Annotated in this window: 51 protein-coding genes and 1 pseudogene; 25 read left to right on the plus strand and 27 right to left on the minus strand. The window is 71.6% G+C overall.

The genetic code is table 11. The features are described 5' to 3' along the window. Positions 1 to 83: 83 nt before the first annotated feature. The gene (locus tag ACZ7P3_RS36585; RefSeq protein ID WP_472088386.1) at positions 84 to 905 is read right to left on the minus strand and encodes an SDR family oxidoreductase; all 822 of its coding nucleotides are present in this window, start codon (positions 903 to 905) and stop codon (positions 84 to 86) included. Between the two features lie 83 nt (positions 906 to 988). Here ACZ7P3_RS36585 and ACZ7P3_RS36590 point away from each other — a divergent pair, with 83 nt between their 5' ends. Next, the gene (locus tag ACZ7P3_RS36590) at positions 989 to 1,597 is read left to right on the plus strand and encodes a TetR/AcrR family transcriptional regulator (protein WP_472088388.1); all 609 of its coding nucleotides are present in this window, start codon (positions 989 to 991) and stop codon (positions 1,595 to 1,597) included. A 204-nt stretch (positions 1,598 to 1,801) separates the two neighbouring features. Here the strand turns inward: ACZ7P3_RS36590 and ACZ7P3_RS36595 are convergent, their stop codons facing one another. Then, a complete protein-coding gene (locus tag ACZ7P3_RS36595; protein WP_472088390.1) occupies positions 1,802 to 3,637 on the minus strand; it encodes an acyl-CoA dehydrogenase family protein in 1,836 nt (611 codons plus the stop codon). Between the two features lie 502 nt (positions 3,638 to 4,139). On the opposite strand from ACZ7P3_RS36595, the gene ACZ7P3_RS36600 reads away from it, so the two are divergent. From ACZ7P3_RS36600 to ACZ7P3_RS36620, 5 genes are all read left to right on the plus strand, one after another. Continuing rightward, entirely contained in the window at positions 4,140 to 4,823 is a 684-nt protein-coding gene (locus ACZ7P3_RS36600) for a ScbR family autoregulator-binding transcription factor (protein ID WP_472088392.1), read from the plus strand. A 119-nt stretch (positions 4,824 to 4,942) separates the two neighbouring features. Then, complete coding sequence (locus ACZ7P3_RS36605) at positions 4,943 to 6,181, plus strand: cytochrome P450 family protein (RefSeq protein ID WP_472088393.1); 1,239 nt, start codon at positions 4,943 to 4,945, stop codon at positions 6,179 to 6,181. Between the two features lie 275 nt (positions 6,182 to 6,456). Beyond that, a complete protein-coding gene (locus ACZ7P3_RS36610; protein WP_472088395.1) occupies positions 6,457 to 7,113 on the plus strand; it encodes a ScbR family autoregulator-binding transcription factor in 657 nt (218 codons plus the stop codon). A gap of 257 nt (positions 7,114 to 7,370) precedes the next feature. Further along, on the plus strand, positions 7,371 to 7,769 hold the full coding sequence (locus ACZ7P3_RS36615) for an ACT domain-containing protein (RefSeq protein ID WP_472088396.1): 399 nt from the start codon (positions 7,371 to 7,373) through the stop codon (positions 7,767 to 7,769). A gap of 131 nt (positions 7,770 to 7,900) precedes the next feature. Beyond that, the gene (locus ACZ7P3_RS36620) at positions 7,901 to 9,268 is read left to right on the plus strand and encodes a S41 family peptidase (RefSeq protein WP_472088398.1); all 1,368 of its coding nucleotides are present in this window, start codon (positions 7,901 to 7,903) and stop codon (positions 9,266 to 9,268) included. A 104-nt stretch (positions 9,269 to 9,372) separates the two neighbouring features. Here the strand turns inward: ACZ7P3_RS36620 and ACZ7P3_RS36625 are convergent, their stop codons facing one another. Together ACZ7P3_RS36625 and ACZ7P3_RS36630 are read right to left on the minus strand one after the other, a co-directional pair. Continuing rightward, positions 9,373 to 10,962: a glycerol-3-phosphate dehydrogenase/oxidase gene (locus ACZ7P3_RS36625; protein ID WP_472088400.1), complete on the minus strand. Its 1,590-nt coding sequence runs from the start codon at positions 10,960 to 10,962 to the stop codon at positions 9,373 to 9,375. Continuing rightward, positions 10,959 to 11,558, minus strand: a complete 600-nt coding sequence (locus ACZ7P3_RS36630; protein ID WP_472088401.1) for a TetR/AcrR family transcriptional regulator — start codon at positions 11,556 to 11,558, stop codon at positions 10,959 to 10,961. Before ACZ7P3_RS36630 ends, ACZ7P3_RS36625 begins: the two co-directional genes overlap by 4 nt. 83 nt (positions 11,559 to 11,641) lie before the next feature. Between ACZ7P3_RS36630 and ACZ7P3_RS36635 the strand changes: the two genes are divergently transcribed. The 5 genes from ACZ7P3_RS36635 (at position 11,642) to ACZ7P3_RS36655 (ending at position 16,293) form a co-directional block, all read left to right on the plus strand. Further along, positions 11,642 to 13,234, plus strand: coding sequence for an FAD-binding oxidoreductase (locus tag ACZ7P3_RS36635; protein ID WP_472088403.1), 1,593 nt, complete (start codon positions 11,642 to 11,644; stop codon positions 13,232 to 13,234). Between the two features lie 80 nt (positions 13,235 to 13,314). Further along, entirely contained in the window at positions 13,315 to 14,220 is a 906-nt protein-coding gene (locus ACZ7P3_RS36640) for a diacylglycerol kinase family protein (protein ID WP_472088405.1), read from the plus strand. A gap of 267 nt (positions 14,221 to 14,487) precedes the next feature. Continuing rightward, the gene (locus ACZ7P3_RS36645; RefSeq protein ID WP_472088406.1) at positions 14,488 to 14,982 is read left to right on the plus strand and encodes a cupin domain-containing protein; all 495 of its coding nucleotides are present in this window, start codon (positions 14,488 to 14,490) and stop codon (positions 14,980 to 14,982) included. Between the two features lie 136 nt (positions 14,983 to 15,118). Next, on the plus strand, positions 15,119 to 15,481 hold the full coding sequence (locus ACZ7P3_RS36650; protein WP_472088407.1) for a DoxX family protein: 363 nt from the start codon (positions 15,119 to 15,121) through the stop codon (positions 15,479 to 15,481). Between the two features lie 263 nt (positions 15,482 to 15,744). Then, on the plus strand, positions 15,745 to 16,293 hold the full coding sequence (locus ACZ7P3_RS36655) for a ferritin-like domain-containing protein (RefSeq protein ID WP_472088408.1): 549 nt from the start codon (positions 15,745 to 15,747) through the stop codon (positions 16,291 to 16,293). Between the two features lie 287 nt (positions 16,294 to 16,580). On the opposite strand, the gene ACZ7P3_RS36660 is transcribed toward ACZ7P3_RS36655, so the two are convergent. Then, a complete protein-coding gene (locus ACZ7P3_RS36660) occupies positions 16,581 to 17,552 on the minus strand; it encodes a hypothetical protein (protein ID WP_472088410.1) in 972 nt (323 codons plus the stop codon). A 227-nt stretch (positions 17,553 to 17,779) separates the two neighbouring features. Here ACZ7P3_RS36660 and ACZ7P3_RS36665 point away from each other — a divergent pair, with 227 nt between their 5' ends. Further along, on the plus strand, positions 17,780 to 17,980 hold the full coding sequence (locus tag ACZ7P3_RS36665) for a hypothetical protein (protein ID WP_472088411.1): 201 nt from the start codon (positions 17,780 to 17,782) through the stop codon (positions 17,978 to 17,980). Positions 17,981 to 18,082: 102 nt separating this feature from the next. Continuing rightward, a complete protein-coding gene (locus ACZ7P3_RS36670) occupies positions 18,083 to 18,238 on the plus strand; it encodes a DUF6131 family protein (RefSeq protein WP_472088412.1) in 156 nt (51 codons plus the stop codon). Positions 18,239 to 18,358: 120 nt separating this feature from the next. Here ACZ7P3_RS36670 and ACZ7P3_RS36675 read toward each other — a convergent pair whose 3' ends face one another. The 9 genes from ACZ7P3_RS36675 to ACZ7P3_RS36715 all read right to left on the minus strand — a co-directional run bounded on the left by ACZ7P3_RS36675 (position 18,359) and on the right by ACZ7P3_RS36715 (position 22,694). Beyond that, the gene (locus tag ACZ7P3_RS36675) at positions 18,359 to 18,532 is read right to left on the minus strand and encodes a CsbD family protein (protein ID WP_472088414.1); all 174 of its coding nucleotides are present in this window, start codon (positions 18,530 to 18,532) and stop codon (positions 18,359 to 18,361) included. A 305-nt stretch (positions 18,533 to 18,837) separates the two neighbouring features. Next, positions 18,838 to 19,263, minus strand: coding sequence for a gas vesicle protein K (locus ACZ7P3_RS36680; protein WP_472088416.1), 426 nt, complete (start codon positions 19,261 to 19,263; stop codon positions 18,838 to 18,840). After that, positions 19,260 to 19,493 (minus strand): gas vesicle protein, encoded by a 234-nt coding sequence (locus tag ACZ7P3_RS36685; protein WP_472088418.1) that lies wholly within the window; start codon positions 19,491 to 19,493, stop codon positions 19,260 to 19,262. The genes ACZ7P3_RS36680 and ACZ7P3_RS36685 overlap by 4 nt, the downstream gene beginning before the upstream one ends. Then, positions 19,490 to 20,314, minus strand: coding sequence for a GvpL/GvpF family gas vesicle protein (locus ACZ7P3_RS36690; RefSeq protein WP_472088420.1), 825 nt, complete (start codon positions 20,312 to 20,314; stop codon positions 19,490 to 19,492). Before ACZ7P3_RS36690 ends, ACZ7P3_RS36685 begins: the two co-directional genes overlap by 4 nt. Continuing rightward, positions 20,307 to 20,765, minus strand: a complete 459-nt coding sequence (locus ACZ7P3_RS36695; protein WP_472088421.1) for a gas vesicle protein — start codon at positions 20,763 to 20,765, stop codon at positions 20,307 to 20,309. The genes ACZ7P3_RS36690 and ACZ7P3_RS36695 overlap by 8 nt, the downstream gene beginning before the upstream one ends. A gap of 21 nt (positions 20,766 to 20,786) precedes the next feature. Beyond that, positions 20,787 to 21,041 (minus strand): gas vesicle protein GvpG, encoded by a 255-nt coding sequence (locus tag ACZ7P3_RS36700; RefSeq protein WP_472088423.1) that lies wholly within the window; start codon positions 21,039 to 21,041, stop codon positions 20,787 to 20,789. A 12-nt stretch (positions 21,042 to 21,053) separates the two neighbouring features. Then, the gene (locus ACZ7P3_RS36705; RefSeq protein WP_472088425.1) at positions 21,054 to 21,767 is read right to left on the minus strand and encodes a GvpL/GvpF family gas vesicle protein; all 714 of its coding nucleotides are present in this window, start codon (positions 21,765 to 21,767) and stop codon (positions 21,054 to 21,056) included. Positions 21,768 to 21,769: 2 nt separating this feature from the next. Further along, positions 21,770 to 22,300 (minus strand): gas vesicle structural protein GvpA, encoded by a 531-nt coding sequence (locus ACZ7P3_RS36710; RefSeq protein ID WP_472088426.1) that lies wholly within the window; start codon positions 22,298 to 22,300, stop codon positions 21,770 to 21,772. Positions 22,301 to 22,331: 31 nt separating this feature from the next. After that, on the minus strand, positions 22,332 to 22,694 hold the full coding sequence (locus tag ACZ7P3_RS36715) for a gas vesicle protein GvpO (RefSeq protein WP_472088428.1): 363 nt from the start codon (positions 22,692 to 22,694) through the stop codon (positions 22,332 to 22,334). A 147-nt stretch (positions 22,695 to 22,841) separates the two neighbouring features. Here ACZ7P3_RS36715 and ACZ7P3_RS36720 point away from each other — a divergent pair, with 147 nt between their 5' ends. From ACZ7P3_RS36720 to ACZ7P3_RS36730, 3 genes are all read left to right on the plus strand, one after another. Continuing rightward, positions 22,842 to 23,849, plus strand: a complete 1,008-nt coding sequence (locus tag ACZ7P3_RS36720) for a histone protein (protein ID WP_472088429.1) — start codon at positions 22,842 to 22,844, stop codon at positions 23,847 to 23,849. Positions 23,850 to 23,852: 3 nt separating this feature from the next. Continuing rightward, positions 23,853 to 24,878: an SRPBCC family protein gene (locus ACZ7P3_RS36725; RefSeq protein WP_472088431.1), complete on the plus strand. Its 1,026-nt coding sequence runs from the start codon at positions 23,853 to 23,855 to the stop codon at positions 24,876 to 24,878. A 406-nt stretch (positions 24,879 to 25,284) separates the two neighbouring features. Next, positions 25,285 to 26,271: an alpha/beta fold hydrolase gene (locus ACZ7P3_RS36730; protein WP_472088433.1), complete on the plus strand. Its 987-nt coding sequence runs from the start codon at positions 25,285 to 25,287 to the stop codon at positions 26,269 to 26,271. A gap of 36 nt (positions 26,272 to 26,307) precedes the next feature. Here the strand turns inward: ACZ7P3_RS36730 and ACZ7P3_RS36735 are convergent, their stop codons facing one another. The 3 genes from ACZ7P3_RS36735 to ACZ7P3_RS36745 form a co-directional block, all read right to left on the minus strand. Beyond that, on the minus strand, positions 26,308 to 27,300 hold the full coding sequence (locus ACZ7P3_RS36735; protein WP_472088435.1) for a trypsin-like serine peptidase: 993 nt from the start codon (positions 27,298 to 27,300) through the stop codon (positions 26,308 to 26,310). A 534-nt stretch (positions 27,301 to 27,834) separates the two neighbouring features. Beyond that, on the minus strand, positions 27,835 to 28,617 hold the full coding sequence (locus ACZ7P3_RS36740; protein ID WP_472088437.1) for a DUF899 domain-containing protein: 783 nt from the start codon (positions 28,615 to 28,617) through the stop codon (positions 27,835 to 27,837). A gap of 143 nt (positions 28,618 to 28,760) precedes the next feature. Continuing rightward, positions 28,761 to 29,666, minus strand: coding sequence for an alpha/beta fold hydrolase (locus ACZ7P3_RS36745; protein ID WP_472088439.1), 906 nt, complete (start codon positions 29,664 to 29,666; stop codon positions 28,761 to 28,763). 97 nt (positions 29,667 to 29,763) lie between these two features. Between ACZ7P3_RS36745 and ACZ7P3_RS36750 the strand changes: the two genes are divergently transcribed. After that, positions 29,764 to 30,174 carry a winged helix-turn-helix transcriptional regulator gene (locus ACZ7P3_RS36750; protein ID WP_472088441.1) on the plus strand — a complete coding sequence of 137 codons (411 nt, stop codon included), beginning with the start codon at positions 29,764 to 29,766 and terminating at the stop codon, positions 30,172 to 30,174. A 44-nt stretch (positions 30,175 to 30,218) separates the two neighbouring features. Here the strand turns inward: ACZ7P3_RS36750 and ACZ7P3_RS36755 are convergent, their stop codons facing one another. The 3 genes from ACZ7P3_RS36755 to ACZ7P3_RS36765 all read right to left on the minus strand — a co-directional run bounded on the left by ACZ7P3_RS36755 (position 30,219) and on the right by ACZ7P3_RS36765 (position 34,245). After that, entirely contained in the window at positions 30,219 to 30,950 is a 732-nt protein-coding gene (locus tag ACZ7P3_RS36755; protein WP_472088443.1) for an esterase/lipase family protein, read from the minus strand. Positions 30,951 to 31,185: 235 nt separating this feature from the next. Beyond that, positions 31,186 to 32,766, minus strand: a complete 1,581-nt coding sequence (locus ACZ7P3_RS36760; RefSeq protein WP_472088444.1) for a hypothetical protein — start codon at positions 32,764 to 32,766, stop codon at positions 31,186 to 31,188. Positions 32,767 to 33,042: 276 nt separating this feature from the next. Beyond that, complete coding sequence (locus tag ACZ7P3_RS36765; protein WP_472088445.1) at positions 33,043 to 34,245, minus strand: serine/threonine-protein kinase; 1,203 nt, start codon at positions 34,243 to 34,245, stop codon at positions 33,043 to 33,045. A 277-nt stretch (positions 34,246 to 34,522) separates the two neighbouring features. Here ACZ7P3_RS36765 and ACZ7P3_RS36770 point away from each other — a divergent pair, with 277 nt between their 5' ends. Both ACZ7P3_RS36770 and ACZ7P3_RS36775 read left to right on the plus strand, forming a co-directional pair. Continuing rightward, positions 34,523 to 35,281 carry an IclR family transcriptional regulator gene (locus ACZ7P3_RS36770; RefSeq protein ID WP_472088447.1) on the plus strand — a complete coding sequence of 253 codons (759 nt, stop codon included), beginning with the start codon at positions 34,523 to 34,525 and terminating at the stop codon, positions 35,279 to 35,281. 116 nt (positions 35,282 to 35,397) lie between these two features. Then, positions 35,398 to 36,513 (plus strand): annotated as a pseudogene (locus ACZ7P3_RS36775) (PP2C family protein-serine/threonine phosphatase); the annotation flags it as partial. A 593-nt stretch (positions 36,514 to 37,106) separates the two neighbouring features. Here ACZ7P3_RS36775 and ACZ7P3_RS36780 read toward each other — a convergent pair. Further along, positions 37,107 to 37,532 carry an ATP-binding protein gene (locus tag ACZ7P3_RS36780; RefSeq protein WP_472088448.1) on the minus strand — a complete coding sequence of 142 codons (426 nt, stop codon included), beginning with the start codon at positions 37,530 to 37,532 and terminating at the stop codon, positions 37,107 to 37,109. 195 nt (positions 37,533 to 37,727) lie between these two features. Here ACZ7P3_RS36780 and ACZ7P3_RS36785 point away from each other — a divergent pair, with 195 nt between their 5' ends. Both ACZ7P3_RS36785 and glpK read left to right on the plus strand, forming a co-directional pair. Then, positions 37,728 to 38,495 (plus strand): IclR family transcriptional regulator, encoded by a 768-nt coding sequence (locus ACZ7P3_RS36785; RefSeq protein ID WP_472088450.1) that lies wholly within the window; start codon positions 37,728 to 37,730, stop codon positions 38,493 to 38,495. Between the two features lie 44 nt (positions 38,496 to 38,539). Beyond that, positions 38,540 to 40,051: a glycerol kinase GlpK gene (gene glpK, locus ACZ7P3_RS36790; protein ID WP_472088451.1), complete on the plus strand. Its 1,512-nt coding sequence runs from the start codon at positions 38,540 to 38,542 to the stop codon at positions 40,049 to 40,051. 28 nt (positions 40,052 to 40,079) lie between these two features. Here the strand turns inward: glpK and ACZ7P3_RS36795 are convergent, their stop codons facing one another. After that, a complete protein-coding gene (locus tag ACZ7P3_RS36795; RefSeq protein WP_472088453.1) occupies positions 40,080 to 40,898 on the minus strand; it encodes a CAP domain-containing protein in 819 nt (272 codons plus the stop codon). Positions 40,899 to 41,540: 642 nt separating this feature from the next. On the opposite strand from ACZ7P3_RS36795, the gene ACZ7P3_RS36800 reads away from it, so the two are divergent. Further along, a complete protein-coding gene (locus tag ACZ7P3_RS36800; RefSeq protein ID WP_472088454.1) occupies positions 41,541 to 42,014 on the plus strand; it encodes a nuclear transport factor 2 family protein in 474 nt (157 codons plus the stop codon). A 69-nt stretch (positions 42,015 to 42,083) separates the two neighbouring features. On the opposite strand, the gene ACZ7P3_RS36805 is transcribed toward ACZ7P3_RS36800, so the two are convergent. Then, a complete protein-coding gene (locus ACZ7P3_RS36805; RefSeq protein WP_472088455.1) occupies positions 42,084 to 43,388 on the minus strand; it encodes an MFS transporter in 1,305 nt (434 codons plus the stop codon). A 57-nt stretch (positions 43,389 to 43,445) separates the two neighbouring features. Here ACZ7P3_RS36805 and ACZ7P3_RS36810 point away from each other — a divergent pair, with 57 nt between their 5' ends. Both ACZ7P3_RS36810 and ACZ7P3_RS36815 read left to right on the plus strand, forming a co-directional pair. Beyond that, positions 43,446 to 44,429 carry an ArsR/SmtB family transcription factor gene (locus ACZ7P3_RS36810; RefSeq protein ID WP_472088456.1) on the plus strand — a complete coding sequence of 328 codons (984 nt, stop codon included), beginning with the start codon at positions 43,446 to 43,448 and terminating at the stop codon, positions 44,427 to 44,429. 294 nt (positions 44,430 to 44,723) lie between these two features. Beyond that, a complete protein-coding gene (locus ACZ7P3_RS36815) occupies positions 44,724 to 46,370 on the plus strand; it encodes a sigma-70 family RNA polymerase sigma factor (RefSeq protein ID WP_472088458.1) in 1,647 nt (548 codons plus the stop codon). A 101-nt stretch (positions 46,371 to 46,471) separates the two neighbouring features. Here ACZ7P3_RS36815 and ACZ7P3_RS36820 read toward each other — a convergent pair whose 3' ends face one another. From ACZ7P3_RS36820 to ACZ7P3_RS36835, 4 genes are all read right to left on the minus strand, one after another. Next, positions 46,472 to 47,509, minus strand: a complete 1,038-nt coding sequence (locus tag ACZ7P3_RS36820) for a polyprenyl synthetase family protein (RefSeq protein ID WP_472088459.1) — start codon at positions 47,507 to 47,509, stop codon at positions 46,472 to 46,474. Between the two features lie 133 nt (positions 47,510 to 47,642). Next, a complete protein-coding gene (gene gap, locus ACZ7P3_RS36825; protein ID WP_472088461.1) occupies positions 47,643 to 48,641 on the minus strand; it encodes a type I glyceraldehyde-3-phosphate dehydrogenase in 999 nt (332 codons plus the stop codon). A gap of 109 nt (positions 48,642 to 48,750) precedes the next feature. Further along, positions 48,751 to 49,707, minus strand: coding sequence for a GlxA family transcriptional regulator (locus ACZ7P3_RS36830; RefSeq protein WP_472088463.1), 957 nt, complete (start codon positions 49,705 to 49,707; stop codon positions 48,751 to 48,753). Positions 49,708 to 49,804: 97 nt separating this feature from the next. Then, positions 49,805 to 50,230, minus strand: coding sequence for a Rossmann-fold NAD(P)-binding domain-containing protein (locus ACZ7P3_RS36835; RefSeq protein WP_472088465.1), 426 nt, complete (start codon positions 50,228 to 50,230; stop codon positions 49,805 to 49,807). 32 nt (positions 50,231 to 50,262) lie between these two features. On the opposite strand from ACZ7P3_RS36835, the gene ACZ7P3_RS36840 reads away from it, so the two are divergent. Continuing rightward, positions 50,263 to 50,808, plus strand: coding sequence for a TetR family transcriptional regulator (locus tag ACZ7P3_RS36840; RefSeq protein WP_472088467.1), 546 nt, complete (start codon positions 50,263 to 50,265; stop codon positions 50,806 to 50,808). Positions 50,809 to 51,080 lie beyond the last annotated feature (272 nt).

Here is a 51,080-nt window from a genome sequence, read left to right on the forward strand (position 1 = left end):
GAGCGGCCTTCCGGCTTCGGAACCGGGCTCGCCGGCACTCGAAGCCGACCTGCCTGCCCCGCACTGCTCCCGGCCCGCCGGCGTCAGCGGAACGCCGGCGCGTTGCGGGCCGCCCAGGCCGTGAAAGGGGTCGCGGGGCGGCCCAGGATCCGCTCCACGTCCGCGCTGACGGCCTGCTCCTCGGGGGTCGGTTCACCGAGAATGGAGAGGGTCCCTTCCACCACCGGGCCCGGCATGAACCGCGCCATCTGGGCGCGGGCCTCCTCGCGGCTCTGCTCCACGAAGGTCACCGGCTCGGCCAGGGCACGGGCGAGGGCGGCGGCCCGCTGCCGGGGAGTGGTGGCCTCGGGGCCGGTCAGCGTGTAGGTGGCGCCGTCGTGACCGTCCTCGCGCAGCACGGCGGCGGCGACCGCGGCGACGTCGTCCGGGTCGACGAACGGCAGCGCCACATCGGCGAAGGGCGCTGCCGCGGTGCGGTGCAGCCGGATGGACTCGGCCCATGCGAACGCGTTGGAGGCCATGCCGCCCGAGCGCAGCACGGTGAAGGCGGTCCCCGACGCGGCCAGGGCCGCCTCGAAGGCGGCGGCGTGTGCGTAGCCGTGCGGCCGGGTGCCCACCCCCTGCGAGGACAACAGGACCACCCTCGTCACGCCGGCCGCGGCGGCCTGCTTCAGGATCCCTTCCGGATCGTCGCCGGCCACCAGCAGGAACAGGGCCGTGGCCCCCTCCAGCGCGGGCCCGAGACCGGCCGGCCGCCCGAGGTCCGCGGCGACGGCCCGCACACCCGGCGGAACGTCCCCGGGGCCGATGTGCCGTGCCAGGGCGGTCACGGCCTCGCCCTCTTCCGTCAGCTTCGAGACCAGCGCCCGTCCGACGTTCCCCGAACCGCCCGTCACCACGATCATGGCATTCGCTCCTCGATTGAGTTAGTTGACTAACTAAGTCGCTACGCTAGCCGTCCGGTCCGGCGCTGTCTACTCTTAGTCAGGTGACTGACTCAAAATCCGCTGCGGCGACCGGAGCCGCCGCCCCGTCCCGGCGGGGCGGCAAGCGTGAACGTCTCGTCGAGGCCGCTGTCCAGGTCTTCCACCAGCACGGCGTGGAGAAGACCACCCTCGCGGACATTGCACGGGCAGGCGACGTCCCGCTCGGCAACGTCTACTACTACTTCAAGACCAAGGACCAGCTGGTCGAGGCGGCGGTCGACGCCCACTGCGACCAGCTCACCGTGCTCACCGCCCGCCTGGACAGGCTCCCCGATCCGGTCACCCGGCTGCAGACGCTGATCGCCGGCTGGGTGGAGCAGCGCGAGACCGCGGCCCGCTTCGGCTGCCCCTTCGGCACGCTGGCCACCGAGCTCGACAAGCGCGACGACGGCCTGGACGAGGCCGCCGCCAAGGTCATGCGGGCCCTTCTCGACTGGGTCGAGGGGCAGTTCGCCGAGCTGGGCCGGCCCGACGCCCGCGCCCTCGCCGTCGAACTGGTCGCGGCCTACCAGGGCATGTCGGTCCTCACCAACACCCTGCGCGACCCCGGCCTGATGGCCGACCAGGGCCGACGCCTCCAGTCCTGGATCGGGAGCCTCGCGAAGTCCTGACCCGGCCCCGGACCTGCTGCCCATGAAGGCCGTTTCGACGGACGAACGGCAGCCGGGCGTACGGTAACCGGCCGTGCGGCAGCCGGGCGAACGGTAACCGGCCGTGCGGCACGGCCGCCCGGACCGTCGCAGCCCGACAGGGCTCCGTACGGGACCGCCGGTTGCGGCGGTCGGGCGGCCGTCCTGCGCCGGCGAACCGGCCGGCTACTCGGCCGCGATGGCGTAGTCCGCGAGCGAGACCCGCCCGGAGTTGGCCAGCGGGATCCCGTCGAGGTACGCGGCAGGCAGGTCGAACGCCTCGACGAAGTCCGTCATGTGCGGGGCGAGATCGCGCAGCACGTCGTCCAGGAGCTGGGGCAGGGCGCGCACCTGATCGCCGGACAGATGGCCGTCGGCCAGCAGATCGCCGGAGTGCTCGCCGATCTGCTCCAGCAGGAACAGCACGCAGAGCCTCTCCAGAAGGCCGCGGGCCTCGGGATCCGTCGTCCGGGCGGCCGCGTCCAGGAAGGCGTCGGCCGCTTGCAGACGGGCGTGCACCGACACCATCTCCAGGGCGGCGGACGAGGCGCCGTTCCACCGTTCCACCGGATCCCCGGAAGGACCCCGGCGCAGGGCCGCGCGCGCCCGGTCCTGCCAGATGACCTCGGCGCAGGCCAGTAGCCCGCGCAGATGCCGGGGATCCGTCAGCCGGTCCACCCCGCCCGGGGAGCCGGGGGCGGTCCGCGGCGGCTGGTGCTCGAAGAGCATCTCCGCGGCGGCCTTCACCCAGATCACCAGGTTGTCGCCCTCGGCGGTGATGGTGCCCTCGACGTACTGCGGGAACTCGGACAGGCCGTTGACGGCGAACAGGCCCTGTGCTCCGCAGCGTTCGCGGCACTCGATGGTGATGTCCCGTGCCTGCCAGGTGATCCAGCTCTTGGCGACCGCGATCAGGCGCTCGGTCTCCGCCCGCTGTCCGGCGTCCCCGGCGCTGTGCTGCTCGCTCCAGCGGGCGAGCACCGAGCGGTGCAGGAAGGTCATGGCATAGGCCGTGGCGAGGCCCTTCAGAAGCCGGCCGTGGTGCGAGCGGTGGGCGTTGACCGGGATGCGCTCACCCGCTCGCGGCCCGCTGACCTGCCGCTGGTCGCCGTAGCGGACGGCTATGGCGAGGGCGGCCCGGGTCGCGCCGACGGCGGCACCGCTCATGCACAGCTTGCCCATCGTGACCCGGCCGATGGACTGCAGGAACCGCTTGCGCCGGTTGCCGAGGGTGCTGTGCAGGCGGCCGTCGGCGTCCAGGCGGCCGTGCGCGGACTCCAACAGGGCGTCACGCGGCAGCAGCACGTGCTCGAACGCGGTCAGACAGTGGTCCACCGGGGCGCCGGTGCGCAGGGGCAGCCGGCGGACCCGGACCCCCGGCAGCAGGCCGCGCTCGTCGCTCAGCGGCGTCAGGAACAGGAAGACGCCCTCGTCCCGGCCGTCGACGAGGAGCCGGGCGGCCACCACGGCGCTCTTGGGTCCGCCGGTCATGCTGGTGTTGGGCATGAACTTCTGGGCGCCCGCGTGCGGGGTGTTCAGTACGAACCCGCCGGTGACCGGGTCCAGTTCGGCGGTGGTCTCCAGGGCCGAGGCGTCGTTGCCGTGCTCCAGCTCGGTGCACAGGAACGTGCCGGTACGCCGCAGGGTCGTGAAGTCGGACAGGTCACGGCTCCCGGCGCCCTCGTGGTCGAGCAGGCTGCCGAGGAAGAGGTTGTAGTGGATGCTCGCCACCGTGCACAGGCCCCCGCCGCCGTCCACGATCGCCGCCCACTCGTGCAGCCCTGCCAACAGCCTCGGGTCGTCGGCGAGTTGCTCGGCGCCCTGGGCGGTGTCGTTCACCATGCGCAGCCACTCGTAGGACAGGGCGGCGCGTTCGGCGGAGCCCAGTCCGGGGCGGTGGCGGAACGTCTCCCGCGCGATGAGGCCGCGCCACCTGGCGTGGATGTGCTCACGGTCCTCGCCGTCGAAGAGGAGCCGGGTCAACTCGCCGGTGAGGGCACCGGGAAGCGGTCCGTCGGCCATGAAATCCGCATCGTCCGTCCGGCTCGTGTCCGGATGGATTACCTGATGCGTGTCATAGTGCTCGATCTCCGGCAAAGAGGGGATATGTACCTGAGGTGTCAGAAGGGTCATGACCCTCTCCAGTAGTCGCAGATCCGGAAGGGTTGGGTGCGCAAAGTCAGAAGATACGGACCTCCCGGTTTGCTAATCAAGCCAAGTTTCTGCCAACGGCGGCTGAACCGTGTCGACATGCGGCTTCCGCCCGGATGCGGAAGCGAGAGGGATCCGGGCTTCCCCGCCGGGCCCGAGGACGTTCCCACGTGCGGAAGTGCTGCGGGAACGTTGAGATACCGGCTGACAGGTTTTATTCTGGGGGGCAGCGACGGCCGGGAAGTTCCTGCGTGCAAGGTGAGGAGGGGACACGTGCATGCTTGAAAGGCCATCTTTCGGGGTGGCAGGATACGTACCTGTCGGTCTCTTTTTGTTGCCGACAGGCCCGTGAAGCCAGTGCGGAGGATGTGCCGTGGCCTTGCAGGAACGAGCGATCAGGACAAGGCGCAACATCCTGGTGGCAGCCGCTGACGTCTTTGCCGACGTCGGCTACGAGGCGGCGACCATCTCGGAGATCCTCCAGCGGGCGAATGTCACCAAGGGTGCTCTCTATTTCCACTTCGCCTCCAAGGAGCAACTCGCCCAGGCGGTGCTGACCGACCAGCTGAAGTCCGTGCCGGACTCGCCGCCGCGGGAGCTGGTGCTCCAGGAGGGCCTCGACGCCGGGTTCCTCCTTGCCCATCTGCTCGGCGTGGGCGACCCCATGGTGCGCGGCAGCATCCGCCTGACCGTGGACCAGGGTTCACCGCACGACGGGCTGGACCGGCGGGTACCGATGGCCTCGTGGGTCGACCACAACGCCCATCTGCTCGAACGGGCGAAGGCGAACGGGGAGTTGCTGCCCCAGGTCGATGTGGGGGCCGCGGCGAAGGCATTCGTCGCCGCGTTCACCGGGGCACAGGTGCTCTCCAAGATCATGAACGACCATGCGGACCTGATGGAACGGGTGGTCGACCTCTACCGGCACCTGATGACCAGCATCGCGGTCCCCGCTGTGCTGGTACGCCTGGACATGTCACTGGACCGCGGGCGGCGGGTCTACGAAGAGGCCATCGAGCTGAGCCGGGAACCGGAGGAGGCTCCGGCCGTCGGCTGAGCGGACGGCCCTCCGAGGGCCACGGACGCAGGTATCCCGGGTGCGGGGAGCGGACATCGCTTCCATGGGCACGTCGCGACACAACAACGTGATGCAGGACCGACCCAGGGAGCACAACGATGGAAAAAACAGCCTGCCCTTACGCCTTGGACCTGATGGGCCAGGACCACATGGGGGAGGCCGCGATGCTGCGCGCCCAGGGCCCCGCGGTCCAGGTGGAGCTGCCCGGAGGGGTGCTCGCCTGGGCCGTCGTACAGCAGGAGCACGTGGAGCGGCTGCTCACCGATCCGCGTGTCTCGCGCAGCGCGCGCCTGCACTGGCCGCCGTTCATCGAGGGGAAGATCACAGGGGAGTGGCCGCTCTACCCGTGGGTGGCGAACGAGAACATGCTGTTCGCCTACGGGGAGCACCACACCAGGCTGCGCCGGCTGATGGCCGGCGCGTTCACCGCGCGGCGGTCGGAGGCCCTGCGTCCCCGGGTGGAGGAACTCTCGGCCGAACTGCTGGCCACGCTCGACGCCCTCGCCCCCGGTACACAGGTCGACCTGCGCACCGCGTACGCGGAGGTGCTGCCGCTGCGGGTCATCTGCGAACTGTTCGGAGTGCCCCAGGGTGCCGAAACGGACGCCCTCTCCGCGGCGCTGAGCACGGTGTTCAGCTCCACCGTCTCCGCCGGGGCGATGGAGGCGGCGCGGCTGGAGGCCTTCGGGCGGCTCGCGGCCCTGGTGAAGGCCAAGCGGGAGCGGCCGGGCGAGGACCTCACCAGCGCGCTGATCGCCGCCCGGGACCACGGCGACCGGCTCACCGAGGACGAACTGCTCGGCTCCCTCTTCATGTTCATCGCCGCCGGCCAGGACACCACCGCCACCCTGATCACCAACGCGGCCGGCGCGCTGCTGACCCACCCCGAGCAGCTGGCGCACCTGCGCGCCGGCCGGGCCGGCTGGCCGGACGTGATAGCCGAGACCATGCGGGTGCACACCCCCGGTGCGTATGCGCCGATGCGGTTCGCAGTGGAGGACATCGACCTCGACGGGGTCAGGATCCGCAAGGGTGACTGCATTCTCGTCAACTTCGCGGCGGGCGGCCACGAGACCGACCGCCACGGGCCGGACGCGGGCCGCTTCGACCTGCTGCGCACCGCCGACCGAGACGTCCTCGGCTTCGGTCACGGCCCGCACCGCTGCCTCGGCGCACCCCTCGGTGAGATCGAGGCCGCCTCCGCGCTCTCCCGGCTGTTCGAACTGTTCCCGGACGTCCGGCTGGCCTGCGCGCCCGAGGAGTTGGCACCGCTGCCGACCTTCATGCTGAACGGGTTCCGGTCGCTGCCCGTGGTGCTGCGTCCGTCGGCGTCCTGAGTACGGAGCATGTGCCCACCGGAAGTCCGCCGCCCGACCAGGGCCGCGGACTTCCGCGTCTCCTGGTGTTCATGTCGCCGTATGGATCTCCTCTCGCACAGGTCACCCAAACCAGCCACGCGGTTTGGTCGGCCTCGGCGGACACCTGTCGGAGTCTTTTCCCTGGTGCGCCGTCAGGTCTTGCCGCGCCCGAGCCTCATAAACATACTGAACATGCGGTTATCCGGAGTTGAGGCTCTGGGTCCGTATCCGCGCAGAAGCAGGAGGAGGGCGTCATGGTGAAGCAGGTCCGGGCGGCTCGGACACGGCAGGCCCTCGTCCTCGCTGCGGCAGAGGCCTTCGCCCACGACGGATACGCCCGCGCGTCGCTGCCGGCGATCAGCAAACGGGCCGGGGTGAGCGCCGGCGCCCTGCACTTCCACTTCCCGAGCAAGGACGCCCTCGCGGGCGAGATCGAGAGCGTGGCGGCGCACAGGGTCGAGGAGCTGGCCGAGCGCTGCCGGTCCTCGGACGACAGCGCGCTCGGGGTGCTGGTGGCGGCCATCCGCCAACTCGTGGTCGCGTTCGCCACCGACCCGGTCGTGCGCGCCGGGTTCGCCCTCGGCGGCGACCTGTCACGGGACGGCGGGGCCACCGTGCTGGACCGCTGGCACGGCTGGGTGCGCGATGTCGTCGGCCAGGCGCAGCGGTCGGGGGAGCTCACGGAGAGTGTCTCGCCCGAGGGGGTCGCCGTGGCCGTGGTGGCCGCCACGGTCGGTTTCGAGGCGCTCGGCGGCCGGGACCGCGACTGGCTGTCGAAGGAACGCATGGTGGAGTTCTGGGCCTGTCTGCTGCCGCGGCTGTCGGCCGTACCCGGCCATGACCCCGCCGGGGTGCCCGGGAGCGAGGCGGTCGTCGACCGGGACACCGCGAACAGCCTCGCCGGTCTGTGAGACCGCTGCCCTGCTGCCCTGCTGCCCTGCTGTCCGCGGCCTCCAGCCGGTCGGCGCCCCCGAGTTCGGCATCCGCCTGCTCGACGCCCCGGACGCCTGGACCATCCCCTGGCACTCGGCGGCCGTCCGCAGGTCCTACGGCACCCGGATCCTGCCGCCCGCGCCCGGGCCGCCCGACTGGGCCGTCTGGTCCACCGCCACACCAGGCCCAGCCACTTCGAACAGTGCTGACGCCGGTGTCCCGTAACGTGGGAACCATGACCGGTGAGAGTGATCTGCAGAAGCTGCTGAGCGGTATGCGTCCGGAGCTGCACCAGGGCCGTTATGTGTTCACCACTGTCGAGGGCGGTGTGCCTTCCGGCGTGAGCCCCGTGGTGACGGTCGCCGAGCGGGAAGGCCTGACCGTGGTGGCGCCGCTGGAGGAAGCGGACGCGGCCGGGATGGCCTACGACTACGTGGCCGGCTGGATCACCCTGCGGGTCCACTCCGCGCTGGAGGCGGTGGGTCTGACCGCCGCGGTCGCACGGGAACTCGCCGACGCCGGCCTGAGCTGCAACGTCGTCGCCGGGTTCCACCACGACCACCTCTTCGTGCCGTACGAGCACGCCGACCGGGCGGTGGCCGTCCTGGAAGACCTGGTGGAACGCTTCGCCTGAGCCGGGGGCGATGTCCGGGAGCGGGTACGGGGGTTGTCCCGACCCCGGAGTCACCGGCCCACCGGATGGTGGGCGCCGGGTGCCGTCGGCCACGGTGGTGTTCCGCAACGCACCACCGGAAGGACAAGACCGTGCGCATCGTCACGACCGCCGTCGTCGCCCTCACGCTCACCGCGGCCGCGGTACCGGCCGCGAGCGCCGCGCAGCCCGGCCCCGCGAGCACCGACGGCGTGTGGCGGACGGACGGTTACGGCACCGTCCTCGCCCTGGGCGGGGGAGCGCTGCAGGAGTACCAGACGACGTCGGTCGGCTGCCTCAAGGGCGACAGGTCACCACAGACCGGCCCCGGCACCTACCTGACATCGGACGGCACCCTCCTGACCGTGCGGACCGGGCACGACCGCGACGACGCCACGCTGGCCGCGGACAGCTCGGTGGGTCACCGCACGCTGCGCAGGATCGCGGCGCTGCCGGCCGGCTGCGCCCGCCCGCTGCCGGACGACCCCCGTACCGCCTTCGACGTCTTCTGGCAGACCTACGAGGAGAACTACCCGTTCTTCGCAGCGAAGGGCATCGACTGGCACGCCGTACGGGACCGGTACCGGCCGCAGGTGCACCGGGACACCACCAGGAAGCAGCTCTTCGGGATCTTCAGCCGGATGGTACGGCCGCTGCACGACGCCCATGTCGTGGTCCAGGACGGTGACACCAGGTTCTACGAGGTCAGGCCCGGCACTGAGGTCCCGACCGAGGAACTGGACGCCCGGGTCAAGAAGTTCATCGTGGCGGGCGACCTCAAGGACGCCTCGCACCGGCAGGACTTCGTGGCCGGCCGGATCACGTACGCCGACCTGCCCGGCGGCCAGGGCTATCTGCGGATCTCCGGCTTCGGCGGATACGCGGGCGAGAACGCCCCGTTCAGTGCCGAGCGAGCGGCACTGGACAGGACACTGAACGCGGTCCTGACCACCGAGCGGGTCGAGCGCCTGAAGGGGCTGATCATCGACCTGCGGATCAACGGCGGCGGCTCCGACAGCCTGGGCATCCGCATCGCCCGGCGCCTGACCGACACTCCCTACGTCGCCTACGCCAAGCGGGCCCGCAACGACCCCGCCGACCCCACCCGGCACACCCGGCCCGAACCCGTGCCCGTCGTCCCGGCCGACGCGCCCCGCTACACCGGCCCCGTCGCCGTCCTGACCGGCGGTTCGACGGTGAGTGCGGGCGAGACCTTCACCCAGGCACTCATGGACCGGCCCGGCCGGACCGTCCGTATCGGCCGCAGCACGCAGGGCGTCTTCTCGGACGTGATGGTGCGCCACCTGCCCGACGGCATGGTCTTCAGCCTGCCCAACGAGGAGTTCCTGACCCGCACCGGCCGCACCTTCGACGGCACGGGCATCCCGCCGCACATCGTCGAACCGGTCTTCACCAAGGAGGAGTTCGCCAAGGGCCGCGACTCGGCATTCGACCGGGCGGTGAACCTCCTCGGCGGCTGAGCCGGACGGCCGGGCTGGGCTGCGGATGCGGTGGGACGGCACGTCGACACCGGTCGGACGTGCCGTCCCCGGTCCGGTTCAGCGGCTGAACGCCCGTGGCCGGATCACGCGCCGCGCACGGCGGACCGGGCCTGGGCCAGGACCTCCCCGGCGACGGCCAGCGCCTCGGTGCGGTCCTCGGGGACGAGGCCGATGCGGGTGCGCCGGTCCAGGAGGTCCGATGCGTCGAGGGCGCCCTCGTGCCGGGCGGCCCAGACGAGTTCGGCCCGGGTGACCGGGTGTCCGGGCAGAACGGGTTCGGCCAGGGCCGGGTCCGCCTCGGCCAGGGCGTGGACGGCCGGGGCCTCGGTGCCGTAGCGGCGGACCAGACGGCGAGGTGCGGGCAGGGCGCGCAGCCGTTCGGGCGCGGCGGCACCGACCAGCGGCAGGGACGCGGTGGGGGAGGGGCGCACGGTCAGGCCACGGGCCGCCGCGGCGGCGTCGACGGCGTCCTGTGCCATCCGCCGGTAGGTGGTGAGCTTGCCGCCGACGATCGTGGTCACTCCGTCGGGCGAGGTCAGCACGGCGTGCCGGCGCGAGATGTCGGAGGTACGGGCCGGGCTGTCCCCCGGGCCGTCGTGCCCGGTGGTGTCCAGCAGGGGGCGCAGCCCGGCGAAGGCGCCGACGACCTCGTCCCGGCGTACGGGCGTGTCCAGGGCGGAGCCGAGCACGTCCAGCAGGAAGCCGATGTCGGTCTCGGGGACCTCCGGCACGTCCGGGACCTGGCCGTCGACCGGCTCGTCGGTGAGGCCGACGTAGACCCGGCCGTCGCCCTGGGGCAGCACCAGGACGAAGCGGTTGGTCTCGCCGGGGATCGGGATGTGCACACCGGCCGGCAGCGTGCCGAGCCGTTCCGAGCGCAGCACCAGATGGGTGCCGCGGGAGGGGCGGATGCGTATGCCGCCGACGAGGTCGCCCGCCCACACCCCGGTGGCGTTGATCACGGCGCGGGCGCGGATCTCGCCCTCCTCGCCGGTGAGTTCGTCACGGATCCGGGCGCCCGTCCCGGTCAGCTCCAGCACCCTGACCCGGGTCAGCATCCGTGCGCCGCGCGCGGCGGCGGTCCTCGCGAGGGCGGTCACCAGCCGGGCGTCGTCGGTCACCCGGCCGTCCCAGGACAGCAGTCCGCCGCGCAGCCCGTCCGCACGCACCGAGGGCGCCAGGTGCCGGGCCTCCGTCGCCGACAGCCGGCGCGGGGCGGGCAGGACCTGCCGCGGGGTCCGGGCGGCGAGCCGCAGCAGATCGCCCGCCCGGAACCCGGCCCAGGCCAGCGAGGCCTGGGTCCGCGACACCAGAGGGGTCAGCGGCAGCACGAACGGCTGCGCGGCCACCAGGTGCGGGGCGGTGCGGGTCATCAGCACCCCGCGTTCGACCGCGCTCTCGTGCGCCACGTCGAACTGCGCGGAGGCCAGATAGCGCAGCCCGCCGTGGATGAGCTTGGAACTCCAGCGGGAGGTGCCGAAGGCCAGGTCGTGCGCGTCGACCGCGACGACGTCCAGGCCGCGGGCGGCCGCGTCCAGGGCGGCTCCGGCTCCCGTGGCACCGAGGCCGACGACGAGCACGTCGGCCACCCTGCCGTCCGTGGCCTCGGTCAGTTCCCGGGTGCGCCGGCCGGCGCTGAGGGACGAGCCTCGTACGGCCTCGGTGTCGCTCATGGCGTCAGGGTCCTCTCCAGAAGGGTGCGCAGCTCGCCGAGGAAGGCCGGGGAGCCGAGCTCCGGGTCGTCCTCGTCGGTCATCGTGCGCAGGGACAGGGCGAAGGACTGCACGATCAGCAGCAGGGCGCGGGCCTGCCGTTCGGTGTGGGCGGTGCGCACCGATCCGTCGGCGTGACCCTCGCGCAGCGCGTCGGCCAGCAGCGCCAGCAGCGCCTCCTGGCTCGCGCCGCGCCGGTCGAGCACGTAGGGGAGCAGCAGTTCGGGGTCGACGTCGACGATCTTGCGGAAGAGCGGGTGAGCGCGGAAGGCCTGCACCCCCACCGCCAGCCCCTCGACGATCCGGGCCCGGGTGTCCGTTCCGGGCGTGGACTCCGGGATCGCGCGGGTGGCCACGGCGATCCACTCACGGGTCATCAGATCGCCCACCAGGGTGCGCAGGTCCGGCCACCGCCGGTACAGCGTCATCCGGGACACGCCGGCGCGGCGGGCCACGTCGGCGAGGGTGGTGCGGCGGACGCCGACGGCCAGCACACAGTCGCGCACCGCGTCGAGCACGTGGTCATTGTCCGAACCGTTGTGACGAATAGGCGTCATGTGTCACAGTGTAACGCCCCGGGGGCCGGGCGGAGCCGCCGCCGCGCGAACCGAGCACACCGACCTGTGAGGACGACCCTTCGATGGACATGCTGTGGAACGGCTGGGGCGACCCGGCCAAGGCGACACCGCTGCCCGGCACGGTGACCGGCCTGCTGCGCGACCTGCTCGGCGTCAAGCCGCGCAGCACGCCCGCCCTGGCACTGGAGGACATCCGCCTGCCCGAGCCCACGGCCGGCCCGGCGGCGCTGAAGGCGCTCGCCGAGGCCGTCGGCGGCCCGGACCACGTCCGCACGGACGCCGAGAGCCGCATCCGGCACACCCGCGGCAAGTCCACCCCCGACCTGCTGCGCCTGCGCTCCGGTGACGTCCGCGACGTCCCGCAGGCCGTGGTGCTGCCCGCCTCCCACGACGAGGTCCTCGCCGTGCTGAAGGCCTGCGCCGCGCACGGCCTGGCCGTCGTGCCCTTCGGCGGCGGCACCTCCGTCGTCGGCGGCCTCGCCCCCGAGCGGGGCGCCTTCGTCGCCCTGGACCTGCGCCGCATGAACCGACTGCAGGTCCTGGACCCCGTCTCGCGCACCGCCGTGCTCCAGCCCGGCCTGCGCGCCCCCGAGGCCGAGGCCCTGCTCGCCGCGGAGGGCTTCACCCTCGGCCACTTCCCGCAGTCCTTCGAGTGGGCCACCATCGGCGGCTTCGCCGCCGCCCGCTCCAGCGGACAGGCCTCCGCCGGCTACGGCCGCTTCGACGAGATGGTGCTCGGCCTCACGCTCGCCACCCCCGAGGGGACCGTCGAGACGGGCCGTGCCCCCCGCTCCGCCGCCGGGCCCGACCTGCGCCAGCTGATCCTCGGCTCCGAGGGCGCCTTCGGGGTCATCACCTCCGTCCTCGTGCGGATCCGCCCGCTGCCCGAGGCGCGCGTCTACGAGGGCTGGCGGTTCGCCTCCTTCGAGGAGGGAGCCGCGGCGCTGCGCCGGCTCGCCCAGGACGGACCCCGGCCGACCGTGCTGCGCCTGTCCGACGAGACCGAGACGCTCATCGGCCTCGCCCAGCCGGACGCCATCGGTGCGGGGCTCGCGCAGGGCGACGCCGGATGCACGGCGATCACCGGTTACGAGGGCACGGCCGAGGACACCGCCCAGCGGCGGGAACAGGCGGCGGCCGTGCTGCGGGAGGCCGGCGGAACCCTGCTCGGCTCCGAACCGGGCGAACGCTGGGCCCACGGCCGCTACTCCGCGCCCTATCTGCGAGACGCCCTCCTCGATGCGGGCGCCTTCGCCGAAACGCTGGAGACCGCCGCCTTCTGGTCCCGCATCCCCGACCTGTACACGGCCGTGCGCACCGCCCTGACCGACACCCTCACCCAGGCCGGCACCCCGCCGCTGGTGATGTGCCACATCTCCCATGTGTACGAGAACGGCGCCTCGCTGTACTTCACCGTCGTCAGCGCCCAGGGCGAGGACCCCGTCGCACACTGGACCCGTGCCAAGCACGCCGCCAACGACGCTGTCCTCGCCGCCGGGGGAACCATCACCCACCACCACGGGGTGGGCACCGACCACCGCGACTGGTATGTCAGGGAGGCCGGACCGCTGGGCGTCGAGGCGCTGCTCGCGGTCAAGCGCCGGCTCGACCCCGAGGGGATCCTCAACCCCGGCGTCCTGCTGCCCACCGACTGACCCACCCCGCCCGGCCGTTCCCCCTCCAGCGTCACCGCCCGGCCGTTCCACCTCTACCGTCACCGCCCGGAGGCACACCGATGCGACAGTTCACCGCCGTCGTCAACCCGACAGCGGGCGGCTCCACCGGGGCGGCGTCGCTGCTCCAGCTGGCCCGCCTGCTCCGCGAAGCCGGCGCCGGGCTGGAGACGGAGTACAGCCACAGCCTCGCCCACGCCCAGGACATCGCCCGGCAGGCCGGGGAACGCGGCCGGGTGGTCCTGGCGGTCGGCGGGGACGGCATGGCCGGCGGCATCGGCGGGGCCCTGAGCGGCACCGGCACGGTCCTCGGGCTGGTGCCCGCCGGGCGCGGCAACGACTTCGCCCGCGCCCTGGACCTGCCCGACGACCCCGCCGCACTCGCCGACATCCTGCTGCACGCCGAGCCGAGGCGCGTCGACACCATCGAGGTGGAATCGGCCGTCCACCGGGGCACCGTGGTCCTGGGCAGCGTCTACGCCGGGGTCGACGCACTGGCCAACCGGCACGCGAACCACGCCCGTCTGCTGCGCGGCGCCGCCTCCTACTACGCGGGCGGCCTGCGCGCGGTCACCTCGTGGCGAGCGGCGGACTACCGCGTCACCGTCGACGGCGAGGAACACGCCCACCGCGGCTACACCGTCGTGGCCGCCAACTCCCCCTACTACGGCTCCGGCCGGCTCATCGCCCCCGGCGCACGCGTGGACGACGGACTGCTCGACATCGTGATGATCCGCGACGCGCCGCGCCGGCTGTTCTTCGCCCTCATGAACGAGCTGAAGACCGGCGCCCACATCCGCCGTCCCGAAGTACAGGTCCTGCGCGGGAAGGAAGTGCGCATCGAGGCCTCCCGCCCCGTTCCCTACGGCGCCGACGGCGAGGTGGAGGCGACCCTGCCGGTGACCGCCCGGGTACGGCCCGGCGACCTGCCCGTCCTGTACCGCCCCGCGGCCTCCGGCGACCACTGAGGCACCGGCCCGCACCGCCTCGCCCTGTCCTGCAGGCCGGCCCCGTTCCGCCGGAGTCCTGCAGGCAGGCGCGGTTCCGCCGCAGTCCTGCAGCCCGGTGCTGTTCCGCCGGCGCGTACGACACGGGCGAGGCAGTGCTCCGGCCTTGCGCGCCGCCGCGGCCATTCGCAGTCGCACCACGCCCCCTACTGCGGCGATACCCGTACGGTATCGGCTTCACGGAATGGGTCTTGGACAGTCCCGGCGCCGTGGCAGTGGAATCGCAGCATGACTGACGAACCGAAGAACAGCGAGCCGACTGCCGACCCCGCCGTATCGGTGGTCGGTCCGGGCGACGGTGAGACGATCCTCCTGGGCACCACGCGCCTGCGCGTCCTCGAGGACGGCAGCAACACCGGGCACCGCCTCGGGCTCGCCGAGTCCGTCCTCGCGCCGCACACCCCCGGACCGCCGCAGCACCGCCACGCCCAGCACGACGAGGGCTTCTACGTCATCTCCGGCACGGTGCGGTTCACCGTCGGGGACAAGGACTACGACGCGGACGCGGGCACGCTCGTGATGGTCCCGCCCGGAGCCCCGCACACCTTCGCCAACACGACCGACCAGCCGGCCGTCATGCTCAGCACCTTCACGCCGGACCTGTACGTGCAGTACTTCCGGGACCTGCAGGACATGATCGCCGGCGGCCGGGCGCTGACTCCGCAGGCGAACATCGAAGCGATGAGCCGCTACGCCACCGAGCCCGCCACGGACTTCGCCTAGAGGCCGGGAGCGCCACGCCGCCCGGTTCGCCCGCTCCTCCTCGAGATCCGGACCGCTCCCGCACGCGTGTGCCCTCCGGACGACTCCCCTGGTGACGCTGTGTCACACACCCCTGCTGATCGCGGAATGGGAAATCGTGAACGTCGCATATTGGATCCTTGCCGGGCTGCCGGCCCTCTTCTACGTCTACGGGGGCGGGGTGAAGGTGGTCCAGAGCCGTGACCAGCTTCGACCGATGATGGCCTGGGTGGACAGCACCCCGATGCCGGCCGTCCGGGCCATCGGGGTGACCGAAGTGCTCGGCGCGACCGGGCTGGTCCTCCCGCCGCTGACCGGCATCGCGCCCTGGCTGGCCCTGGCCGCGGCCATCGGGTTCGTGCTCCTGCAGATCGGCGCGACCGTCGTTCACCTGAGCCGGGGAGACCGCCAGGTCGCCCTCAACATCACGCTCCTCCTCGCCGCGGCCGTGACCGTCCCGTTGGCGACGACCTGGCTGTGACGCCGATGCCGATGCCGGGCCGGGGCCGCGACCTGCGGTCCCGGCCCGTCCTGCCGCGTCGTGCGAGGTCGTCCGGGCGACGTTGCATGCCTTTGCGGGGGAGCGACGGCAGCGGCTCAGCCCCGACGGCCGGTTCGACAGGGCCCGCAAACGCATCGAAGGGCTGCATCGAACCGGTCATTTTCGGACAGCGGCCGTGCCTTTGCGTGACGAGCAGGGCAGTCCCTCTGCTGGGCAACCGAGGGAACAGAGGAACGGAAAGCATGAGCGACTCATTCGTCCTGGACGTCACCAGGATCCGCGAAGAAGCCAGGCGGAAGATGGAGGAGGGCCCGGTCACCGGCACCTACGGCCTCGACAAGGACCGTGTCATCGCCGTCCTCAACGACGTGATCGCGACCGAGGTGGTGTGCTGGCTGCGCTACACCCGTCATGCGATTTCCGCGATCGGCATCGACCGCGCCCAGGTGTCGGCGGAGTTCACCGAACACGCGGCCGCCGAGATGCAGCACGCCATGCTGGCCGCGGAACGTGTCTCCCAGCTGGGCGGCGACCCGGACTTCGACCCGGCAACCCTGGCCCAGCGCGCTCACACCGACTACACCGCACCGAATCCGGACGACCTCAAGGCGATGCTGGAGCACAATCTGCTCGCCGAACGGATCGTGATCTCCAGCTACCAGGAGATCATCCGCTGGCTCGCGAACCACGATCCCACCACCCGCCGGATGATGGAGGCGATCCTGGAAGAGGAAGAGGAACACGCCGACGACATCTTGGACCTGCTCGGTACCCAGGCACCCTCCCGGTGACGGGAGGGCAGGAGCACCGATGGGCCGCGGGGCACACGGATACCTGCGAAGTACCCGTGCGGCGCAGGGCTGGTCGTCGACGTGAGAAGCGCCGGGACCGGGTACCCGGCCGCTGAGCGCGGCGAAACGCACCGCCGACGCGAGGAAGGGACCCTCGGGCGTCATCCGCCTCGGACGTCGCCGGCCGCCGCATGGGACCACCGCGTTACACACCCACGAAGCCGGCCGCGCAGGGGCGCGGCCGGCCTGTTCGCAGCCCGGCTCCGGTCCGCCCGGCCCCGTGAGGGTCAGGCAGGGACCGGTTCGGAGGTCGTGAGGATCGTGGCGCGGGCCTGGTGGCGGCGCTCGTACTCCAGCACCCGCCGGGTGACACGCTCGGTGGCCTCACCGAGCCGCTTGAGGATCTCGTCCTCGTGCATGCCGTCGTAACCGGGCCAGGGTTCGGGCCCGAGCAGGTCCGCGATCCTGCCCAGGATCGCGGGACGCGCCGCATGCGAGCGCTCATAGGCGCCCACCGTGGCGAGATCCGTCTGGGACAGCTGCGGCAGCCGGTCGAGGACGGTCCTGGTGCTGAGCCGTCGGTAGTCGGAGATCGGCAGCTCCATCTCCGAGATGAGGGCTCCCTCCGGCGCTGCCTTGAGCCGGTCCATTCCCGGCATGCGCTCGGCCGTCTCCCGCAGCCAGTTGCTCCATTCGCGCACCGCCCGGGCGGCGCTGCCGACGCCCAGCCCCTCGGCGGCCACGACCGCCGCCCCGGCGTGCTGCTCGAGGCTGATGCCGAGTTCCTCCAGCGTCTCCTCACCGTCGTGGCGGACCGAGCGCACCAGGTCCGCGCTGACGCCGTCCTGGGCCTCCTGCGCGATTCGTTCGGCCGCGCGGCAGATCGCCACCGCGAAAGCGGTGACCGCGTACTCGTCCTGGACGTTCTTGAGCATCTGCTGCTCCGTTGTCCCCCGGCCCCGGAACAGGGCGCCCGGGACGGCCCTGGCCGCGCTGAGGGGCATCCGGGCCGCCTGCTGGGTGGCGTGCCAGACAGTTCCGGCGACCGTCTGCACCAGCCCGCGGGGCTTCAAGGAGTTCAGCCGCTCGTCGATGAGGTACACGTGGCCCCGGGCGTCCCCCACACGGCGCTCCAGGATCTCCCGGTACTCTCCGGAGGGCGTCACTGCGAGATGGGCTCTGAAACGGTCGGCGAGCGCGGCTTCGGCCTCACGGACCTCACGCAGCGCAGGAACGAGCATGTCTGTGGCTACGGCCATCACGTTTCCTTCGGCTAGTGCGATGCTCGCAAGAATCGGACCGGCATACGGCCGGTCCGGTTTTCCCCACGGTGCACCGAAACGACTGCCCCCGCATCTTGTGACCCACCACGGACAGCCCTGCAGGCCGCACCGGGATGCGCCGTGTGGGACCGGGGGATCGGGGCAGTCGGCCGGTGCCTCCTCGTCTCCGCGAGGAGGCACCGGACCTGCGTGAGGACGAAACCATGAGAACCCCCGACGAGAACGACACCTCCCAGAGCGCGCCGACCGTGGCCCCCACCCCGGAGGACCTCCGGGACAAGACAAAGGACGACCGCGAGCCCCCGTCCCGCCCGGCGGCGGCCCGGACACCCGCGCCGACCCGCGGTGCCCGCGGCCGGCCTGCCGCCACCGAGCGTGGCGGCGGAGAGGGCAAGGCGACGTAAGGCCCCTGACGATGGACGATTTCGCCGGTGAGCGGCAGGGATGAGGCCGCGGCTTCAGGGAACACGGGAGGCACCACTCAGGCCAACGGCAGGAGGCACACCATGATCGCCCTCGGCATCATCCTGCTCATCATCGGTTTCCTCACCGGCATATCGATCCTCTGGACGATCGGCCTCATCCTGACCGTGATCGGCATCGTCTTGTGGATCATGGGATCCATGGGACACGCAGTCGCCGGCCGACGCCACTATTGGTGACCGATGGGTGACAGCATTCCGGCCGGGGGATCGGCAGCGGGAACCCACGGCACACAAAGGCATACAAAGAGCGGGATCCCTGTGATGTGGGAATCGGGATCCCGCTCCTGGCGTGGCGCGTCAGTGCTTGAAAATGTCCTTCGTCTTCTCCTTCGCCTGACGTGCGTCGCCCTTCGATTTCTCGGCCTGTCCCTCGGCCGCCATCCGCTCATTTCCCAGTGCGCGGCCGGCAGTCTCCTTGGCCTTGCCCTTGGTCTGTTCCATCTTGGCCTTGGCCTTTTGGTTTCGGGCCATGGTCGTTCACTCTCCTCACCGAATACGGCGGCGTCGTCCACTCACCGGGTACCCCTATGGGGCGGGGAAACGCGCCCCGTCTTCGGACTTTGCGCCGGCGCACCGCACGGTTCGTGGCGCCCGCGCGATGCCGTGTCCCCCGGAGCCGGCCGATGACGTACGTGAGAGTCCGGCGCGAGCCTCAACGAGCATGTGGCGGGGGGTGGTTGGCCCACCGCCGACATGCGGGACGGCTGCCGTTCCGCCACGTCCCGGAGCGCGACGGAGCCGTGCGGCGGGCCCATGAGCAGTTCCGCCGGCCATCGTCACTCGGGCTGATCGGGCGGCAGGAGAGTGCCGAGCGGGCCGAGGTCCAGGTTGAGGTCCGCCATGGTCAGGCCGTAGCGGGCGCACAGATCGCTCATGCGGTCGTGGAGGATCATCAACGTGGTGCCCAGCCGCTCTTCCTCCTCCTCGGTGAGGTCGCCCTGGTCGACGCGGTGCAGCGCCTGCCGCTCCATGAGCTGCCGCAGCAGCTCGACCAGGGTGAGGACGAGCCTGACCAGGTCGCGCTCGACCGTGTCCGGATCCGCGCTGATCCGGCGGGCCGGGCGCGGCGGCTCCCGCCGTCCGGCGGGTGCGATGTCGTCCGGCACGGCGGGCAGCAGCCGGAACGCCCGGGCGGCCGCGTCGGCGACCTCGCGCAGACGGTCGGGCGGATCGGGACGCCTGCCCCCGGGCGGGCCCGTCACGGCTCGTCCACGGGGGGTGCCGCGGAATCCCACGGCGACGGGTTCCGGGCGCTCACGGAGACGATCAGGGCCCGCAGGGAGATGCGGACCAGATCGATGTCGGCGATCGACAGCACCACGTCCCCGGTGAGCACGACGCCGCCGCTCAGCAGGCGGTCGAGCAGGTCGATGAGGGCCACCTGGCGCTGCGCCGGCGGCTCGGCCCGGGGCTGCCGCTCCGTGCCGCTCATGGCGCCGGGTCCGGTGCCGGATCCTCCGCGCCGGGCGGTGCGGCGAAGGAGTACGGCGCCCAGGGCCCGGTGACCTCGATCCGCACGCCGGGCAGTCCCCGGGCCGCATCGAGGACCCGCGTACGGAATTCCTCCGCCGTCCCGTGCGCGAGGAGGTAGGCGTCGTTGACGATGTTCTCCCCGGCGCCGGTGGCGAGCTCCCCCTGCTGCACCCGGTGCCGGGCATGACCGGCCGCCATGTCGCGGCCGATCGCCTCGACACGTTCGGCGGCCTGCAGGGCGGCCCGGTAGGACTCGTCGCGCGCGTGCCGCTGGGAACGGCGGGCCCGCAGATAGGCCCGGCCGGGGCTGAGTGCGTCCGCCGTGCCGGCCGCGTCCGCCTCGTCGGTGACCTGCGGTTCCGGCTGGGGCTCCACATAGATCTTGACGCCCCATTCGAGACGGCCCGCCAGTCGCCGCACGGCCTGCGAGAACTGCTCCGCGTCCGCCCGCAGCATGCTCTCCACACGCCCGTCGTCCAGGTACACCGTGGCGAGTCTCAGCGGGAGCACGGTGGTGTGCGCGGCCAGGGCCTCGATCACGGTGTGGTGCGCGCGGGCGACGACCTCCAACCAGTCCAGGTCCTCGAGATGGCGTCGCAGCGCGCTCTCCTGGAAGTCCTGGCCGGGCACCGAGCTGACGGCGGCGGCGAGTTCGCTCCCGGGGCCGGCCGGTACCAGACGGACCGCGGTCCCCGCCACGCCCGCCACGCCGTCCAGGGCCGCGGCGAGTCCCTCGGTGCCGCGCAGCACGGCGTAGGCGTAGGTGACCGGTTCAGTCATCGGCCGCCCCGCTCCTGCGCCGGGTGGAGGAGCGCGAGGTCCCCGGCCGGGTGGCGGACCGCGAGGTTCCGGGCCGGCCGGCGGCCCGCTGCTTCTCGCCCTGCGACAGCTCCCGTTCTTCCTTCAGCGCCTCGATCTCGGCGTGCAGCCGCCTGTTCTCCTCGGCCAGCGCACTCTCGCCGGCGTGCGAGGACAGCGACGGATCGTGCTCCCACCAGTCGATCCCCATCTCCCTTGCCTTGTCGACGGAGGCGACGATGAGCCGGAGCTTGATGGTGAGCAGCTCGATGTCGAGGAGATTGATCCGGATGTCCCCCGCGATGACGATCCCCTTGTCCAGAACGCGCTCGAGGATGTCGGCCAGGTTCGCCGAGGAGCCCTGCCCGTAGCCGTACGGGGCCGTCGCCCTGGACGGGTAGGAACTCAGCCGGCTGGCGGGGGGTTCCGACACGGCAGGCACCTCGATTCCAGCTCAGGGAGCGGTCTCGCCCCTCCGGTACGCCGCGATCTCTTCCAGACGGTCGAGCAGCCGGTCCTCCTGCTCGTCGAAGCTCCTCTGGTCGATGCGGCCCTCGAGCAGCGCTCTCTCCAGCGCCGCCAGTTCACGCTCGACGGGCTCGGGGTCGTAGTACTCCCGCTCCGCGGCCTCGACCACCCGGTCGACGACCCAGGTCACGCCCCGCACGGGCGCCAGCGGGAAAGTGAGGATCTGCGTCAGCAGGCCCATGAGCAGCGCCTCTCAGACGAAACTGTACGGGGGCAGCGGTCCGCGCAGCCGGAACTCGCACTCCTCGCCCAGTTGGTTGGCCAGGCTGATCCCCGTGGCAAGGAACATCTCCTCCTCGTCCTCAGGGACCAGGAAGGAGACGTTGAGGAAGTCGCGGCCGCCAGGTGGCGAGAGGCTGTTCTCACGCGCGTACGGACGCAGCGCCTCGACGATGCCCGCGGCGAGTGCCTGCTGTCGCGCCTCGGCTTCCTGTGCGACCAGTTCGCCGAGCGCGAGCGACATCTCGGGGGTGGCGGCGCCGTCGCGGGTGGCGGTGTTGAGTTCGCGGGCCTCCTCCGACTCCAGCAGGATCCGGCGCAGCAGCGCCTCCTCCTCCCAGGAGACTTTCAGGTTGTACTCCGTGGCGCCCTTGAGGTTCTGCAACTGCTCCTGGTATTCGCCCGCACTGTCCTCCAGGGCCTTGCGAACGACGTCGTCGGTCTCGGCCGTCATGCCGAACCGCAGCGGCAGGACCGCTCCGTCGGCCATCAGCCGCTCTTGGACCTCCTGGTGTGCCAGAACGTCACGACGCCTGGGCCGCAGATCCTCAGGAGCATCGCTGACGACCGCACACAGTACTCCGGCGGTCACCGTGCGCAGTGGACCGGGCGATTCGCCGACGCCGTGGAGGTCGTCCAGCCGCATCGGGTGGTCCTTCGAGGCGATGGAGTAGACGTAGACGGCCATGCTCACTCCCTCTGCCGCCGGGCAGCCCTTCGAGCCGGTCGACGGCGGTGCTGCTGCCTGGGCTCCTCCTCGTATTCGGGCTCCTCCTGCTCCTCTTCCCCGTTCTCCCCGTTCTCCCCGTTGTCCTCGTTGTCCTCGTTCTCCTCGTACTGGTCTTCGTCCTCGCTGTCCTCTTTTGTGCCGCTGCCGGTCAAGGTGTCCTTGACGGCCTCGACCGCGCCGGTCAGGGCGCCCTTGGACTTGCCCTCCGCCCCGCCTTCGGTGATCTCGCCGACGAGGTCGGTGAGCTGTGTGGGCTGTCGGCTGCCGGATTCGAGGTCGAGGCGGTTGCAGGCCTCGGCGAAGCGCAGGTAGGTGTCCACACTGGCCACGACGATGCGGGCGTCGATCTTGAGTATCTCGATGCCCACGAGGGACACGCGGACGAAGACGTCGATGACGAGGCCGCGGTCGAGGATCAGTTCCAGGACGTCGTACAGGCTGCTCGTGCTTCCGCGCGAGATGCTGCCTCCGCCCTGCGGCACCACGGTCATGGCGCCTCCCTTCACCACCCCCTTGTGCGTATCAGCGGCGCCGGTCGATCTGGCCGCGCGTGTAGCGGCGGGTCCGTTCGTACGCCAGCAGGTCGCCCTCCTCGTCCAGCGTCACGTGGTAGGTGCCCAGCACGCTGGTGGTCTCGGGGACTCGCTCCAGTTCGAGTACCTCGACATCCGCTTCCCAGCCGTCTTCGGTCGGCTTTATTGCCGACACCGACTCGGGGGACCGTCCGAGGAGTTCCTCCAGTTGCCCTGCGGCGGAGCGCATGGCCCATGCCGCCGAGTGCTTGCCGGGCTTGTGGGCCCTGTCGCTGCGGGCACGGCGCGTGCCGTCGTCACCGTGGGAGGGTCGCCTGCCACTCCCCGTGCCGTCCTTTTCTGACCCGGCCATGTTCCCAACTCCGTCGCTGGAGCGGCGCTTCCCCGTCACGTAAACGTACTATTTCAACATATACACCTTGAAAGTGTGCCGTGACGGGCCGCTGGCGGCCGCGCGCCGCCGGGCGACCGCATAGCGGCTCGCCGGAGGGAATGATCGATGAACGATTCCACGAAGATCGCTCTCGCCGCCGCACTGGCCGGTGGCTACGTCCTCGGCCGTGCGAAGAAGGGACGACTCGCCTTCGGAGTGGCCACTTACCTCGCCGGCCGCCGTTTCGGCCTCGAACCCCAGCAACTGCTCACCGAAGGCCTGCGCAGGCTCCAGGAGTTGCCGCAGGTCGCCGACCTCAACGAGCAGGTGCGCGGCGAGTTCAAGGACGCGGGCCGCAAGGCGCTCGCTGCCGCTGCCGACCGCAAACTCGCAGATCTCGCGGATGCCTTGCACGAACGGACCACCCGTATCGGCACCGAGAAGGAAGAGGAGGAGGAAGAAGAGGAGTACGAGCCGGAGGAGGAAGCGGAAGAGGAAGGGGAAGAGGAGGAACCCGAGGACGAGGAAGTGGAGGACGAGGAGGAGGAACCCGAGGAGGAAGAGCCGGAAGAAGGAGAGGAAGAGGAAGAGGAGGAAGAGGAGGAAGAAGAACCGGAAGAGGAAGAGGAGCCGCGTCCGAAGAAGGCCACGGCCAGGCGCAGGCGCCCTACCCGCCGGGTTGCCCGGGAGGAGCCGGAGGAGGAGCCCCCCAGGCGCCGCCGCACGGCCAAACGTCCGTCCGCGCGGCCCGCGCCGCGCAAGACGCCCGCCCGCAAGACCACCGCCAAGAAGACGCAGCCGGCGAAGAAGACGGCCAAGAAGAGCGCGGCACCGCCCAGGAAGGCCGCCGCGAAGAAGACCGCCGCACCGGCGAGGAAGACCGCTGCGAAGAAGTCTGCGCCGCCTGCGAGGAAGGCCGCCGCGAAGAAGTCTGCGACACCCGCGAGGAAGTCTGCGACACCCGCGAGGAAGTCTGCGGCACCCGCGAGGAAGTCTGCGGCACCCGCGAGGAAGTCTGCGGCACCCGCGAGGAAGTCCACGGCGAAGAAGACCGCCCCCAGGAAGTCCGCGCAGAAGAAGACTGCCGCGCAGAAGAAGACGACCGCCAAGAAGGCGTCCACCCGGCGGAGGTAGGCCATGGCCAGGACGGCACAGAAGACCGGGCGGGACGAGCCTTCCGGCCTCGACCGCTTGCGCGACGAAGTCGTCGACTACCTCGGCGCCCAGATGGAGCATCTCGCGGACGTGGCGGGCGACAAGGTGGAAGACCTCACCGACCAGTTGCTGGACGTGGCGGAGAACGGGGGAGTCCTCCCGAAAGTCGGCGCCCGCGTCCTCCAGGGGGATTCACCCGTCAAGGCCCTGATCGGCGAGAAGGCGAAGAGCATCAAGGACAGCGTGACCGAAAAGGCTTCGAGCCTGTTCGGCGGCGGCAAGGGCCGTAAGTCGGGAACTCCCAAAGTCACGACCATCATCGAACACCTCGATGTAGGTGTCCCCGTCCGCGTCGCCTACGACCACTGGACCCGGTTCGAGAAGTTCAGCTCCTTCACCAAGGGCGTGCGCAGCGTGTCCCAGGGGGACGACACCAGCAGCGACTGGAAGGTGAAGGTGGGGCCTTCCACTCGTTCCTGGAAGGCCACGATCCAGGAACAGATTCCGGACGAGCGCATCATGTGGACCTCGGACGGAGCCAAAGGCAGCACCCGCGGCTGCGTCAGCTTCCACGAACTGACACCCACGCTCACGCGCATTGTGCTCGTTGTCGAGTACTACCCCTCCGGATTCTTCGAGAAGACCGGCAACCTGTGGCGTGCCCAGGGGCGCAGGCTGCGGCTCGACGCCAAGCACTTCCAGCGTTACGTCACGCTCTCCGACGAGGATGCCGACGGCTGGCGCGGTGAGATCCGTGACGGCGAGGTGGTGCGCACCCACGAGGAGGCGCTGGAGGAGGAAGAGGCCGAATACGAGGACGAAGAGCCGGAAGAAGAGAACGGAGAAAACGGAGAAGCAGAGGGAGCGGACGAGGGGGCGGACGAGGTAGAAGGCGAGGAAGAGGGCGAGGAAGAGGGCGAGGAAGAGTCACCCGAAGACGAGTACTCGGACGACGAAGCCGAGTACGAGGACGAAGACACCTACGAAGACGACGACGGAAAGGCGTGAGGCCGCGGCGAGGTGATGCCCCCTGCTGCGCTCCCACCGGAACAGCCGGAGACTGACCTGCCGACCCGGTCGAGGTCGGGCGCGGCCGACATGGTTACTCGCCCCCTTCGCGGAGCTGTTCGAGTCGTTCCGCGAGGAAGCTCCACGTCCTCCAGAACTCTTCGAGGTACTCCCGTCCCTGAGCGTTGAGGGAGTGCACCTTGCGTGGCGGCCCCTTCTCGGAGGGGACCCGGACCTGCCTCTGGGGTGCCGGCGGCCGGCGGGACGTTTGCCGAAGCAGCAACGGAATTCGTGCCGGCCGCACGATCCGATCCACGATCACGAGCAGGCCGTTCGAGGGCGGGCCGTGACCTGTCCCCGTCCCGCGGCGCACTCGGCACACGGCAGCTCGAACCCAGGAGGACCCATGCCGCACCCCGCCCATGCCGCACACGGCACACACCGCACCGTCCCCTCTCCCGCCGGCCGCATCCACCTGGTCGAGGAGGGCACGGGACCTCTGGTCCTGCTGGTGCACGGCTTCCCCGAGTCCTGGTACTCCTGGCGTCACCAGCTGCCGGTGCTCGCCGCGGCCGGGTACCGGGCGGTCGCCGTCGACGTGCGCGGCTACGGCCGTTCCTCCAGGCCCGACAGCGCGGCCGCGTACCGGATGCTCGACCTGGTGGAGGACGCGGTCGCCGTGGTGCACGCCCTGGGTGAGCAGTCCGCGGTGATCGTCGGCCACGACTGGGGCTCGACCATCGCGGCCAACGCCGCTCTGGTCAGGCCTGATGTCTTCCGCGCGGTGGGGCTGCTGAGCGTGCCCTACGCCCCGCGCGGCGGCCCGCGACCCAGCGAGATCTTCGCGCAGATGGGCGGGGACCAGGAGTTCTACGTCTCCTACTTCCAGGAGTCCGGCCGTGCCGAAGCCGAGATCGAACCCGATGTCCGCGGCTGGCTCGCCGGCTTCTACGCCGCCCTGTCGGCCGACACCATGCCCGCACCCGGAGCGCCGGACCCGCACTTCGCGTCGCGCGGCGGCACACTGCGCGAACGCTTCCCGGCCGGCCCGCTTCCCGGCTGGCTCAGCGAGGACGACCTGGACGTCTACGCCGCGGAGTTCGAGCGCACCGGTATGACCGGGGCCCTCAACCGCTACCGAAACATGGACCGGGACTGGGAGGACCTCGCCGACTGCGACGGCGCCCCCATCACCCAGCCGTCCCTGTTCATCGGCGGTGCCTCGGACGCCTCCACCACCTGGATGGCGGACGCGATCAAGGCGTACCCGACCACCCTGCCCGGCCTGGTCTCCTCCCACGTTCTCGACGGGTGCGGGCACTGGGTCCAGCAGGAGTGCCGTGACGAGGTCAACAGGCTGCTGACCACCTGGCTCGCCTCCCTGCCCGTCTGACCGACGTCCACGAGTCCGGGGACGCCGCCCCGGCGCCTACGAGCCGGTGGCGGCGGACGGCCCCGCGGGCGGCGCGTTGCTGATCGCGGCGCGGTACAGGGCCTGGGTGGCGGCGCCGAAGCGGGCGCTGTAGGAGACCTGCGGCGTGTTGCCGCCGGTGTGGTAGCCGCCGATCACTCCGATGACGGCCCAGCCGCCCGGCCACGGCACGAGCATGGGGCCGCCGCTCGTGCCGCCCACGAACGCGTCGCAGGCGATGCGCGGGAAGGTTCCCGGGTCGGCGGGGTCGTCGCTCGCCCACCGGGTGGTCCAGCTCCAGCACTCCAGCGGTTTCTCCGCTCCGCCCGGGTAGCCGATCATCCGTACGGGTGCGTGGAAGTAGCCCGTTCCGGTGAGCAGGTGCACGCCACCGACCGCGTCCTGGAGCCGAGTTCCGTCCTGGTTGGGCTCGGTGAGCGCGAAGGCGAAGTCGTACTCGGCGCCCGCGTGCTCGCCGAGGTCGTAGTACTCCTGCGAGACGTAGACGCCGTCGGTCCGCACCGGGAAGATTCCGAAGGGTTTGAGGGTGTCGTGGTACTGCGGGACGAATCCGAGGTGCCGGCGCGGAGAGGTGCCGGCGTAGCCCTTCAGACAGTGCCCGGCGCTGAGGACCAGGTCGCGGCCGGGGCTGCGGACGACGGAGCCGCTGCACGTACGGCCGGTGCCCGTGGCGTCCGTCCAGAAGAAGGTGCCGGCCTGCGGGATGCCGTCGAAACTCCGGCTCGGCGGGATGTACTCGCCCGGCCGGGGCCCGTCCACCGTGGGCGGGACGGCACGTGCCGGCGTGCCGGCCTCGGCTCCCTTCATGAGGTCGGCGGGCCGGGCAGCCGCCATACGGGCCGGGGTCCAGTACGCGTCGAGCCGGACGGCGGCCGGGTTCGAGCCGGCCGCAGCGCTGTCGGCGGAGGCCCTGGTGGCGAGTCCGGCGCAGGGCAGAAGAGCTGCCGCGAAGACCGCACCGTACCGGAGGATCCTGGCTCCGAGCACCATCAGTTCCCCTCACCGCAGACACAAGTGACGGCTCACCATAGGCCCGTGGCCACTGCGGCAGAAGTGCCTGCCACTGTTTTCGGCGAGTCCGCCGGGAACCGGGCCGCTGAGGCGATCGCGGCGGAGGACGGTGGGGCAACGGGGTGTCGGCGCGCGTGTCTGTGAACTGGGCCGTCGGGCAGGGCGGTTGCCGAACTGTCAGGCGGCGGCGCTCCAGATCATGGCTGCGTGGGGGAGGGGGTGGGCGGGTCTCGTAGTCGTATTCGTATTCGTAGCGCGAGGCGGTGGGGGCGGTGGCGTTTCGGTCGGACGGGCGAAGGGCCTCGACCTTCCGGACGTACCGCCCAACGGCCGAGCGCGCGGGCGGACCGTCGCATCGTGCGGACTTCCGCATCGCGCGGACTTCCGCATCGCGCGGAGCCTCGCATCGCGCGGAGCCTCGCATCGCGCGGACCCCGCATCGCGCGGAGCCCGCAACGTGCGGAGGTTCCGCCCGGCACCTGACCCTGTGCCGGCGTCGTCGACGACTTCGCGTCAGTGGTGGTGGCCGCGCCGGCCGAGGGTCTCCACGGAGGTCGCGCCGGGGCGGGTCCACTGCGGCACGGGGCGGCTGGTCGGGCCCCAGGTGGCGTTCCCGTCCGCGTCGGAGCGCCAGGACCAGCACGGGCTGCCCCCCTCGGGCCGGCCTTCGGGGTTGTCCTCCCATGCCTCGCCGCGGCCGTAGGGGGTCATGTCGAGCAGACCGAGGGACCCGTTGACCCGCTCGTTCCCGCGGCCCGTCGTGGAGTAGGTGAGGAACACGCGGTCGCCGTCGCGCAGGAAGCAGGTGAGGTGACCCATGTTGCCGCCGACCGGCGCGTCCACGTCGCGCACCGAGTACCAGGGCTGGGTGTAGCCCATGAACTCGATGTAGGAGGCCACCTCGTCCCAGCGGCCCGTGGTCAGGACGGCGAACGAGACGCCGCGGGCATTCAGGTAGACGGCGTCCCGCAGGTGCCAGGCCGTGGTGGTGCAGCCCTCGCACTGTCCCTGGTGCGGCGCGCCGTCGTACCACATGTGCTTGTAGACCACGAGCTCGTCGCGGCCCTGGAACAGGTCCAGGAACGGGACCGGGCCGTCGGGCCCGACGACCTCGACCGTGCCGTCGAACTCCACCATCGGCAGCCGGCGGCGGGCCGCGGCCAGGGCGTCGCCCTCGCGGGTGTGGGCCTTCTCGCGGACCAGCAGCTCGTCACGGGCCGCCTGCCAGGTGGCCGGGTCGACGACCGGCGGCCGGCCGGGCAGCGCGGTGGTCGGGTCACTCGGCGTGGTCGACATGGTGTCCTCCGTGATGTCTCGTGCCGGGCACCGTCGTACGGCGTCCTACGACGGTCACCGGAACAGACTCGCGATCCGGCCGAAACTCATCGCGGCAGGAGGCCCTCGGCCGAGCCTGTGCCGACCGCGTCGGACCGGCAGGTTCACCGTCGCGTTCTCGGTGTCCGCCCTTCGGATCGGGCCAGGAAGGGGAGGAGGAGGGCCGACAGTGCTTCGGGCCGGTCGAGTGGGATGATGTGTCCGCAGTCCTCCAGGACGTGCGCCTCCAGACGGTCGGCGTGCGGGCGCAGTTGGCGTTCGAGTGCGCGGCCCACCGGATACGCGCCGATCGCCATCGCGGGGACGGCCAGACGCGCCGATTCGACGGCCGTCCGGATCTGCCGGCCGGTGACGTCCAGTGCCCGGTACGGCCCGAACGCGCCGCGCAGCGCGTCCTTGCCGGCGTAGGCGCGGACGATCGAGGCGCGGATGTCCTGCCGCACCCCGCGCCCCAGCGTGCCGCGGTCGAGGAACCAGCCGACGTACGTCTCCTCCTGGCCCACGAGGACGGACTCCGCCAGGTCGGGTTCGGAGTGGAAGCCGAACCACCACGGCGGGCCGTCGGCGAGGAACTCCTCGGCACCGGGCAGGCCGCCCAGCAGCGACTCCATGACCACCAGCCGGCGTACGAGATCCGGTCTGCGCATGGCCAGCAGGAAGGCGGGCGGGGTGCCGACGTCGATGCCCACCACGGACGCGGAGGCGACACCGAGCGCTTCCAGCAGGCCCTCGGCGTCTGCTGCCAGCGTCCCCGCGTCGTACCCCGTCGCCGGCCGGTCGCTGGCACCGAAGCCACGCAGATCCGGGGCGATCACCCGGTACCGTGCGGCCAGTTCGCCGATGACATGGGTCCAGATCCGCCACGTGTGCGGAAAGCCGTGCAACAGCAGGACGGCGGGGCCCTGTCCGGCCGTCGCCACGTTCAGTGCCACACCGCCCACCGTGACGCGGCACAGCTCGACGCCGGGAGGAGGGTGGTCGGCGGGCGAGGGGTTGCTCGTTGCGGTCATGCGCGCTCCCATGACTAACCAAAGGTGACAACACAACCGTAGGTAAGTAGTCTGGGCTGTCCTAGACCGCACTTTGCCCTCAGGTGGTGAGTTCCAGGTGACTGTCCCGGCCACAGGCGCGACGGGCGCCTCCGACGGCCGTCGGGGCGACCTGTTCGATCCCCGGTGCCCCACGCGCCGGCTCCTCGACCGGATCGGTACGAAATGGACGTCGATGGCGGTCAAGGTGCTGGCGGAGGCGTCCCCGCAGGAGGTGCGCTTCGGCGAGCTGCAGCGCCGGATGCCCGGGGTCTCCCAGAAGATGCTCTCCGTGACGCTGCAGAACCTGACGCGTGACGGCTTGGCCGCACGCCGGGTCGAGCCGTCTGTTCCGCCCCGCGTGCACTACCGGCTCACCGAACTGGGCCTCTCCCTGGAGGCCGCGCTGGCCGTGGTCCGTGGCTGGGCGGAGGAGCACATGGCCGAGATCGACCGCGCGAACGAATCGAGCCGGGGCCAGGAGCCCTGACGCCTGCTCGACCAGCCCGCCGTGGATCGCTCACGGGGCGGCCCTCAGCCGCGCAGAAAGGCCCGCAGCTGCTGGGAGACGGTGTCGTCGGTGAGCAGGTCGTTGTGGGCCAGGCAGCCCGCCGGGTGATTGTCGGCCCCGTTCAGGAGCACGCTGCTGTCCGGGTCGACGATCTCGTCGCAGTCCGACCACCAGGTGGCGTAGCGCACGTCGCCGGGTGTCTCGTCGCCCTGGGCCAAGCGGGTCTGCACATACGACCCGGGTGTCATGTCCCGGCACGCCTGCGACCACAGGGCGCAGGCCCAGGCCACGCCGGTGCCGTGGTTGGGGCCGGCGAGCGACACCCAGTGGTCCACGGTCGCGGTGCCGCCGCCGTACTTGATGTACCACCGGGTGACGAGACTGCCGAAGGAGTGGGCCACGATGTCGACCTTGCGGGCACCGGTGCCGGCCAGCACCTGGTCGACGTAGGCGGCGAAGCGGCCGGAGAGGGTCTCGTTGACGGACTGGCTGGTGTCGTAACCCCAGGCGAACACGTCCCCTTCGGTGTATCCGGACGCCAGGAGATCGGTCCGGAGCGAGCCCCACACACCAGGGTCCGCGTTGTAGCCGTGAACGAGGATGACCGGCGTGACCCCGGTGCCCGCGTTCGTCGCCCGCGCTGCCGCGGCATCGGGCCCCGCGTCCGTCGGCCGCGCTGCCGCGGCAGCGGGCGTGACCGTGCAGAGCAGCAGGGCGAGGGTGCACAGCAGGGCTCGGGCATGCAGGCGTACCACTGGGCCTCCTGGCGGCTCGTCAGTTCTCACGGTGGGCACATGATGAGGGCGCCGGACGGAAATGAACATCCCGCCGGCCCGGTGGTGCGGAGGCCGACGCCGGCCCGGCGGCGCGGAGACCGACGTATGCCCGGCGGTGCGGAGACCGACGCCGCGGGGACCGAGTGCCCCGCACCGGTGGGCGGACCGGTGCGGAGCATCATCGCGGCCGTGGGGCCGGCCGGTGTCGTGGGGCTCAGTCGCTGTCGTGGACGGCGGCGAGTCCGTTGAACACGCCGATGTAGGCGGTGCCGTCGGGGCCGATGGTGATGGGGGCCCAGTTGTTGTCGTAGCCGATGCCGGTGCCGACGAGCTGCTTGTACCGGGTGCGTCCGGTGCGGAAGTCGACGGCGGTCAGATACCAGGCGTCGATGCCGAGCGGGTTCGGGTCCTTCGTGTACAGGTACAGCAGGCCGTTGCCGGTGGACAGCTTCGGCACCGTGGACGGCGACCGCTCGCCGCTCTCCCACACGGTCTTGCAGCCGCTGCCGTCCTCATTGACGTCGATCCGGGTGACACCGCCGACGACGCTGCGCCCGAAGGTCAGCGAGGTGATGTTCTCGTAGCCGTAGTTGTTCTCCACGATCAGGCTGTTTCCCCAGCTGATCAGGGAGTTGTCGGTGGTCGAGGCGCCGGAGCCGAAGACGGGGACCTCGCAGACCAGGCGGCGGCCGGCGGGGACGCCGGCGCCGCGCCGGTACACGAGGACGTGCATGCGGTCATCGGCGTTGTCCGTGATGGCGACGTACTTGCCGCCGTCGCCGAAGATGTCCGGCGTGGTCCCGGAACCCTGGTCGACGGAACCGGGCTTGGTGCCGGTGCCCCGGTCGTACGTCTCCCGCCACAGCACCTGGGGCGTGCCGTCGGCCGTGGCGGTGAAGTCGTACAGCGCGTGGTCGGAGACGATCGCCATGCCGTCCTCGGCGACGGAGAAGGAGTTCTGTATCTCCTCGCCGGGCAGCTGGACGGAGCGGACGGCGCCGGTGGCGGGATCGACCGTGCCGACGCGGCCCTGCCGGGTGACCCACCAGATCCGGCCCGTCCAGTCGGGCATGACCGAGGTGACGGGGTCGCAGGTTCCGCTGGGGTGCAGATTGGTCCAGGTGACGCAGTCGTGCGGGACGTGCGCGGTCAGGTCCCAGTCGTCGGTGAGGGTGAACTCCCAGCTGCCGTCCGGCTTCTGCCGGTGCGCCAGCCGCAACAGGTGCTGGCGGGAGTCGGCGAGGACCAGCCGGTCCTGGTCGTCGAGGTAGGAGTAGGCGCCGCCGGAGGTGTCCTTGAAGATCCGGGAGAAGTCCAGGCGGGTGATCGCCTCCACGGTGGACGGCCGTTGCGGCAGCTTGTACTCGGCCAGCGTCGCCAGGGTGTGCGGGTCGAGCAGCTTGACCAGGAAGCCCGTGAACGTACCGCACACGGTGACGATCCGCCCGTCCCGGTCGAAGGTGACGTTGGCGCATTCCCCGCCGAGCAGCGCCATCCGCTCGCTGCTCACCCGGGGGCGGTTGCCGAGCGGGCCGCTCCACGGGTAGGTGGCGCTGCCCCACGCGTCGGCGTGCATGCCGCTGCGCCCGTTGGCCGCAAGGTACGGATGCTGCGGGGGCTGCTCACCGGGGACGGGCTGCGCGGGTGCCGGGGCGCCGTCGTAGGCGTCGACCAGCCGGTGCCCGGGGGCCTCGGGGATGGGGTCCGCCTGCGCGGGCGTCGGTCCGGTGACGGCTGTGGCCGCCGCCAGGGCAAGGGTGACGGCCAGCGCACGGCTGAGTGTCCTGCGGGACATGCGGCTCCTCGGATGCGTACGACAGTGGTCGCGCCGCCCGAGACCATAGGAGCAGCCCATGGAGGAGTCCATGGAAACGTGAGGATTGTTCATGATTCCGAAATGGCAAGCACGCGGACATGGCCGCCCGCCATGTGACCGACCCGCCATATGACCGAGGGGCCGCATGGGACTTCCTGAGCCGACCGGGCCGAGGTGCTGTCCGTCCCGGGTCGAGGTGCTGGGCACCCTGGGCCGGCCGAAGTCTTGGGCACCCCGGGCCCGGGCCGCGGGGACTCAGTCCTCTCCGTGGTCCTCTCCGTGCCTGCCCCGCTCCCTCTCCCTGCCCTGCCGATGGCGCTCCTCGGAGTGCCCCTGCGGGTCACCGTCCTCGCGGTGCTCCGCCGGTCGGGAGGAGGCGGCCGCCGACGGTACGTCGGACAGCGGAGACCCCTCGACGGGCGTCGAGCCGGACGGGGCGGGGGAGGACGGTGTGCCGTCGGAGGAGTTCAGGTTCGCGCCGACGGCCGCAGCCGCCGCGAACAGCAGCACGCCCGCCCCGCCCAGCACGGCCTGCGTGGCCCGGCCCCGGTTTCTCCCCCGGGAGCGTGCGCCCCGCCGGCCGCCGACGGCCCGGTGGGCGGGCGGCGCCGGCGGTGCGGGCGGCGCCACCGGGATGTCCTGCGGCGGGTTCTCGTACCGGGTTCCGGCCAGCCAGGCGGCAGCCCGTTCCGCGGTGGGGCGCTGCGCGGGGTCCTTGGCCAGCATGCCGAGGACGAAACCTGCCAGGGGGCTCGGTATGCCGGCGCGCAGGTGGGAGGGCGGGACGGGCGCGGCGTCCACGTGCTGCTGTACCACCGCGAGGGTGTTCGCACCGCGGAACGGCGGTCGGCCGGTGAGCAGTTCGTACAGCACGCAGCCCAGGGAGTAGATGTCCGAGGCCGGCTGCGCGGGGCGGCCGAGGGCGCGTTCGGGAGCCAGGTAGTCGGCGGTGCCGAGGACCTTCCCGGTGGCCGTGAGCGTACCGGCACCGTCGTCGGCGAAGCGGGCGATACCGAAGTCGGTGATCTTCACGGTGCGGTCGGAGGTCAGCATCACGTTGGCCGGTTTGACGTCCCGGTGGACCACGCCCTGGGCGTGTGCGGCCGACAGCCCCGCCGCCATCTGCGCCGTGACGGCCGCCGCCTCGTGCGCCGGCAGGGTGCCGCGCAGGGAGCGCTCCTGGGCCAGGGTCCAGCCGTCGATCAGCTCCATCACCAGGTAGAGCCGGCCGTGGTGGGAGCCGAAGTCGTACACGCCGACCACATGGGGGTGGTGGAGACGGCCCGCCGTCTGCGCCTCCAGACGGAAGCGCTCCGTGTCCACCGCGTCCTCCGTACGCAGGAGCTTCACCGCCACCGCGCGATCCAGGGTGCGGTCCGTGGCCCGCCACACTTCACCCATGGCGCCGCGCCCCAGCGGCTCGTCCAAGTGGTAGCGGTCCGCCAGAAGCAGTCCCACGTGCGTCCCTTCACCTTCGACGACAAGCTGCGCCGTGCCGCCCGATGACCGGCAGGGCGGGCGCAAGGGCGGCGCTACAAGATCACCTTATCGAAGGGAGGCATGTGCACGAGCCTGCACCGGGCGGGCGCATGTGTGTCGACCGGGCACGGGCCGGGGCGGGACCGGGCGCCGGGAGCATCGGCAGGGCCCGGCCCGGGCGGCTCGGCGAAACCGCCTGCTGAGCCGCGGCCCGCCTTGCCTTGCCTGGGCCGGATGCCAGGGGCACGCTGGGCCTATGAGCGCTCCCGACGGACCCACGCTCATCACATCCGTCCAGCGGGCCTTCCGCCTGCTGGAGGCGGTGAGCGCGCATGTGAACGGCGCGCCGGCCAAGCAGCTGGCACGGGAGACGGGCCTGCCTCTGGCCACCGCGTACCACCTGCTGCGGACACTGGTCCACGACGGGTACGTGCGGAAGCTGGACGACGGCGGCTTCGTCCTGGGCGACAAGGTGCAGACGTTGCACGGCGCGGGCGGCACCCAGGTCCTGCTCAGCAGGGTCCGTCCGGCGCTCGCCGCGCTGCGGGACGAGCTCGCTGCCGCTACCTACCTCACCTTCTACGAGGAGGGCGAGATCAGGGTCGCCGAGATCGTCGACGGCCCTCGCGCGCCCCGGGTCGATCTGTGGGTGGGGTTCGAGGACGCCGGGCACGCCACCGCGCTGGGCAAGTCCGTGCTGCGCGAGCTGGACGAGGCCTCCCGGCGGGACTACCTGTCCCGGCACCACCTGGCCGATCTCACGCCGCGCACCATCACCAGTCTCGCGGAACTGCTCCGGAGGCTGGAGTCCGACCCCATGGCCCCGGCCGTCACCGACCTCGAGGAGTACGCCCTCGGCACGGTGTGCGTCGCGGTGCCCGTCTATCGCGGCGACACGCTCGGCTCGCTCGGCGTCTCCGTGCCGTCGGAGCGGCTCCACCGGATCCCGGAGATCCGGGAGCGACTGATCCCGATCGCGAACCGTGTGACCAGGAGCCTCTCGCTCACTATCTGAAATCCCTCTCCTTGAGGAGACCGCGCCCAGCCGCTTTCCTGGATTAATCGGACATGTCGGGAGTGGCACTGCGTAGCGACGGTGGCACTGCGCAGAGATGGGGATATTCGACGATCATGAGTCATTCCCGAGACCGTACTGGCGGTCACCGGCCGAAGCGGCCGTACCGGAACCGAGTCACCGGCCGCGTCGCCGCGCAGGCGGCCACCGGGATGCGTGTGCTGCCGGTGCTGATCGTCGCCGGGATCGTGCTCGTCGACCTCGTCGGCGGCGCCGGGACGATCTGGCTGCCGCTGCTGGCGGCCGGGCCCGCGCTGGCCGCCACCACCAACGGGCCCCGGGGTGTTCTCTGCGTCGGTCTTCTCGCCACGCTGCTCGGTGCGGTGCTGGGAACCAGGCACGGGGTCCCGGGCGGCGAGCTGGCGGCCGTCCTGTCGGCTCCGATGGCCGTCACCCTGGCCAGCGGCCTGGCCGGCGCGCTGCGGGACCGGCGGGAGCGGGTGCTCGCCGCCGTCCGCTCGGTCGCGGAGGCGGCCCAGCACGCGCTGCTCCAGCCCGTCCCGGAGACCGTCGGCCCGTTCCAGGTCGCGGTCCGCTACAGCGCAGCGGCTGCGGAGGCCCGTATCGGCGGGGACCTCTACGCCCTGGTGCCCACCCCGCACGGGATCAGGCTGATCGTCGGCGATGTGCGCGGCAAGGGGCTGCCGGCCGTGGGGACCGCCGCACTCGTCCTCGGTGTCTTCCGCGAGGCTGCCTACGACGAGCCCGATCTGCTCGCCGTCGTGGAGCGGATCGAGCGGAGTCTGGCGCGCAACCTCGGGCCCGACGACTTCGTCACCGCCGTGGTCGCCGGATACGCACGGACGGGCGAGCTGGAGGTGGTCAACTGCGGACATGCGCCTCCGCTGCTCATCTCCGCCTCCGGGCGCGTCGTGGCCGTGGAGCCCACCCATCCCGCCCCGCCCCTCGGACTGCGTGCCCTCGCGGCCGAGGGACCCCGTCTCCAGCGGCTGTCCTTCGCCGAGGGGGACCAGCTGCTGCTCTACACCGACGGGGTCATCGAGGCCCGCGATCACGCCCGCGAGTTCTACCCGCTGGTCGAGGGGGTGGCGCGCCACGTCTGCGATGAGCCGGCACGTACGCTCACCGGGCTCCATGACGAGCTGCAGGCGCATGTGGGCGGCCGGCTGCACGACGACGCGGCGCTGCTGCTGCTCCGCCGGCAGACCGCGGAGGGGCCGGCCGGGGCTGATCCGGCGGACCCGGCCGGCCTCGAGCCGGAGGCACACGCACCGGCTGGGCCGCAGTCGCTCTCCGATGCCGGCCACGAAGCCGCGTCCGTGGTGTCCCGTTCCCGGTCCGTGGCCGTGGGCCGGGCCGGTGGAGGCCGGACCGGCCAGGGGACCGGAACCCCGGCGAATCCGGGGCGGTCCAGCTCCTTCCGCATGCCGGGGGAGCGCTTCCGACGGCCCGGCGACCGCCTCCGTCGCCTTCTGCCTGACCGTCCCTGACGGGCCTCGGCAGCACGGTTGCCCGCCCGGGCCGGCCTGACCTCTGCCCCGCCCGGCCTGATATCTGCCTGACCCGGCCTGGCTACTGCCTGACGCGGCCCGGTCGGGCGCCGCCGGCGGGAGTCTGCGGTGTCGTACCTGACGGATCCGGTGGAAGCGTGCTCTGTCGGGGGGAGTGTGGTGCGTGCGGTGCCGGGCGGTGACGAGTGTGGTGCGTGCTGTGCGGGCGGTGATGAGTGTGGTGCGTGCTGTGCGGGCGGTGATGAGTGTGGTGCGTGCTGTGTCGGGCGGTGACGAGTGCGATGCGTGACGTGTCAGGCGGCGACGAGTTCGGCCCATCGCGTGAATCCGGTGCGGCGGATGTGGATGCCGTGCGAGTCGGCCAGCGCGTGGACGATCTCCTCGCCCCGGCCGTGCTCGTCCGGGTCGATCGCCGTGCACGGGTGTCCCGCCGGGAAGGCGGGTCCCCCGTCGGTGACCTCGATGCGCAGGGTGCCCAGCCCGTCGCGCCGCACCCACGACAGTCTCAGGACCGTCGGAGGCAGGGCGTGCACGATCGCGTTGGTCAGCAGTTCCGACACCACCAGCAGGGCGTCGTCGACGATGTCCGGGCACACGTTCCAGTCGGCGAGGACCGCCCGCGCGCGTCGGCGTGCGGCCGAGACGGCGCCGGCGACGGGCGGCATGGGACAGACGTCCTCGCGAGCCTCCCGAAGCAGCGTGTTGAGCTGTACCGCCATCTTGACTCCTGGGGGTGAGCGCCGCCGGTGAGGCGCCGGGCCTCGGCTCATGTGCCGGGCTGTCAAGCACGTTAGGAAGCCCCTTCGGGTCGGTCAATGAATCGTGGTCGGCATTACCGAACGCGGATGCCCTTCGCCGCCCCGGCAACGCCTTCCAACGGAGCAAAACGCCCATGCCGGATATAGGCTCGCCTCATGGCCGGCCCAGTCCAGTCGATCGAACGGGCGGCGGCAATCCTGCGTCTGCTCGCCGGCGGGCCCCGCCGACTCGGCCTCGGCGAGGTGGCGTCCTCGCTCGGGCTGGCGAAGGGAACCGCCCACGGCATCCTGCGCACACTCCAGCACGTGGACTTCGTCGAGCAGGACGCGGCAACCGGAAAGTACCAGCTCGGGGCCGCCCTGCTGCACCTGGGCACCAGTTATCTCGACGTCAACGAGCTGCGGTCGCGCTCCATCAACTGGGCCGACGCCCTGGCCGCCCGGAGCGGGGAAGCGGTCCGCCTGGGCACCCCCCTGGAAGGCAGGGTGCTGGTCGTCCACCACGTGTTCCGGCCCGACGACTCGCTTCAGACCCTGGACGTGGGCGCGCTGCTGCCCCTGCACGCCTCTTCGCTCGGCAAGGTGCTGCTGGCCTATGGGACCGCTCCCCTCGACGAGGTCCTGGACACGGGGCTGGAGACGTACACCCGGCACACGCTGGCCTCTCCGGAGCGGCTCACCCAGGCGCTCGCCGAGGTCAGGGAGGTCGGATGGGCGGCCGAGGTCCAGGAAATGAGCATGGGCGAGGCCGGGCTCGCCGCGCCGATCCGCGGCCATGGCGGCCTCGTCGTCGGCGCCATCGGCCTGTCCGGCCCCGTCGAGAGGATCTGCGACAGCCAAGGCCGGCCCAGACCGAGTCTGATCACCCTGATCCGTGAGGCCGCACGGGCGATCTCCAGAGACCTGGGCGCCGCGCGCTGGTAGGCCCCTCCCCGCCCCTCGACCCATCGGAAGGAGGACCCGTTCATATGGTTGAGCGATATGTCATGTCCATCGATCAGGGCACCAACTCCACCCGATGCATCCTGTTCGACCACGGCGGACGGCTGGTGTCGGTCGCCCAGCGGGAACACCAGCAGCATTTCCCCAGACCCGGATGGGTCGAGCACGACGCCGTGGAGATATGGCACAACCTGCAACGGGTCATACCCGAGGCCCTGTCCGGCGCGAACCTCGCCGCGGACCAGGTCGCCGCCGCCGGTGTGGCCAACCAGCGCGAGACGACGGTGCTCTGGGACCCGAGCACGGGCGCGCCCCTGGGCAGGGCGATCGTCTGGCAGGACACCCGCACGGCGCCGCTGGTCGAGGATCTCAGGCAGCGGCCCGGAGAGGAGTTCTTCCTGGAGCGGTGCGGCCTGCCGCCCTCGACCTACTTCTCGGCTCTGCGGATCCGCTGGCTGTTCGACCACGTCAAGGGGCTGGAACAGCGCGCGAAGGACGGCGAGGTGCTGTTCGGCACCATCGAGAGCTGGCTGATCTGGAACCTCACCGGGGGAGCCGAGGGCGGCCTGCACATCACCGACCCCACCAACGCCAGCCGCACCATGCTGATGAACATCCACACGCGCGCCTGGGACGAGGAGCTGCTGGCTTTCTTCGGCGTGCCCCGTCCGATGCTGCCCGAGATCAGGTCGTCCGCCGAGACCTACGGCGAGGCCCGCACGCCCGTGCCGGGCCTGCGCATCGCGGCCGCTCTCGGCGACCAGCAGGCCGCCCTCTTCGGCCAGACCTGCTTCTCCCCGGGCGAGGCGAAGTGCACGTACGGGACGGGCAGCTTTCTGCTGCTCAACACCGGCACCGATGTCGTACGGTCCCGGCACGGACTCCTGACGACCGTCGCCTACCAGATCGGGGACCAGCAAGCGATCTACGCCCTGGAGGGGTCGATAGCCGTCACCGGCTCACTGGTCCAGTGGTTCCGCGACCGCCTGGGACTGATCAGCAGTGCCCCGGAGATCGAGACCCTCGCGCGGACGGTCGAGGACAACGGAGGGTGCTACATCGTTCCCGCCTTCTCCGGACTGTTCGCGCCCCGCTGGCGCAGCGACGCACGCGGCGTCATCGTCGGCCTCACCTCCTACATCACCAGCGGTCACCTGGCCCGGGCCGTGCTGGAGGCCACCGGCTGGCAGACGCGCGAGGTCGTCGACGCGATGAACGCCGACTCCTCGGTCACGCTCAGGGAGCTGAAGGTGGACGGCGGCATGACGGCGGACAACCTGCTGATGCAGTTCGTGGCCGATGTGCTCGATGTGCCCGTGGTGCGGCCCATGGTCGCCGAGACGGTCTCCCTGGGCGCCGCCTACGCCGCCGGGCTGGCCGCCGGATACTGGCCGGACCTGGAAGTCCTGCGCCGCAACTGGCACCCGGCGGCCCGGTGGCTCCCGGACATGGACCCCGCCCGGCGGTCGTCGGAGTACGACAACTGGCAGCGAGCCGTCGAGCGGTCCCTGGGGTGGATCAAGCCCCCCGAGTCCTGACCCGAGGGGGCGATCTCAGGAGGTTGTCCTACCGGGCGGTTCCGAAGTCCTGGGTCCAGTAGCTGTCGGGCTGTGCGAGACCGACGCCGATCTCCTTGAACGAGCAGTTGAGGATGTTGGCCCGGTGGCCGGGGCTGGCCATCCAGCCCGCCATGACCTGCTCGGCGGTGCCATAGCCGTAGGCGACGTTCTCGCCGTAGGTGCTCCAGGTGTAGCCGGCCCGGGTGATCCGGTCACCGGGGTCGGACCCGTCGGAGCCGGTGTGCGACATGTTCTGGTGGGCCGCCATGTCCTGGCTGTGCGCCTGCGCCACCTTGGTCAGGGTCGCGTTCAGGGTCAGGGCGGAGCAGCCGACCTTCGCCCGCTCTGCGTTGACGAGCTGCACGATGCGAGCGGCGACCCCGGACGCGGTGGAGGTGGGCTTGGGCGCGCTCGGTGCGGCGGGGGTGGCCTTGGGAGCGCTCGGTGCCGCGGTCGTCGCGGTGGCGGTGGGCTTGGGGGCGCCGGTGGACGGGCTGGACTTGGGCTTTGCCGGCTCGGCGGTCTTCGGAGTGCTCGGAGCTGCGCTCGGAGTCTTCGACGTCACCGGAGCGGGCTCGGCGGGCTTGTGGTGCTTCCTGTGATGACCCCGGTGGTGATGCTCCTTGAGGGCCTCCCACGAGTGATCGCCGGGGAGCGCGTTCCGCCAGGCCGTGGCCGCGTCCGTCACCGCGGGGTCGGGCTGCTGCTCCCCGGTGTCCGGCCAGTTCGCGCAGGCCATGGCGGCGGACGGTATGCCCACGGCACCCATGGCGACCGCGGCTATGACCATCCGCCGGTAGTGCTGCTTCTTGCGATGCTTTGCCATGCGTGACCTCACCCGGTAGTCGCCGAGCCCCATGTGCGGCCGGCTCTGCGCGGACCCCGCTTCTGAGCTGCGGAGACGCTGTGCGGGTCGTCATTGTTAGGACGGCTTCAAAGGGAGCGCAAAGAGCCTGCGTACTACTGTGCCTAGTAGACCTGGGAAACGCTTGTCATGAACTGTGGAGCGTGCCGGTCCGGTGCCGGCCTCCCGGCCCCTGTGCTGACGCCCCGCCAGAAGCCGTTCCAGTCTCGGAGAACGGGTGACGTCCCAGCATGGCCGGAGTGCCCCCGGGGCTGAGGCGATCGGCACCCATGCCAAGCCGGACAAATCCCATATGTCGAGAGAGCGGCATCTACTATCAGGTGCGCCTAGATCGCACGGTGGCGTGACGGATGTCACGGAACCAAAGCGTCCGCCGGTGTCATGGCCTGCGCGGCAGCGGGTGGGCGGCACCTTCTGCCCGGTGGTCGGACCCGAGTGCGACGGCGAGGGGCGCTGTGGCCGATCGCCCGACATCCATCGAGGGCCCTTGCATGGAGAACGTACGTTCTCTAGGGTGATGCGTATTGCGAGAACGCTCGTTCTCATTCTGGTGCAAGGGACTCGCCGGACCTGGGGTCCGCAGTCCGAGGGAGTTGAGCCGACATGACCGACGCCACCCGCCCGCCGGTGCCGCCGTTCACCCGGGAGACCGCGATCGAGAAGGTCCGCCTGGCCGAGGACGCGTGGAACACCCGCGACCCGCACAAGGTCTCGCTGGGCTACACCGTGGACTCCCGGTGGCGCAACCGCGCCGAGTTCGCCACCGGCCGCGAAGAGATCGTCGCGCTGCTCACCCGCAAGTGGAACACCGAGCTCGACTACCGGCTCGTCAAGGAGCTGTGGGCCCACGACGGCAACCGCATCGCGGTGCGCTTCGCCTACGAGCACCACGACGACGCCGGGAACTGGTACCGCTCCTACGGGAACGAGAACTGGGAGTTCGACGAGCACGGGCTGATGCACACCCGCCACGCCTCGATCAACACCCTCCCGATCGCCGAGTCGGACCGGGCGTACTTCTGGCCGCTGGGCCGCCGTCCCGACGACCACCCCGGCCTCAGCGACCTCGGCTTCTGAGGACACCGCCCCTCAGGACGCACCGCCGCGGGGGCCGGAGCGCGGCGCCTCGGTCCCCCGGCGGGCGCCTCAGGCCGATTCGCCCCGCCAGGCGCCGTCCCGCTGCGCCCAGCGCACGGCAGGTGCCATGGCGAGGCCGGCCACGGCGAACACCACACCGAGCACCGCCCAGCCCGGTGTGCCGTGGGCGATCGCGGTGACCGTGACCAGGGCGGGTCCGGCCATCATCCCGGCCGACATGCCCGCGCCGAACACGCCCTGGTAGACGCCGTGCGCACGGGCGTCGGCGAGTTCGTAGCCGAGGGTCCAGCCGCCGGCCGCCGACAGCACCTCGGCGAAGACCTGCACCACCGCTCCGGCGGTCAGCGACAGCACCGCCCACACGGGGGACAGGCCCGCGGACACGGCGTACACCGCGCAGGACGCCGCCAGGAGCAGCCCCGACCAGCCCATCGCCCGTACCGCGCCGGGGACTCGGGAGGCCCGGCGGGCGACCCGCACCTGAAGGAGCGCCACCAGCACACAGTTCACGATCATCAGCAGGGCCGCGGTCCAGCGCGGCGCCTCGGTCCGCTCCACGATCCACAGCGGCAGTCCGACCTCGGCGAGCGTGTACTGCACGACCAGCACCGCGTTGAGCGCGGTCACCGCCAGGAACGGCAGGTCACGCACCGCCCGCCAGCGATCCTGGGCCGGAGCGTCGGCGCGCGGGGCCGCGCGCTCGCCCACATGCGGCGCCAGCGGCAGCCGAGGCACCAGCAGCGCCGGACCCGCGGAGGAGAGCGCGTTCAGCAGGATCACCGTCAAGTACGCGCCCCGCGAGTCCAGTTGCAGCGCGACCGCGCCCACCGCTCCGCCCATCCCCATCGCAACGTTCGTCACCATCCGCAGATACGCCCGTGCCTCCACCCGGGTGGCGGCCGGCAGCACGTCGGCGTACAACGCGCCCTGGACCGCGCGGCTCGCCGCCTGCAACCCGGTCGCGCAGATCACCGCGACGAGGAACCCGGCGTACGAGTGCACCATGGCGTACGCCGCCATGGCGACGCCCGTGCCGCCCCACAGCAGCGCGCCGACCCGCCGGGCGCCCCACCGGTCCGCGGCCCGCCCGGCCGGTATCCCGGCGGCCACGCCGACCAGACCCGCGACCGTCAGCCCGAGCCCGACCGCGGTCGCGTCGAGGCCGACGATGCGGGTGAAGTACAGGACACCGAGCGGGAAGTAGAGCCCGTTGCCGAGGGAGTTCACGGCGGTCAGCACGGTGGCGAGCCGCAGTGCCGGGTCGGCCGGCAGCAGCCCGCCGGCCCGGGTGGCGCGCTCCGGCTCGGGGCTGCCGTCCTGGTCGGAGGCGTGTGAGACTGGTGTCGTGGTCATGCCTGACAGCAAAACCGGTGTCTGCTCACGTCCGACAATGATTTAGCGTAGTGCTCAATGATCGAGTTCCGCTTCGCGGTCGGTGACCTCGCCACCACCTCCTTCGCCTACTCTCCTTTGCAGGAGGCGGTGTTCTCGCTGCGCTGTCTGCACGACCCCGCCCGGTATCCGCACCACCGGCCGTGGCTGCGCCGCATCCACCCGCGTCTGGAGAGCCTCGATCATGAGCTGCTCACCGCTCTGATCGCTCCGTGGCTGTGGGTGCCCGACTTCCTCAGCCCGCGCCCGGTGCGCGCCCGGCCGGTCTTCGCCGACGAACTCGACCAGGTCCGCCGCACCCCGCCGAACGTCGTCATCGCCGACTTCCATGCCACATACCGCACCGGCGACGCGCTCCCACCGGTCGTCGTGCGGGGTCTGGCGGACCCGGCCGGCCTCCTCGCCCGGCTCGCCGACGCCCTCGACGCCTACTGGCACACCTGCCTGAGCGACGGCTGGTGGCCACGCGTGCACAGCATCCTGGAGGCCGATCTGGCCCACCAGGCACGGGTGCTGGCGGAACACGGGGCGGCGGCCCTCTTCTCCGGGCTCGACCCGCGGCTGGTGTGGAGCGGCGACCAGCTGCGGCTGACCCGTACCGGCGACACGGCTCCCTGGCCGTCGGCCGACATCCGCATCGCGGGACGCGGTCTGGTGCTGATGCCGACGCTCTTCGCCCGCGGCGCCCAGACGGTCCTCGACTCGACACGCCCGCCGATGCTCATCTATCCGGCGCGCGGCCGTGCCACCCTCTCCGAGGCGCCGCCGCCGGTCACCGACCGCGCCCTGATACGGCTCCTCGGCCGCCCCCGCGCCCGCCTGCTGGGCCTGCTGGCCGAACCGGCCTCCACGACCGAACTCGCCCACCGCCTGGACGTCACCCCCGGCGCGGTCAGCCAGCACCTGGCCGTCCTCTACGACGCCGGCCTGCTCAGCCGCACCCGCAACGGCCGCACCGTCCGGTACCGGAGGACGGCCCTGGGCGACGAACTGTGCCGCTAGAGCCCGTCCGTCCTGCTCGACTTGGAACAGATGGTCTTCCTCGACCGAGACATGACCGTTTCTCCCGATTCGGGCCTCGGGGCGGCGGGGCACGGGCCTGCCTCACGGGTCCTCCGGGGCGGCGCCCGCCTCCGGTTTCCTCCCCCTGCTGTGACGTCCCCCCTTGCGACGGCGGGGCCGGTACGACGAACCTCTCACGGAACGAGTGTCCGAATAACCGTTATCCGGGACCTGCTCAGCGGTCTCCCAGGTATCGGACAGCACAGTTCGGCATCGAGGACAGGGAAGCTTTTGATGAGCACACAGCACACGGTGGAGTCGGCGGCACTGGTGACCGCTGCCCGAGCGGGTGACCCGCAGGCCCAGGACGCCCTGGTCAGTGCGTACCTCCCGCTGGTCTACAACATCGTGGGACGTGCGTTGAACGGCTCGGTCGATGTCGACGACGTGGTGCAGGACACCATGCTCCGTGCCCTGGACGCGCTGGACGGTCTGCGCACTCCCGAGAGCTTCCGCTCATGGCTCGTGGCCATCGCGATGAACCAGGTCCGGGCGCACTGGCAGGACCGGCAGTCCCCCGCGGCCGCCGTCGAGGAAGCCGAGGATCTCGCCGATCCGGGCGCGGACTTCGTGGACCTGACCATCGTGCAGCTGCAACTGTCCGGCCAGCGCCAGGAGACCGCACGCGCGACACGCTGGCTGGAGCCGGAGGACCGAGGCCTGCTCTCGCTGTGGTGGCTCGAGTGCGCCGGAGAACTGACCCGCGGTGAGGTCGCCTCGGCCCTGGAACTGTCGCCTCAGCACACCGCGGTCCGGGTGCAGCGGATGAAGGCGCAGCTGGAGGCGGCCCGCGTGGTGGTACGGGCGCTCGACGCGCAGCCGCCCTGCGAGGAACTGCGGGGCGTGCTGGCCTCCTGGGACGGCCGCCCCTCGGCGCTGTGGCGCAAGCGAATAGCCCGGCACGCCCGCGGCTGTGTGCGCTGCTCCGGACTGTGGAGCGGGCTGATGCCCGCGGAGGGACTGCTGGCCGGACTGGCGCTGGTCGCGGTGTCGACCGCGCTGCTGGCCAGGACGGGTCCTGCCACGGGCGGGACGGCGATGGCCGGCGCGGCGTTCCGTGCGGACGCGTCCGCAGACCACGCCGGCACGGGTCCGGCGGCCGGGCACCGGACCGCGCGGGGCCGGACGGCCTCCCGGGGCGAGGCCCGCCGGCGCCGGCGCATCCGCCGCCGGGCCGTCGGCGGCGCCGTCGTGGCGGCCTGCGTTGCGGGCGGCGGCCTCTGGTACTTCGGAACGGACGGCGGCGGGGCCGGGAACGACGGGGCGACCGCCGCACGGGCCGCCGGCGACCCCGTCGTCGACCTCTCCGCGTCCCGTGCCGTGGAGACACCGTCCGCCACTCCCTCTGCTTCCACGACACCCTCGCCGTCGGTATCGAAGACGAAGAGCGGTGCCAAGAAGACCCCTGTCCCGGCGAAGAAGAGCGCGTCGGCTCCCGTGCGGTCCGCCCGGCCGGCGCAGACCGCGCCGGCCGCACCGCCGGCACAGCCGGCCCCGTCGGGCACCGTGGCGCAGGTGGTCGCGCTGGTGAACAAGGAGCGGGCGGCCGCCGGGTGCGGACCGCTCACGGAGAACTCCCAGCTGGACAAGGCCGCACAGGGTCACTCCGACGACATGGCCGCCCGGAACTTCTTCGACCACACGAACCCGGACGGCGCCGACCCCGGGCAGCGCATCACCGCCGCGGGGTACCGCTGGTCCACCTACGGGGAGAACATCGCCATGGGGCAGCAGACCCCGCAGGCCGTGATGGACTCCTGGATGAACAGCCCCGGCCACCGTGCCAACATCCTCAACTGCTCGTTCAAGGAGATCGGCGTAGGCGTCCACAAAGGCTCGGGCGGCCCGTGGTGGACCCAGGACTTCGGCGCCAAGCTCTGAGATCTCTTCTCACGCTCTCGGACGGCATGGCGCACGGCGGCCGCCTGACTCCCCGACGAGGACTTCGAGCGGCCGTCCGGATCACGCCACGAGGCTCCCCCTCATCCTCGGCTGACCGGTACCTCGCGGTGACCAGGGAGCCCCCCGCGCAGCAGGCCGTCCGCACCGGTGGGCAGAAGCATGCGGGACGACTGGTCCACGAGGTCCCGCAGAACGCCCGGATACGGCTCGTGGCCGCCGAGTTCGTCCAGAATACGGTGGGCGCGGTCGCGGAACTCGTCGATGTCCTTCTCATAGCGGCGCAGAGCCGCGGGCGCGAGCAGGAAGTCGGTGAGTTCCGCCCGGGCGCACGCGGAGTTTCTCGCGGCGGAATGCAGAGCCATGACACGCTCCGCCGATTCGGGCTCAGCCTCTTCGAGTGCGCAGGCGAACAGATATGTCACGGTGCCGTTCAGAAGGTCCTCGTTGCGGCCGGACAGGATGTCCTCCTGGTCGTTGAAGACCTGCCACAGCACGCCGAACACATCGCCGAACTCACGCCACCGTTCCACACGCCCCTTCTCCGCGCCCGCCAGTTCCGCGGCCATGGCGGTGATCATGCTGAAGGGGGCGCCGGACTTGCCCAGGTACGCCGTTGCCACCGACGTGCGTGTGACCGCGTCCGCCCGTCCGCGCAGGTCTCTCAGCTGCCCCTCGGCCGCGCCCATGCAGCACCGCACGATTTCCGCCGACAGAAGGCCGCGGACCGGCGTCGGTATCCGGTCCGACTGAACGACCAGGAGGGGAAGGGGGGTTCCGGCAATGACGGTGGCCAGGAGCGCCTCGCTCGTGTCGAGGTCACTGCTGTCGCCGGACCCCTGAGAGTCGGCCAGGTCGTCCAGGCAGCAGGCCGCCGTCCACCACAGCTCGTGCACGACAGCCAGCGGAAGTGCCGGTTCGAGGGCTCCCGTCTCGGCGGCGTGGACGATCAACGGCAGGACCGACAAGGGGTACTTGAAGGTGCGGTGCTCCAGGAGTCCGGTGACGACCGTGCGGACCGAGGGCGCGGACCGGCCCAGGAGGGCGAGTGCGGCATGCCGCTCCGCCTCGATCTTCGCGGCCCATCGCCGGTGCAGATCCGTGTACGACACGGCAGTCACGCAAGCTCCCCACCTCTGGAATGCAATCGAGCACCGATTCGATCACTCCGTACGGTGAGGAGCCAGAGCGTTTTTGCGCCACGGACGATCCGCCTGCAGCACCGTCTTTCGCCGCGGGCCCGCCCGGTGTCCGTCAGTTGGTGCCGAGGAGTTCGAGGGTGTCGATCACGCGATTCGAGAAGCCCCACTCGTTGTCGTACCAGGCGACCACCTTGATGTGCCGGCCGTCGACCCGGGTGAGGGCCGAGTCGAAGATGGACGAGGCCGGGTTGCCGGTGATGTCGGAGGAGACGAGCGGGTCGTCCGAGTACTCGAGAACGCCGGCGAGCGGGCCCTCGGCCGCAGCGCGGTACGCCGCCAGCACGTCCTCGCGTGTCACGTCGCGGGCGACGGTCGTGTTGAGTTCGACGATCGAGCCCACCGGAACCGGCACCCGGATCGAGTCGCCCGACAGCCTGCCGTCGAGGTTCGGCAGGACGAGACCGATCGCCTTGGCGGCGCCCGTCGTGGTCGGCACGATGTTGACGGCGGCGGCGCGCGCCCGGCGGGCGTCCCGGTGCGGGCCGTCCTGCAGGTTCTGTTCCTGCGTGTAGGCGTGCACCGTCGTCATGAAGCCGTGCTCGATGCCGGCGAGTTCGTCGAGCACCGCGGCCAGCGGCGCAAGCGCGTTGGTCGTGCACGAGGCGTTGGAGACGATCGTGTGCAGGTCCGGGTCGTACGCGTCGGTGTTCACCCCGAAGGCGAGGGTGACGTCGGCGCCGTCCGACGGTGCGCTGACGAGGACCTTCTTCGCGCCCGCACCGAGGTGCCCGCGGGCGGCCTCGGCCGAGGTGAACCGGCCGGTCGCCTCCAGCACGATGTCCACACCGAGTTCGGCCCACGGCAGCTGCGCCGGTTCGCGCTCGGCGAGCACGGTGATGCGACGGCCGTCCACCACCAGGACGTCCCCTTCGACGGACACCGGCCGGCCGAGCCGCCCGGCCGTCGTGTCGTAGGCGAGCAGCCGTGCCAGAGTGGCGGGCTCCGTGAGGTCGTTGACGGCGACGACCTCAAGAGCGCTGTCGCGTTCGAGCAATGCGCGCAGCACATTGCGTCCGATGCGGCCGAATCCGTTGATGGCGATGCGAGTCATGAGTCCTGTCCCTTCTGTTCGTGACCAGGTTCGCGGGCCGCATCCGCCCCTGACAGCGGCGTGATCGCCACGGTTCGAAAGGATCGCGCCAGGCGTGGCGCGCGGCCGGCTACTCGCCGCGGGTGAAGGTGCGCCGGTATTCGCTCGGCGTGGTGCCGAGGATGCGCTGGAAGTGCAGCCGCAGATTCGCACCGGTGCCGAGACCGACGTCGGCGGCGATCTGCTCGACGCTGCGCTCCGAACGTTCGAGCAGCTCACGTGCCATGTCGACGCGGGCGCGCATGACCCACTGCATCGGCGTGTACCCCGTGTCGTCGGCGAAGCGCCGCGAGAAGGTGCGCGGCGACACCGCCGCGTGCTGGGCGAGCACGTCGAGGGTGAGGGGCTCGTCGAGCCGGTGCAGCGCCCACTCGCGGGTGGCGGCGAACCGCTCACCCAGTGGTTCGGGCACGCTCCGCGGCACGTACTGTGCCTGACCGCCGCTGCGGTAGGGGGCCGCGACCAGACGGCGGGCCGCGTGGTTCGACGTGGCCACCCCGAGATCGCCGCGCAGGATGTGCAGACACAGGTCGATGCCGGAGGCGGCGCCGGCCGATGTCAGCACACTGCCCTCGTCGACGAACAGCACGTTCTCGTCGACCTGGACCAGCGGATGCTTCGCCGCCAGCGCCCGTGCGTAATGCCAGTGCGTCGTGGCGCGCCTGCCGTCGAGCAGACCCGTGGCGGCGAGGGCGAAGGCACCCGTCGAGATGGCGGCCAGCCGTGCGCCCCGGGCATGGGCGGCGAGCAGCGCGTCGATGACGGCGCCCGGCGGGTCCTCGCGGTCGGGAAAGCGGTACCCGGGGACGAAGACGATGTCGGCCCAAGCGAGCGCGTCGAGGCCGTGGGCGACGTGGTACGACAGGCCGTCGCCGCCGGTCACGAGGCCTGGCGCCGCACCGCACACCCGCACCTCGTACGGCATGCTCGCGCGGGTCGTGAACACCTGTGCGGGAATGCCGACATCGAGTGGTTTCGCCCCTTCGAGGACAAGGACGGCGACGCGATGCAGACGAGAGGCGGGCACGGGAGCAGCGTACGTGGCGGTGAGGGGTGCGGCTGCGGTGCGCCGGCCGGTGCGGGAGGCGTGCGGAGCCCCTCGTTCTCCCTGGTCCGGGTGCGGGTCAGCGCGCCGGAGCCAGCGCCGCCTCCAGGACGTCCTCCAGCGGAGTCGGCGGCCGGCCGATGAGGTCGGCGAGCGCGGGGTCCGTCGGCGCGAACTCGCCCCGGCGGCAGGCGGCGAACATCCCGAGGAGCATGTCGGCCTGGGCTCCGGGCACGCCATGGGAGACCAGGTCCTCCCGGTAGCGATCGTCGCTCACGACGACGCGCTTGATGGGACGCCCGGTCAGCTGGGAGGCGATCTGCGCGATGTCGGCGAGGCCGAGGGAACGGGCGCCGGTGAGGGGTGGGGTCGGCCCGTCGAAGCGGCCCTCCTCCGCGAGCGCGATCGCGGCTGCCTCGGCCTGGTCGGCGTGGGCCGTCCAGGAGACCGGGCCGTCCTGCGGCGCGGCCAGTTCGCCCGTCTTCAGGGCGGCGCCGAGCAGCATGGCCGTGGTGGACGCGTAGAAACCGTTGCGCAGTGCGGTTGCTCGACGCGGTCGCGGCCGAGGGCTTCAGGGCCTACCTGGACACCAAGACCACCCGGGAGCCCACCGAGGACCCCGTGGAAGACCTGCGTACCGGCTGGGATGTGCACGTAGGCTTCGGTCTGGCCAACCCTGCTCTGTACCTGGTCATGAACGAGCCGCGCCCCGCTTCGCAGACCCCGCCGGCCGCCCTTGCCGGCGCCGAGCTGCTGGCCGGGCTCATCCGCCGGATCGCCGGGGCGGGCCGCCTGCGCGTCAGCGAGGAGCGCGCCGCCCACCTCGTGCACGCCGCGGGCAGCGGCACCACCCTCACCCTGATCTCCATGCCCGTGGAACGCCGTGACCCGGAGCTGTCCGTCCTGGCCCGGGAGGCGGTGATCGCCGCCATCACCACCGACACGCCGGAGCCTGTCTCTCCCGGTCCGGTCACCGCCGCGGTCGCCCTGCGGGCCGTCCTCCCGCAGACCACCGACCTCACCGACCGGGAGCGCGGCCTGCTGGAGGAATGGCTCGACCGGATCGCCGGTTCGTCGCGCTGACGCCATCGACGCGTCGAGTGCGGATACGACAGGACCGCCGCTTCCTGGGAAGCGGCGGTCCAGCTCGTGTCGATCCCGCTCGGAGCGGGATCCGCTCTTCGAAGGCGGACTCTAGCTACGACGCCCCGAGGGGCCGTGCGCGATCTGGTCCTCGTCGGTGGTGGGCTGGTGGGGGATGGATGCGGGGGTGGTCTCGGTGCTCCGGTCGCCGTGTCCGGGCCACCAGGCGGCGTGGCCGATGAGTGCGGTGAGGCTGGGGGTGAAGAACATGG

The organism is Streptomyces sp. NPDC107581, assembly GCF_055657175.1.

Excerpts from the sequence above, each read along its gene's own strand:
- ACZ7P3_RS36610 (WP_472088395.1), top strand. The coding sequence starts at position 6,457 with ATGGTGAAGCAGGTCCGGGCGGCTCGGACACGGCAGGCCCTCGTCCTC.
- ACZ7P3_RS36785 (WP_472088450.1), top strand. The coding sequence starts at position 37,728 with ATGGCCGGCCCAGTCCAGTCGATCGAACGGGCGGCGGCAATCCTGCGT.
- ACZ7P3_RS36670 (WP_472088412.1), top strand. The coding sequence starts at position 18,083 with ATGATCGCCCTCGGCATCATCCTGCTCATCATCGGTTTCCTCACCGGC.
- ACZ7P3_RS36730 (WP_472088433.1), top strand. The coding sequence starts at position 25,285 with ATGCCGCACCCCGCCCATGCCGCACACGGCACACACCGCACCGTCCCC.
- ACZ7P3_RS36815 (WP_472088458.1), top strand. The coding sequence starts at position 44,724 with ATGAGCACACAGCACACGGTGGAGTCGGCGGCACTGGTGACCGCTGCC.
- ACZ7P3_RS36675 (WP_472088414.1), bottom strand. The coding sequence starts at position 18,532 with ATGGCCCGAAACCAAAAGGCCAAGGCCAAGATGGAACAGACCAAGGGC.
- ACZ7P3_RS36625 (WP_472088400.1), bottom strand. The coding sequence starts at position 10,962 with ATGAGCGACACCGAGGCCGTACGAGGCTCGTCCCTCAGCGCCGGCCGG.
- ACZ7P3_RS36685 (WP_472088418.1), bottom strand. The coding sequence starts at position 19,493 with ATGAGCGGCACGGAGCGGCAGCCCCGGGCCGAGCCGCCGGCGCAGCGC.
- ACZ7P3_RS36720 (WP_472088429.1), top strand. The coding sequence starts at position 22,842 with ATGAACGATTCCACGAAGATCGCTCTCGCCGCCGCACTGGCCGGTGGC.
- ACZ7P3_RS36630 (WP_472088401.1), bottom strand. The coding sequence starts at position 11,558 with ATGACGCCTATTCGTCACAACGGTTCGGACAATGACCACGTGCTCGAC.
- glpK (WP_472088451.1), top strand. The coding sequence starts at position 38,540 with ATGGTTGAGCGATATGTCATGTCCATCGATCAGGGCACCAACTCCACC.
- ACZ7P3_RS36690 (WP_472088420.1), bottom strand. The coding sequence starts at position 20,314 with ATGACTGAACCGGTCACCTACGCCTACGCCGTGCTGCGCGGCACCGAG.
- ACZ7P3_RS36835 (WP_472088465.1), bottom strand. The coding sequence starts at position 50,230 with ATGCTGCTCGGCGCCGCCCTGAAGACGGGCGAACTGGCCGCGCCGCAG.
- ACZ7P3_RS36735 (WP_472088435.1), bottom strand. The coding sequence starts at position 27,300 with ATGGTGCTCGGAGCCAGGATCCTCCGGTACGGTGCGGTCTTCGCGGCA.
- ACZ7P3_RS36660 (WP_472088410.1), bottom strand. The coding sequence starts at position 17,552 with ATGGCCGTAGCCACAGACATGCTCGTTCCTGCGCTGCGTGAGGTCCGT.
- ACZ7P3_RS36595 (WP_472088390.1), bottom strand. The coding sequence starts at position 3,637 with ATGGCCGACGGACCGCTTCCCGGTGCCCTCACCGGCGAGTTGACCCGG.
- ACZ7P3_RS36725 (WP_472088431.1), top strand. The coding sequence starts at position 23,853 with ATGGCCAGGACGGCACAGAAGACCGGGCGGGACGAGCCTTCCGGCCTC.
- ACZ7P3_RS36745 (WP_472088439.1), bottom strand. The coding sequence starts at position 29,666 with ATGACCGCAACGAGCAACCCCTCGCCCGCCGACCACCCTCCTCCCGGC.
- ACZ7P3_RS36655 (WP_472088408.1), top strand. The coding sequence starts at position 15,745 with ATGAGCGACTCATTCGTCCTGGACGTCACCAGGATCCGCGAAGAAGCC.
- ACZ7P3_RS36740 (WP_472088437.1), bottom strand. The coding sequence starts at position 28,617 with ATGTCGACCACGCCGAGTGACCCGACCACCGCGCTGCCCGGCCGGCCG.
- ACZ7P3_RS36705 (WP_472088425.1), bottom strand. The coding sequence starts at position 21,767 with ATGGCCGTCTACGTCTACTCCATCGCCTCGAAGGACCACCCGATGCGG.
- ACZ7P3_RS36645 (WP_472088406.1), top strand. The coding sequence starts at position 14,488 with ATGACTGACGAACCGAAGAACAGCGAGCCGACTGCCGACCCCGCCGTA.
- ACZ7P3_RS36805 (WP_472088455.1), bottom strand. The coding sequence starts at position 43,388 with ATGACCACGACACCAGTCTCACACGCCTCCGACCAGGACGGCAGCCCC.
- ACZ7P3_RS36615 (WP_472088396.1), top strand. The coding sequence starts at position 7,371 with ATGACCGGTGAGAGTGATCTGCAGAAGCTGCTGAGCGGTATGCGTCCG.
- ACZ7P3_RS36715 (WP_472088428.1), bottom strand. The coding sequence starts at position 22,694 with ATGGCCGGGTCAGAAAAGGACGGCACGGGGAGTGGCAGGCGACCCTCC.
- ACZ7P3_RS36770 (WP_472088447.1), top strand. The coding sequence starts at position 34,523 with ATGAGCGCTCCCGACGGACCCACGCTCATCACATCCGTCCAGCGGGCC.
- ACZ7P3_RS36640 (WP_472088405.1), top strand. The coding sequence starts at position 13,315 with ATGCGACAGTTCACCGCCGTCGTCAACCCGACAGCGGGCGGCTCCACC.
- ACZ7P3_RS36635 (WP_472088403.1), top strand. The coding sequence starts at position 11,642 with ATGGACATGCTGTGGAACGGCTGGGGCGACCCGGCCAAGGCGACACCG.
- ACZ7P3_RS36605 (WP_472088393.1), top strand. The coding sequence starts at position 4,943 with ATGGAAAAAACAGCCTGCCCTTACGCCTTGGACCTGATGGGCCAGGAC.
- ACZ7P3_RS36760 (WP_472088444.1), bottom strand. The coding sequence starts at position 32,766 with ATGTCCCGCAGGACACTCAGCCGTGCGCTGGCCGTCACCCTTGCCCTG.
- ACZ7P3_RS36800 (WP_472088454.1), top strand. The coding sequence starts at position 41,541 with ATGACCGACGCCACCCGCCCGCCGGTGCCGCCGTTCACCCGGGAGACC.
- ACZ7P3_RS36780 (WP_472088448.1), bottom strand. The coding sequence starts at position 37,532 with ATGGCGGTACAGCTCAACACGCTGCTTCGGGAGGCTCGCGAGGACGTC.
- ACZ7P3_RS36665 (WP_472088411.1), top strand. The coding sequence starts at position 17,780 with ATGAGAACCCCCGACGAGAACGACACCTCCCAGAGCGCGCCGACCGTG.
- ACZ7P3_RS36700 (WP_472088423.1), bottom strand. The coding sequence starts at position 21,041 with ATGGGCCTGCTGACGCAGATCCTCACTTTCCCGCTGGCGCCCGTGCGG.
- ACZ7P3_RS36795 (WP_472088453.1), bottom strand. The coding sequence starts at position 40,898 with ATGGCAAAGCATCGCAAGAAGCAGCACTACCGGCGGATGGTCATAGCC.
- ACZ7P3_RS36710 (WP_472088426.1), bottom strand. The coding sequence starts at position 22,300 with ATGACCGTGGTGCCGCAGGGCGGAGGCAGCATCTCGCGCGGAAGCACG.
- gap (WP_472088461.1), bottom strand. The coding sequence starts at position 48,641 with ATGACTCGCATCGCCATCAACGGATTCGGCCGCATCGGACGCAATGTG.
- ACZ7P3_RS36585 (WP_472088386.1), bottom strand. The coding sequence starts at position 905 with ATGATCGTGGTGACGGGCGGTTCGGGGAACGTCGGACGGGCGCTGGTC.
- ACZ7P3_RS36810 (WP_472088456.1), top strand. The coding sequence starts at position 43,446 with ATGATCGAGTTCCGCTTCGCGGTCGGTGACCTCGCCACCACCTCCTTC.